Origin of the sequence: Streptomyces sp. NBC_00846 (genome assembly GCF_045207325.1) — a bacterium.
GTDB lineage: Bacteria > Actinomycetota > Actinomycetes > Streptomycetales > Streptomycetaceae > Streptomyces.
The window spans coordinates 5685845-5743515 of record NZ_CP108846.1; the positions used below are offsets into that span (position 1 = coordinate 5685845).

Here is a 57671-nt window from a genome sequence, read left to right on the forward strand (position 1 = left end):
AACCCCTCACCGCCGACCAGCTCGCTTCCATCGGCTGGAAGAACCGGCAGGGGCTCGGCGACAGCGCCAATCAGTTCCACTACTTCCGGATATCGGCCGACAACCGGATCCTGTGGGGTGGCTATGACGCGATCTATCCGTACGGGGGCCGGCTGAGCGCCGATCTCGATCAGCGTCCGGAGACCTTCCTCAAGCTCGCCGGACAGTTCTTCGACTGTTTCCCGCAGCTTGCCGGGGTCCGTTTCAGTCACGCCTGGGGCGGGGCGATCGATACCTGTTCCCGCTTTTCCGCATTCTTCGGTACGGCCCATCGGGGCCGGGTCGCCTATGCCGCCGGATATACCGGACTCGGCGTCGGAGCCACCCGTTTCGGGGCCGATGTGATGCTCGATCTGCTGGCCGGCGAACGGAATGAGCGGACCGCTCTGGAAATGGTCCGCAGCAAGCCGATGCCGTTCCCGCCGGAGCCCTTCGCCTGGGCCGGGATCGAACTCACCAAGCGGTCCCTGGCCAGGGCGGACAGCAACGGCGGGCACCGCAATCTGTGGCTGCAGACGATGGACCGGCTGGGGCTCGGCTTCGACAGCTGAGCGCGGCGCGCAACAGCGTGCCCCGGTTCACTGCCAACTGGTGGGCCGAACCCGCGTAATGGATCGGCGCCACCTCTGTCTCCCGTATGCACCGGCCATGCACGGCCGGTGCATACGGGAACGGAGGCCGGTCATGGCTGGCGCGGGTCAAAGCAGCAGTCAAGTGGCTCGTATCGGTGGCGACCGACCCGGATGCCTGCCGGTGGGAATGGGAGCGCAATCCCCAAGGGGTTGTGCTCCTGCCCGCCGGCCGGCGCTGGGACGTACTGATTCTTCCGGGGAAACTGGGCCGTCCCACCCTCGATGTGCTGACCCGTCTCATCGACCCGCCCGGGCCGGTCCTCTCCGATTCCGGCGACACCCGCACGGGCTTCTTCGTGCCGCCGGGCACTGTCGACCACTGGGTCGGCACCGGCGTACGGGGGGCGGGGCAGGGGACCTGGATCGTCGCGCCGCACCCGGGGCGGGCGGCCGGTGGCGGGGTGCGCTGGCTGATCCCGCCGGACGGCTCGGGAACGCTCACCGACGCGGCACTCCTGGAGCTCGCGATGCATGAGGCGGCGGCCGGGAGCGGCGGGGACTGACGGAGACCGGCGACGGGACCGGCGACGAGTGCGGGCTGCTCGCCGGATTCCCGGTGGCCGGCGACCAGACCAAGGTCTTCCCGGGCCTCCGTCCCGACCAGGTCTCCATCGGTCTGCCGGCCTCCACCCAGGCGGCAACGGCTACACCACGCCCGCCGAGGTCACCAAGGCGCTGAACTGCCTGACGAAGAAGACCGACCGCGGTACGTACGCCACCCACGGGACATGGCCGGATCTGAGCGGACTGATGACGTGGTCGATCAACCGGGACCGCTTCAGCAACGGGGAGTTCGCGCAGAACTTCGACGCCTGCTTCGGCAGCTGAGGCCCAGCGTCAGAAGCAGTGGCCCGCACAGCAGCCAGCTGGCCACCACGTCCAGCGGCCAGTGGTAGCCCCGTCGGACCAGGCCGAAGGAGACGCCGAGGACGAGCGCGGTACAGAGGGCGAGGAGGCTGAGACGGGCGCGGGCCGAGCGGAGCCGGGGCAGGAGGAGCAGGGCCGCGCCGCCGTACGCGATGGCGGCGGTGGCGGTGTGCCCGGAGGGGTAGTAGTCGCCCCCCGGTGGCATGACCGGGGTGCCGTGGCGGGCGGTCCACTCCTTCAGGGGCACGATGATCGCCGGCACCAGGGCCATGAGTACGGCCGCGGTGAGCGGCGGCAGCCACCAGCGCCCCGTCCCGGCGGCCCGGCCCCGCCGGGCGACGTACACCGCGACCAGCGCCAGCACAGGCACCGCGACCTGACCATTACCGAGATCGGAGAGCAACTCGGACACCCGGTCCGGATGGACCAGCGCACGGCTGGCCCGCTCGTCCACGCCCAGGAGCGGGCCATCGGCGACCACCTGCCAGGTGATCAGCGTGAAGAGGAGGGCCGACAGGCCGCACACCAGGAGGAACACACGAAGGGAGAGACGGAGGGCACCAGGTCGCTCAGCGGCCTGCGGGGCGGTCGCGCTTCCGGTTTGCGGACCGGGTGTGCTTTTGGTTGACGGGGTCGGCGCGGTCCCGGTCTGCGGGGCAGGCGTGCTCCCGCTCTGCGGGTCGGGGCAGGTCGACGACATGGGGTCCAGCGTCTCAGATCCGGCAGGTACGGGTAGGTACGGGCCGGGGCGGCCGGACGACGGCAGTTCGACGACACGACCTCACGGTCGGTACACCTAGGGTCTGTCCGACCCCGGTCCGCCGGACAGACCCTGGTGCTGTGACCGGCCGGGCCCGTTGGGCTAGCCGAGGCCGGACAGGCGTCCGAGCCTCGCGATTCTTCTGAGTCTTCTGCTGCCGATCTGCTTGCTGAGACCGGTCAGCCTCCTGAGTACACGTCGCTTGAACCCTTTCGGGACCTTCTTCGTCCGGGCGGCGGCGGTGATGTGCAGGCTGAGGTTCGCGAAGCCCTGGGTGTAGTACGGCTTGACCTCCAGGAGTCCGCTCCGGCCGCCGTGGACCGGAGCCAGGCCGTCCGCCTTGCGGGCACCGAACCTGCGCTGGGTGCTCAGGCCCTGGGCGCGGACATTGAGGTACACGTCCCACACCCCCGTCGGCAGCGGGGTGCCGTCCAGGGCGCGGGTGATGTCGATGTCGGCGGTGAAGCCCGCGGCACCGTGGTCGCAGGCGTGCCCCTGGACATGGGTGTGGGCGGGCAGTGGTGTGCTGCGGGTGGGGACGCGCACCTCGCGCCCGTCGTCCCGCAGCCGCAGGACCAGCTCGGTGGCGGGCATCCGTGTGTCCACGTTCTCGATGTAGCCATGGCCGCGCAGCCGCAGGACGCCGCGCCGCCGGGTCCGGTGCCATTCGACCGCGTCCAGCCGGTCGTCCTGCCGCAGTCCGGCCGTGACGTCGTAGCAGGAGTCGGGTATGCCGGCCTTCGCGTCGCCGAGATACGGGTAGGCGGCGTAGGCGCGCCCGTTCTTGACGACAACCTCGTGGGGAGGCCGGAGCTTGTCCCTCTCCGCGGTCAGGAAATCGATGATGTCGATCAGTTCCCGTTGCAGTCCGTGCTGCGTGCAATGGGCGATCAGCCGGAGCGGCGCGGTCATCTGGACGGCGAGTTCCGGGGTGTAGAACGCGTCCAGCTGCTCCTTGGCGATCCCCATGGCCGTCAGCCGGTCGCTCTCCTCCAGCAGCGGGAAGCGCCAGGAGAAGGAGTCCAGCAGGCCGCCCCTGAAGTGCCGCAGCAGCGCGGCGTCACGAACGGGTCCGGGTTCGCTGTACGTGGTGATCGCGGTCATCAGGCGTCGGGCGACCTCAAGACGTTTCATCACGTCACTGAAGTTGCTGGTGAGATTGCCCTCGTCGTCGCGCTGCACCTTGAAGTAGCAGTCCTCGTCGGCGACCACCGATATCACGGAGGCCTGCAGATATGCCTTGGTCACGAAGAGGCGGTCCTCGCCCATGCGGATGTCCTCGTCGAAGCGCAGCCGGTGCTCCTCCACGAACGAACGCCGCATGAGCTTGTGCGGCGTCAGGGCGTACCAGACGCGGGAGGTGGCCAGATCGACGACCTCCTGGTCGGCCTCGAACATGGACCGGGGAACCGAGCAGTTGACACCCACGTACTTGCCGAGCGTCACGTCGGAGCCGTTGCGCTCGGCCATGTCGATCATCCGGCGCAGCGCATGGGGGCCGAGGTAGTCGTCGGCGTCCAGGAAGAAGACGTAGCGGCCCCGGGCCAGCCCGAGGGCGACGTTGCGTGGGCCGCTCGGCCCTCCGGAGTTCTGCTGGTGGATGACGCGCACCGTGCCGGAATGCTCGGCGGCGAACCGGTCCAGCTCCTGCCCGGTGCCGTCGGTCGACCCGTCGTCGACGGCTACGCATTCCAGTTCGTACGTGCCCAGCGACTGTTCGACCACCGATTCCAGGCAGCGCGTCAGATAGGGCATGGCGTTGTAGGCGCCGATGATGACAGTGACCGTTAAGTCCGACACTCATTCCCCCCGGGAACCGTTCATGACGATTATGGCCATATGGATACCCGCCATGTGCGGCTTGCGCCAAGTTCCCAACTGCCCTGGGTTTGCCAACGGTTGATTCCGGCCGTGCGACAGCGGGAGTCGCCGGAGGGAACGGGGCGGCCGAGCGAACCGGGGGCGCCGACGCCAGGGGGACGGGAGGCCGGCTGCCCGGGAAGAGGGGGAGAGGAGGCCGGCCGCCCAGGAGCAGGGGGGGTGGCTCCGGGACGGCCGGTGCGATCGGTTTGCCGCGCGCCCCGGGGGGTTTGGGGCGAGCGGCCATCCGATCAGTGAGGAGTTCCGGAGCCAGCGGCTCCAGTGGTGTGCGCGAAGGCACGGCCAGGACGGTGCTGGGGAAGCTCCGGCCCGGCGTCGCCGGCAGTCCCCTGCGGGCGGGGCGTTTCTCTCATCTGCAGAAACCGTACGTCAGCGGATGGGGGACCGACAGACGGAAACGGATCCCGCCATCGGCCCCCCACACCTTCTTCACAGGCCCTCACGCGGGCCCTGCATCCCCGGCAAAAACGCCCTCCGGCACCGTCGGGGGTTTCGAATGGATCAGATCTGGCCGAAAGCCTGCTCGATGACGTCGAGAGCCTCGTTCAGCAGGTCCTCGCCGATCACCAGCGGCGGGAGGAAGCGCAGGACGTTGCCGTACGTGCCGCAGGTCAGGACCAGCACACCCTCCGCGTGGCAGGCCTTGGCGAGCTTCGCGGCGGCCTCCGGGTTCGGGTCCTTCGTGCCGGACTTCACCAGCTCGATCGCGATCATCGCGCCACGGCCGCGGATGTCACCGATGACATCGCCGCCCGGCAGCTTCGCCTGCATCTCGGCGAGGCGGCCCTTCATGATCTCCTCGATGCGCTTCGCCTTCCCGTTCAGGTCCAGCTCGCGCATCGTCTCGATGGCGCCGAGCGCACCCGCACAGGCCACCGGGTTACCGCCGTAGGTGCCACCGAGGCCACCGGAGTGGGCGGCGTCCATGATCTCGGCGCGGCCCGTCACGGCGGACAGCGGAAGGCCGCCCGCGATGCCCTTGGCGGTAGTGATCAGGTCCGGGACGATGCCCTCGTCCTCGCAGGCGAACCACTGGCCTGTACGGCAGAAACCGGACTGGATCTCGTCGGCGACGAAGACGATGCCGTTGTCCTTGGCGAACTGGGCGATCGCCGGAAGGAAGCCCTTGGCCGGCTCGATGAAGCCGCCCTCGCCGAGCACCGGCTCGATGATGATCGCGGCGACGTTGTCCGCGCCGATCTGCTTGGTGATCTGGTCGATGGCCTGGGCGGACGCCTCCGCGCCGGCGTTCTCGGCACCGGTCGGCCAGCGGTAGCCGTACGCCACCGGCACCCGGTAGACCTCGGGCGCGAACGGTCCGAAGCCCTGCTTGTACGGCATGTTCTTGGCGGTCAGCGCCATCGTGAGGTTGGTGCGGCCGTGGTAGCCGTGGTCGAAGACGACGACCGCGGTGCGCTTGGTGTAGATGCGGGCGATCTTCACCGCGTTCTCGACGGCCTCGGCACCCGAGTTGAACAGCGCGGACTTCTTGGCGTGGTCGCCCGGGGTCAGCTCGGCGAGCTGCTCACAGACCTCGACGTACCCCTCGTACGGCGTGACCATGAAACAGGTGTGGGTGAAGTCGGCGAGCTGCGCGGACGCACGGCGTACGACGGCCTCGGCGGAGGCGCCGACCGACGTCACGGCGATACCGGAACCGAGGTCGATCAGACGGTTGCCGTCCACGTCCTCGATGATCCCGCCACCGGCGCGGGCGGTGAACACCGGCAGGGTGGAGCCCACACCTGCGGCCACCGTCGCGAGACGGCGGGCCTGCAGCTCCACCGACTTCGGGCCGGGAATGGCAGTGACGACGCGGCGCTCCTGCGGAATTGCGGTCATGAGGGGCTCCTGTGGGGTGTTTCGGACGCTTCTCTTTCTGCAGGCTATGGGCGGGGCCCTGAGTCCGGCATGTTCCGTTCGGGAGTGGTGACCGGACGCGGTTGTCCGCCACGGACATAGCGAGGGGGTACGGGGCCGGGCCGCGGCGGCGCGCGGACGAGTCCAAAGACCCCCGGGGCGCGGGCACAGACATCCGGCCGGACCGCGTCCGACGGGGTGGTTCGGGGCACTAGATTGATGACTTCGGGCGCGTGCGCCCGGAGTTACCGGTCGGCGCTGGTCAGGGGACGAGGGACAGCAGATGGACACCGAGGGCACGTACGGCTCGCGCGACACCCGCTCCGGTCGTCCGGTGCCGCGCCCGGCGGGCCCGCCACCGCCCGGACTGCCGCCGAGGCCGGGATACGCCCCCGCGTCCGGCCCCTCGCTGGGGGACTGGCTCCGCACCCCGCGCGCGGCGGCCGAGCCCGGCCTGTGGCGATTCGGCCACACCCCCCGGCCCGACACCGACCCCGACCGGGTGCCCGACCGGGCGCTGATCGGCGGCGCGGTCGTGGCACTGCTCGCCGCCCTGCTGGTGTGGTCATTGTGGCGCAACGGATACGTGCCGCACAGCCGGATCCTCCTCGAAGTCGTCACACCGTCCGACTGGTGGGGGCTCGAACGCCCCGCGGCGGCCCTGACCGCCCTCGCCGTCTACAACAGCATGGTCGCCGTCCTGCTGATCTGGGGCTTCGGACGGCTGGGCAACTGGCACGCGGTGTTCCGCCGGTACGCCGCCGACCACCGCCAGCCGGGCCGGGCGCTGCGCACCGCGCTGGTCGGGGCCGTCCTGGTCTGGTGCTTCGTGAACTCCGACGACCTGCTGCCCTTCGACGACCTGGCACTGGGCCTGACGCCGTACTCCTGGCTCTACGGCGGCACGGCCGTGCAGACCCGGGACCGCGTGGAGACCTTCAAGACCGTGTACCACCTGGTGGGCGCCGTCGCGATCCTCCTGCCGGTCGCCCGGGCCGGCGGCTGGTTCACCCTCGTACGGGAGTTGCGCCGCGGTGCGAAGAGCAGGCCGGAACCGGAGAAGGCACCCGGTGAGAGCCCCGCCGACTGGCCGCAGCTGCGCGCCGCGGGTCAGCAGGCCGCCGCCGACCGGCTGGTGGCGGACGGGCGGACGGGATGGATGAACGACGTCGACTGTGTACGGATCCGGCGCGCCTGGGTCTCCGTGGAGGCCGACCCCGCACGGGTCGGCCCGTTCACCGACGCCGTGCTCGGCCAGGGCGCACGGGCCTGTCCGCACCCTTCGGGCGACCGGGACCTGCCGGCCCGTACAGCCACCCACGACCTGCTCACCTCGCAGGTGCGGCTCGGCCGGTACACGGACTTCGACCGCAACCCGGCGGCCCGGCGGGGCGCGGGGGCCGCCGTCGACCCGGCCTCCCTGGGTTCCTCGCTGCTGGCCGTCGGGCCCTTCGGGTCCGGCAAGACCCGGCACCTGGTGCGGCCCGTCGTGGAGTCGCTCGCCCTGCAGGCACTCGCCGGGAAGGCCGTTGTCGTGGCCGTCTGCGCGGCAGGCACCCCGCTCGGGCCCGACGAGGGCTACGACGTGGTGATCAAGCCGGGCGACCCGTCCTGTGCCCACGACCTCGACCTGTACAGCGGAACCGACGACGCCGACGAGGCCGCCGCCCTGCTCGCCGAGGCGATGGCCGGCGACCTGCCCGACATCGACGCGCGGCGGGCCACGACCGCACTCGCCCAACTGCTCGGCCCGTACCGGGCGGTCCACGACCGCTTCCCGTCCGTCCCGGTGCTGCGCGAGCTGCTCGACGGCTCTCCCGGCGCCCTCGCCGAGCTCCGGGCCCAGCTCGACAGTGACGCGCACCCCTCCCACCTCCGTGAACTCGACACCCGGGCACGGCAGGCCGGCGCCCCCGGCGACCCGGGACTCCTTCTCGCCGACCGGCTCGCTGCCCTGGACCGGCCCGCCTTCGCGGGGTTCTTCGACACCACCGGCACGGCCCGGCCCTTCTCGGTACGCACCCTCGAACACCCGCTGCGGGTCCGCATCGACCTGCCGGAACGCGCCCACCCCGAGGCCGCGCGCCTGATCGCCCGGCTGGTGCTCGCCCAGTTCACCTCCGGGGCGGCCGCCCGCACGGACCGCTCGCTGTTCGCCTTCCTCGCCCTGGACGACGCCACGCACGCCGTCACCGCCGAGTCCGTACGGGCCGTGCAGCGGCTGCGGAACTGCAACGCCGGTGTCCTGCTCACCCTGCGCGGGCTGGGTGACGTACCGGAGAGCCTGCACACCGCGCTGCTCGGCTCGGTCGGCTGCCACATGACGTTCTCCGGCGTCACGACCTGGGACGGACGGCTCTTCGCGCAGGCATGGGGCACCGAATGGGTGGAGACCACCGAGGTCGCCAAGCACACGGTCTTCGCCCACCAGCCGCTCACCCGGGCCGTGCACGCCCTGCGCAAACTGGTCACCGGCAAGGCGGTCACCACGGACGCGGTGACCGTGCGCCAGGTGGAGCGCGAACGCTGGTCGGCCTCCGAACTGGCCCACCGGGTGCCGGCCGGGCACGCGGTGCTCTCCCTGACCACCGTCAAGGGCGAGCACGCACCGCCGCTCCTGGTGGACCTGAACGGCTGAGAGATACGGGGCGGGGGCCGCGGGCGTGGAAGCGGTTACGGCAAACCCTGCCGCCCTGGCAGAATCGAGGGGAGCCGTTCATACGGGACGGCGAAAATCGATACTGATCGATTCCCTCATCGAATCCCTGAAGGTCCCACGGTCCCCATGCCCCCCACTCTCGCCTCGCTCCTCCAGCACTCGGCGCTCAAACTCACGGTGCGCGCGGGGGCGGACCGGCTCGACGCTCCCGTCCGCTGGGCACACGCCAGCGAGCTGACCGACCCCGTGCCGTACATGGAGGGCGGTGAGTTCCTGCTCGTCACCGCCACCAACCTCGACGCCGAGAACCCCGAGGCGATGCGGCGGTACGTGCGACGGTTGGCCGGGGCCGGAGTCGTCGGTCTGGGCTTCGCCGTCGGCGTCAACTACGACGACGTACCGCAGGCCCTGATCGACGCCGCGGAGGAGACGGGTCTGCCGCTCCTCGAAGTGCCGCGCCGCACCCCGTTCCTCGCCATCGCCAAGGCGGTGTCGTCGGCGATCGCCGCCGATCAGTACCGGGCCGTGACGGCGGGGTTCGAGGCCCAGCGGGAGCTGACGAAGGCCGCACTCGCGGGCGACGGCCCCGGCGAGCTCCTGGGCCGGCTCGCGGCCCATGTCGACGGCTGGGCGGCGCTGTACGACGCCTCCGGCGCGGTGGTCGCCGCCGCCCCCGAGTGGGCCGCCCGCCGGGCCGCCCGGCTCACCCCCGATGTGGAACGGCTGCGGGACCGTCCCGCCCCGGCCAGCGTGGTCGTCGGCGGCACCGACGACCGGGTCGAGCTCCAGTCCCTCGGCACCGGCCGCCGGGTCCGGGGCGCCCTGGCCGTCGGCACGGGGGCGGCACTCGGCACCGCCGAGCGGTACGCCGTGCACTCCGCGGTCGCCCTGCTGACCCTGACCACCGCCCGCTCCCGGTCCCTCCAGGGCGCCGAACAGCGGCTGGGCGCGGCGGTGCTGCGCATGCTGCTGGCCGGCCAGCCGGACCACGCACGGGCGGTCGCCGGGGACCTGTACGGGGGGCTGCTCGACGCCCCGTTCCGGCTGCTCATCGCGGAGGCGTCCGGGCCTGCGACACCGGCGGCGCTGGGCGAGGCGATGGACGCGGCGGCCTTCCGGACCGGCGAGGCGCTGCTGGCCGTGCCCGAGGGCGAACGGCTCGTCGTGCTGGCCGCGGACGGCGGAGCCGCGGTCGCCGCCTGCACGGCGTTCGCGGAGGCGCAGGAGGCCCAGGAGTCCCATGAGGCACGGCCGTCGCGCGAACCGGCGCCGGAGGAGGGCCAGGGCAAGGTTGTCGTGGGGCTCTCCGCACCGGCGGGCCCCGTTGCCGTCTCCGCCGCGTACAAACAGGCGGAACAGGCCCTGTCGGTGGCCCGCCGCCGGGGCAGGGCGCTGGTCGAGCACGAGGAGCTGGCGACCGGCTCGGTGCTGCGGCTCCTCGCGGACGACGCCGTACGGGCCTTCGCCGACGGAATGCTCCGCGCCCTGCACGAGCACGACGCCAAGGGCCGCGGCGACCTGGTCGCCTCCCTGCGGGCCTGGCTCGCCCATCACGGCCAGTGGGACGCGTCCGCGGCCGACCTCGGCGTGCACCGCCACACCCTGCGCTACCGGATGCGCCGGGTCGAGGAGATCCTGGGCCGCTCCCTGGACGATCCGGACGTCCGGATGGAGCTGTGGCTGGCACTGAAGGCCACGAGCTCCCCGTCGGCGCCCCAGACGCAGGTGCCGGAGACGTAACGACCTCACCCGCGTTGGAGAGCGGGCTCCCGGCGTCATACGACTCCGCCTCCGGCGTTGTCGTCGGTGAACGACTCCCCCACGCTCGAACCTGCTCGGGAGGGACCCCCGTCGCGTCGCTTCCCTCCTCCGCCTTGGATCCGAAGCCGCATGACGCCGCTCGCTGATCCGCTCTCTATCGCGGGTGAGGTCGTAACCCTGGCGCCGACGGACGGGCCCGGTGTCCCCGTCGACGCACACGCATCCGACAAACCGGCGCACCTCCGTCGCGCACTGCTCCACGCCGGACAAACGCCAGGGCGGCCGTGCGGCCCTACGGTGGGGGCAACACACCCCACGTCTCCGAAGGGCCGGAACCTCCATGACTTCCACCCACGCCTTCTGGCTCGCCGGCCGCCAGGCCACCGGCGAGGACAGCTTCGACGTCACCAACCCCTGGGACGGCCGTCTCGTCGGCACCGTCAGCGTGCCGACCGACGCCCAGATCGAGGAGGCCGTCGCGGCCGCGCACGCCGTGCGCGAGGAGTTCGCCGCGACCCCGGCCCATGTCCGGGCCGCCGCACTCGACCACGTCGTACGGCGCCTGGTGGAGCGCACCGAGGAGATCGCCCAGCTGATCTCCGCCGAGAACGGCAAGCCGATCAAGTGGGCCCGCGGCGAGGTCGGCCGCGCCGTCTCCGTGTTCCGCTTCGCCTCCGAGGAGGCCCGCCGCTTCAACGGCGGTGACGCGCAGCGCCTCGACACCGACGCCGGTGGCACCGGCCGCCTCGGCCTGACCCGGCGCTTCCCGCGCGGTACGGTCCTCGGCATCGCACCGTTCAACTTCCCGCTGAACCTGAGCGCCCACAAGGTCGCCCCGGCCATCGCCGTCGGTGCCCCGATCATCCTGAAGCCCGCCCCGGCCACCCCGATCTCCTCGCTGATCCTGGGCGAGCTGCTGGCCGAGACCGACCTGCCGGCCGGTTCGTGGTCCGTGCTGACGGTCCCCAACGACCGGATGCCCGCCCTGGTCCAGGACGAGCGCCTGCCGGTGATCTCCTTCACCGGTTCCGGCCCCGTCGGCTACTCGATCATGGAGTCGGTGCCGCGCAAGCACTGCACCCTGGAGCTCGGCGGCAACGGCGCCGCGGTCGTGCTCGGCGACTACGCCTCCGACGAGGACCTGGACTGGGCCGCGACCCGTATCGCGACCTTCTCCAACTACCAGGGCGGCCAGTCCTGCATCTCGGTGCAGCGCGTCATCGCGGACGCCCAGGTCTACGACCGGCTCCTCCCGAAGATCGTCGCGGCCGTCGAGGCCCAGGTCACCGGCGACCCGTCCGACGCCGCCACCGACGTCGGCCCGCTGGTCAGCGAGGACGCCGCCAAGCGCGTCGAGTCCTGGGTCGACGAGGCCGTGCAGGCCGGCGCCCAGCTGCTCACCGGCGGCAAGCGGGACGGTGCCACGTACGCGCCGACCGTGCTCGCCGAGCTCCCGGACAACGTCACCCTCTCCTGCGAGGAGGTCTTCGGACCGGTGCTGTCCGTGCAGAAGGCGGACGGCGAGGCCGAGGCGTTCGCAGCGGTCAACTCCTCCAAGTACGGCCTGCAGGCAGGCGTGTTCACGCACGACCTGCAGACCGCCTTCCGTGCCCACCGTGCCCTTGAGGTCGGCGGCGTGATCATCGGCGACGTCCCCTCCTACCGCGCGGACCAGATGCCGTACGGCGGCGCCAAGCAGTCCGGCGTCGGCCGCGAGGGCGTCCGCTACGCCATGGACGACTACACCTACGAGCGCGTGCTGGTCCTCACCGGCCTCGCCCTGTAGTCCGCGAACAGGATCGAACCGATCCACCTACGTCGCCTGCGTTCCGCCTGGACAGCACGACAGCAGGCGGCAGAGAGACGGCCGAAGCCCACTGTGCGGGGGCTTCGGCCGTTTCTGCGTATCTGCACGCTGAGCTGCGGCGATGGTCGGATCTTGGCTGGTTCGGATGGGGTAGTGGGAGCACCGTGGGAGCACGAGCCGTTAATGTCCGCATATGGCGAACCTTGTTGCGCGTAGGAACAGGGCTGGGGAGGTCTCCAGCTACCAGGTGAGGTGGCGCGAAGGCGGTGTGAGGGCCAGTGAGCAGCAGACCGAACGCTTCGACAACGAGGACTCGGCCAAGGTCTTCAGGGACGCCGTTGACGAGGCCGGGCAGCACTGGCCCCCGGCTGGGTGAAGGGCAAAGGCTACGTCGACCCCACAGCCGCCGACCAGCTGCGATACCGCTTCGACCGCTGGGCCGTTGAGTCCGTCGAGAACCGCACCGCGAGCAAGCGCTACAAGCAACAGCGCATCCGCGCGCTGGACCGCGACCTTGACCGGCGTACCCGGTCCATCGAGCACCAGCCCAAGCCACGCCCCGTGGCGGGCCCGAAGGGCGACCCCGGCCCGCCGGGTCCGGAAGGGCAGCCAGGTCCCGCCCCGGCCGCCGTGGTGGTCGTCACCGACCACCACGGCCGCGCCACATGGCTCCTCGACCCCCCGCTGCCGGCACCGCCTGTCATCAGTGCCACCGCGGTCGACCGTGAGCGGGGTGAGGACGGGCCGCTGACCCTCACCGCCGAGGAGGTCACCGGCGCCACTGTGACGGTGCGGGTGTGGCGTACCCGGCCGGTCCTCGGTCTTGGGCTGCTGCCCGCCGTACCCGCTGCCGACGTCGACGTCCACCTCACAGCAACTTTGGCGGATCGAGGCTAAATCCTGGTGTTGCCGCCTTTGTTGACGACGCTCGCCTTCTTGCAGTGGCCCCAGGTGACCTTATTCTTCTTGGTCCAGCCGCCCCACTTGATCAGTGAGACCTTGCCTGAGTATCCGGTTCCGTACTTGTTGTTCTTGAAGATGTTGCCGCTCCCGCAGGCCTCGCCTTTTGACGGGTCGTACCACTCGCTGAACATGGCGTAACTGCCGGACTTGGTGAAGGTGTTTCCGCTCACCGTGTTTTTGCTGCTTCGGTCTCTGATCCGTACGGGGTCACCGCTGATGGATGAGAATTTGTTGCTGGTGACGATGCTGCCCGAGGTCCTGACCAGGTAGACCCCGTGCATCTTTCCCTTGTTGTTCAGATTGGAGAAATTGTTCTTCTTGATCACGATTTTGGAGGAGTTCAGAACGTGGACCCCGCCGAAGCCGTCGGAGCCGCTGAGATTCTTGAACGTGTTCCCGGTGATCGTGACATTCGAGACGTTTTTGAGACGGATCGCGTTCTGATGGCCGGAGAAGGTCTTACCACTGATGGTGAATCCACCGGGACCGCCATCGATGCAGAGCTGATAGTCGCCCTTGGGGCATTTGACCTGCCCCGGATACTTGGCAGCAGCTGCCGTACCGGCGGCGGCCGGGGTCGTCCCCGCGGTCCCCAGAGCGGCCACTATGGTGACGGCCGCGAGAGTAGTGCGAGCAGCCTCTATGCGCATGATCAGCATCCCTTCACGGTTCGTGTTTCAGGCAGGCCCGTACGCCCGGCTTCACCGAGAAGCAGCCGGGTATCCATGCTGTGCGTGTCGCTCCGTACAGATCCTGGCCGCAGGGCCGGGGAAGCTCAAGCCCCCAGGCGCCTTGCCTTAGGCTCGATGCAGTTGCTGGTTATGGGCCGGGCTTCACTGCAACCCCTTGGAAGGGGTCAGGTCATGGCTGCGGTCTGCGCATGAGGCGAGTAGTTCAACGTGGATGACACCGGCGAACTCTGCTTGAACCCGGGCACGATGGGCCTCCGGAAGGTCGTCCATTTCAGTACGCCCGGGACCTTCAAGTTCAGGAAAGCGGATTACCCCTGGCTGGCCCGCGTACGGGTCAAGGTCCAGGCGGGTGGTGGGGGTCGGCGGGCGCCGAAGCGGAGGCGAATCAGCTGATTGCCCGGCCCGGCGCGTCCGCGGGCGGCTACTCGGAGTCAGTGATCGAGGTGGGGGCTCTCGCTGGTGTGGAGTCGGTCGCCGTCGGAGCAGGCGGCGCCGGAGGTGCCGGCAACAACGCTGGGTCAATGGGCGGAGGGTCGAGCTTCGGTGGCACGGTCACTGCGATCGGTGGTGCGCGCGACCAGCGTGCCGTCCTGAGTCATCGCGCCGATCAGCATCACAGCACTCTCCGTACCCCGCCGTGATCCCCGCAGGGCCTTGCCGTCCGCCGCCACCGTTTCCAGGGCCAGCTCCCGCACCCGCAGGAGAACCTCCAGCTCACCCGGCTTCACCGCCGACAACACCCTGCGCAACGTGTCCGCCCCCGGCGTTCAAACCAGCCCGAACGCACCGACGGGAACCAGCCCCAGCCGCAACTTCTCCTGCAGATCCGCGGCAGCAGCCCACTGCGCCATCGCCCGCCAGGTATCACGCGGAAGACGTAGCTCTCACGCCGGCTGATATGCCGCGCGCCGTGCGTGACGCCGTGGTTCGGAGGGCCGACGTGGTCCTCTCCGTGAGCGAGGGCTCCGCCGGGCAGAGCAGTCCTCTGTCCGTACGGCTCACACCGTGGCTGCCGTGCTGGGAGCGGGTGCCCGCCGCCCTCCCCCGTATCGGCGGGGCATCGTCAGTGCCCTCTCTCGCGCTCCGTGGCCGACGGGGCGTGGCCCGGCCCGACGGCCCGCCTGCCGGGCCCTCTGCGTTCGCGCAGGTCGGAGGAGAACCACAGGTCGGAGGAGAACCACAGACCAGGGCGGCGCTGCAAGGGCCCCACCGCGCGGGGACTCCGGCCGTCTCTGCTCCACCCGCCCCGCTCACGGCCCGACCGCCCTGTCACCACGGGGCTGTCCAGTGGAGTGGCTCCCGACCCGATCGGCGTCCGGGGGATGGTGGGAGTCCCTGGAATCGGGTACATCAGGACAAGTACACCGGTTGGTACGGCTCGGCAGGCGCCCATGCGCTCCGGGCGGACCGGCCGCGTCCGCCCACCCCACAACGCGGCGAGGTGAGCTCCTCATGTCCGCACCATCCGCACCGAAGAACACGCCCAAGGTCACCGAGCGTGAAGCGCGCCAAGTGGCCGAGGCCGCGCGCGAACAGGACTGGCAGAAGCCCAGTTTCGCCAAGGAACTCTTCCTCGGGCGCTTCCGCCTCGACCTGATCCATCCGCATCCGCTGCCGCCCGTGGACGACGTCCGGCTCGGCGAGGCGTTCCTCGCCCGGCTGCGCGACTTCTGCGAAACCAGGATCGACAGCGCCCTGATCGAGCGTGAGGCGAGGATCCCCGACGAGGTGATCAACGGCCTCAAGGAACTCGGCGCGCTCGGGATGAAGATCGAACCGAAGTACGGCGGCCTGGGGCTGACCCAGGTCTACTACAACAAGGCCCTTTCCCTGGTCGGCTCCGCCAGCCCCGCGATCGGCGCGCTGCTCTCCGCCCACCAGTCCATCGGCGTACCGCAGCCGCTGAAGATCTTCGGCAGCCAGGAGCAGAAGGACGCCTTTCTGCCCCGGCTGGCCAGCACCGCCATCTCGGCGTTCCTGCTCACCGAGCCGGACGTCGGCTCCGACCCGGCCCGGCTCGCCACCTCGGCCGTTCCGGACGGGTCGGACTACATCCTCGACGGGGTGAAGCTGTGGACGACCAACGGTGTCGTCGCCGACCTGCTCGTCGTGATGGCCCGTGTCCCGAAGTCGGAGGGCCACCGGGGCGGCATCACCGCGTTCGTCGTCGAGGCGGACTCCCCGGGCATCACCGTGGAGAACCGCAACGCCTTCATGGGCCTGCGCGGCATCGAGAACGGCGTCACCCGCTTCCACCGCGTCCGGGTCCCCGCCGCGAACCGCATCGGCCCCGAAGGCGCGGGGCTCAAGATCGCCCTGACCACGCTCAACACGGGACGGCTCTCGCTGCCCGCGATGTGCGTCGGCGCCGGGAAGTGGTGCCTGAAGATCGCCCGTGAGTGGTCGGCGGTGCGCGAGCAGTGGGGCAGGCCGGTCGCCCGGCACGAGGCCGTCGGCGCCAAGATCTCCTTCATCGCCGCGACCACGTTCGCGCTCGAAGCGGTGGTCGAACTCTCCTCCCAGATGGCCGACGAGAACCGCAACGACATCCGGATCGAAGCGGCTCTCGCCAAGCTCTACGGCTCCGAGATGGGCTGCCTGATGGCCGACGAGCTGGTCCAGATCCGCGGCGGCCGGGGCTTCGAGACCGCCGATTCGCTCGCGGCCCGGGGCGAGCGGGCCGTCCCCGCCGAGCAACTCCTGCGCGACCTGCGGATCAACCGGATCTTCGAGGGCTCCACCGAGATCATGCACCTGCTGATCGCCCGTGAGGCCGTCGACGCCCACCTGAAGGTCGCCGGAGACATCATCGACCCCGACAAACCCCTCTCGGCCAAGGCGAAAGCGGGCGCGAACGCGGCCGGCTTCTACGCCCGCTGGCTCCCCAAACTCGTCGCGGGGCCGGGACAACTCCCGCGTACGTACGGAGAGTTCAACCCGGCCGGCCACCCGGACCTGTCCACCCACCTGCGCTACGTCGAACGCTCCGCCCGTAAACTCGCGCGCTCCACCTTCTACGCCATGTCGCGCTGGCAGGGCCGGATGGAGACCAAGCAGGGCTTCCTCGGCCGGATCGTCGACATCGGTGCGGAACTCTTCGCGATGAGTGCCGCCTGCGTCCGCGCCGAACTGCTGCGCTCCTGCGACGACCACGGCCGCGAGGCCTACCAGCTCGCCGACGCGTTCTGCCGCCAGTCCCGCGTCCGGGTCGAGGAACTCTTCACCCGACTGTGGTCCAACACAGACGATCTGGACCGACGCGTGGTGGACGGCGTCCTGTCCGGTACGTACACCTGGTTGGAGGACGGCATCATCGACCCGAGCGGCGAAGGACCGTGGATCGCCGACGCCACCCCGGGGCCGTCCGTCCGGGACGACGTCCACCGGCCCATTCGCTGACCCGCGGCCCACCGGGCGGACGCGCGTCGGGTGTACCCCGCCGCACCGCTCCGGGCGGGTGCGGGGGACGCACTGTCCACACGCACAGCCGATGCGGCAACAATGGGGGGCATGAGCGACAGCCCTGCCCCCCTCGCCGACCCGCACCTCGTCTTCGACGCCGCGGAAGGCCGCCGGGATCTCGTCATCCTCGGCTCCACCGGTTCCGTCGGTACTCAGGCCATCGACCTGGTGCTGCGCAATCCCGACCGCTTCCGCGTCACCGGGCTCTCCGCCGCGGGCGGACGGGTCGCCCTCCTCGCCGAGCAGGCCCGGCAGCTGCGGGTGCGTACCGTGGCCGTCGCCGCGCCGGACGCCGTACCGGCCCTGCGCGAGGCGCTGCGCGCGCAGTACGGGACGGGCGAGCCGCTCCCCGAGATCCTGGCCGGCCCCGAGGCCGCCTCCCAGCTCGCCGCCGGCGACTGCCACACGGTGCTCAACGGAATCACCGGCTCGATCGGTCTCGCCGCCACGCTCGCCGCGCTGGAGGCGGGCCGCACGCTCGCCCTGGCCAACAAGGAATCGCTGATCGTCGGCGGCCCGCTGGTGAAGGCGCTGGCGAAGCCCGGCCAGATCATCCCGGTCGACTCCGAGCACGCCGCCCTCTTCCAGGCGCTCGGCGCGGGCACCCGCGCCGACGTGCGCAAGCTCGTCGTCACCGCGTCCGGCGGCCCCTTCCGGGGACGCACCAGAAGCGAACTCGTGGACGTCACCCGTGAGGAGGCTCTCGCGCACCCGACCTGGGCCATGGGACCGGTCATCACGATCAACTCCGCCACCCTGGTCAACAAGGGACTGGAGGTCATCGAGGCGCATCTCCTCTACGACATCCCGTTCGACCGGATCGAGGTCGTGGTCCACCCCCAGTCCTACGTCCACTCCATGGTCGAGTTCACCGACGGCTCCACCCTCGCCCAGGCCACACCCCCGGACATGCGGGGCCCGATCGCCATCGGCCTCGGCTGGCCCCAGCGCATCCCGGACGCGGCCCCCGCCTTCGACTGGTCGAAGGCGTCCAGCTGGGAGTTCTTCCCCCTCGACAACGAGGCCTTCCCGTCCGTGGGACTGGCCCGGCACGTGGGCACGCTCGGCGCCACCGCCCCCGCCGTGTTCAACGCCGCGAACGAGGAATGCGTCGACGCATTTCTGACGGGACGGCTGCCGTTCAACGGAATCATGGATACGGTCACCGCTGTGGTGGCCGAACACGGCACCCCCGCCACGGGAACTTCGCTCACGGTCGCAGACGTCCTCGAAGCGGAGACCTGGGCACGCGCCCGGGCCCGTGAACTCTCGGCGAAAGCGACAGCGGAGGCGCGCGCATGAGTATTTCGACGGTCCTGTTGACGATTCTGGGCATCGTCGTCTTCGTCATCGGCCTGCTGTTCTCGATCGCCTGGCACGAGCTGGGGCACCTGTCGACCGCGAAGCTCTTCGGCATCCGCGTCCCCCAGTACATGGTCGGCTTCGGACCGACGATCTGGTCGCGCAAGAAGGGCGACACCGAGTACGGGATCAAGGCCATCCCGGCCGGCGGCTACATCCGCATGATCGGCATGTTCCCGCCGGGACCGGACGGGCGCCTGGAGGCGCGGTCCACCTCACCGTGGCGCAGCATGATCGAGGACGCCAGGTCCGCGGCCTTCGAAGAGATCGAGCCCGGTGACGAGAAGCGCCTCTTCTACACGCGCAAGCCGTGGAAGCGCGTCATCGTGATGTTCGCCGGACCGTTCATGAACCTGGTCCTCGCCGTCGCGATCTTCCTCGGTGTGGCGATGTCCTTCGGCTTCCAGACCCAGACCACTGAGGTCGCGGGCGTTCAGAAGTGCGTGATCCCCCAGAGCGAGAACCGCGAGACCTGCAAGAAGACCGACGCCGTCTCGCCCGCACAGGCGGCGGGACTCAAGAAGGGCGACAAGATCGTCGCCTTCAACGGCCAGAAGGTCGACGACTGGGCGACGCTCTCCGAGCGGATCCGCGACACCGTCGGTCCTGCCACCATCACGGTCCAGCGCGACGGTCAGGAGCAGACCCTCCACGCCGTGCTGAAGAAGAACGCCGTGGCGAAGAAGGACTCCAACGGGGATGCGATCCCCGGTAAGTACGTGACGGCCGGCTACCTCGGCTTCGCCGCGCAGACCGAGATCGTCCCGCTCTCCTTCGGCGACTCGGTCGTCCGCATGGGAGACATGATCGAGAATGGCGTCGACTCGATCATCGCCCTCCCGTCCAAGATTCCCGGCCTGTGGGACGCCGCCTTCGGCGACGGCCCGCGAGCGGCCGACTCCCCGGTGGGGGTCGTCGGCGCGGCCAGGATCGGCGGCGAGGTGATGGCGCTGGACGTGCCGGCGCAGAACCAGATCGCGATGATGCTGTTCCTGCTGGCGGCCTTCAACCTCTCGCTGTTCCTCTTCAACATGTTGCCCCTGCTCCCGCTCGACGGCGGACACATCGCCGGAGCGCTCTGGGAGGCCCTGCGCCGTAACGTGGCGCGCGTCTTCAAGCGCCCCGACCCGGGCCCCTTCGACGTGGCCAAGCTGATGCCGGTCGCCTATGTCGTCGCAGGTGTCTTCATCTGCTTCACGCTACTGGTGCTGGTGGCCGACATCGTCAATCCGGTCAAGATCTCCTGACCTCCCGGACGGCCCGGTGTACGAAGGGTGACGGCCCGGCACACAGTGTGTGTCCGGGCCGTCACCCGCGTGCGGCACTTCCGCACGCGGTGTGCTCGGGGCCGCCGCCGGTGACGTAACCTCGGAACCCGGAGCCCGCCGATCTCGGGACCTCGATCCACACCTTGGGGATGCTCAGCGCATGACTGCGATTTCTCTCGGAATTCCGTCCGTTCCGACCAAGCTCGCCGACCGGCGGGTCAGCCGCAAGATCCAGGTCGGATCGGTTGCGGTGGGCGGGGATGCGCCGGTGTCGGTGCAGTCGATGACGACGACGCGTACGTCGGACATCGGTGCGACGTTGCAGCAGATCGCGGAGTTGACGGCGTCGGGCTGTCAGATCGTGCGGGTGGCGTGTCCGACGCAGGATGACGCGGACGCGTTGGCGACGATTGCGAAGAAGTCGCAGATTCCGGTGATCGCGGATATTCATTTCCAGCCGAAGTATGTGTTCGCGGCGATCGATGCGGGTTGTGCCGCGGTGCGGGTGAATCCGGGGAACATCAAGCAGTTCGACGACAAGGTGAAGGAGATCGCGCGGGCGGCGAAGGATGCGGGTACGCCGATCCGGATCGGTGTGAACGCGGGTTCGCTGGATGCGCGGTTGCTGAAGAAGTACGGGAAGGCGACTCCGGAGGCGTTGGTGGAGTCGGCGCTGTGGGAGGCGTCGCTCTTCGAGGAGCATGACTTCCGGGAGATCAAGATCTCGGTGAAGCACAACGATCCGGTGGTGATGGTCAATGCGTACCGTCAGCTGGCTGCGCGGTGTGATTACCCGTTGCATCTGGGGGTGACGGAGGCGGGTCCGGCGTTCCAGGGGACGATCAAGTCGGCTGTGGCGTTCGGTGCGTTGCTGTCGGAGGGGATCGGCGACACGATCCGGGTGTCGTTGTCGGCGCCGCCGGCGGAGGAGGTCAAGGTCGGTCTGCAGATTCTGGAGTCGTTGAATCTGAAGCAGCGTCGGCTGGAGATCGTGTCGTGTCCGTCGTGCGGGCGGGCGCAGGTGGATGTGTACAAGCTGGCGGATCAGGTCAGTGCGGGGCTTGAGGGCATGGAAGTGCCGTTGCGGGTGGCCGTGATGGGCTGTGTCGTCAATGGTCCGGGTGAGGCCCGTGAGGCGGATCTGGGTGTCGCGTCCGGCAATGGCAAGGGGCAGATCTTCGTGAAGGGCGAGGTCATCAAGACCGTGCCCGAGTCGAAGATCGTCGAGACGCTGATCGAAGAAGCCATGAAGATCGCCGAACAGATGGAGAAGGACGGCATCGCCTCCGGCGAGCCCGAGGTCTCCGTCAGCTGATCCACGACGCTCACGACCGCGCCCCGCCGGAGGAAGACCGCCCGGCGGGGCGCAGCCGTGAGCGGCCCCACGAAGCGGACCGGACGCCGGCGACCCGTGCGCGACAGCGAGTGCACCAGGCCCTTGTCCGGGCACGGGGGCGGCGCGGACGAGGCTCTTTGGGTAAAGTGCGGAAATCAGCAGACCGCATGGTGAGGCCCCCTCGTGTTGACGCAGACCACCACCCGGGTCCTCGAACCCAGCGACCTCGGCGCCGCTCTCGCCATATTGGAGAGCGAACCCGTGGCCAATGCCTTCGTGACCGCCCGGGTCCGGATCGCAGGTCTCGATCCCTGGCGCCTCGGTGGCGAGATGTGGGGCTGGTACGCCGACGGACGGCTGCGTTCGCTGTGCTACTCGGGCGCCAACCTCGTACCGATCTGCGCCACCCCCGAAGCCGTCAGGGCCTTCGCCGACCGCGCCCGCCGGACCGGCCGACGCTGCTCCTCGATCGTCGGCCCCGCGGAGCCCACCGCCCAGCTGTGGCGGCTGCTCGAACCCGGCTGGGGCCCCGCCCGCGAGGTCCGGGCCCATCAACCCCTCATGGTCACCGAGAGCCTGTCCGCCCAGGTCACCCCCGACCCCTTGGTCCGCCGGATCCGCAAGGACGAGATGGACGTCCTGATGCCGGCCTGTGTGGCGATGTTCACCGAGGAGGTCGGCATCTCCCCGGTCGCGGGTGACGGCGGTCTCCTCTACCAGGCACGCGTCGCCGAACTCATCGGCGCCGGCCGCTCGTTCGCCCGGATCGAGGGCGGCAAGGTCCTCTTCAAGGCGGAGATCGGCGCGGCCACCCCGCAGGCCTGCCAGATCCAGGGCGTCTGGGTCGCTCCCGAACACCGCGGCCGAGGACTGTCCGAGACCGGCATGGCGGCGGTCCTGCGCTACGCACTGGCCGACGTCGCACCCGTCGTCAGCCTGTACGTGAACGACTACAACACCCCCGCCCGCAGGGCGTACGCCAGAGTAGGCTTCCGCGAGACCGGCGCGTTCATGAGCGTGCTGTTCTGACCGGCGGCCGGTGTCGCCGCCCCGTACCGTCCACCCCGCCCGGGCCAGTAGGGTCGGCCCATGGCAGCAGTTTCCGGGGGCGGCCCCCACACTCCCAGCGTCCGGATCGGACCGATCGATCTCGCCGCGCGCGTGGACGAGGCGCTCGCCGTGCAGGCCGTCGCCTTCGGCCTGGGCCCGGAAGAGATCGAGGTACGGCGCCACATCGTCCTCAGACACCTCGACCACCCCTGCGCCCGCGCCCTGGGCGCCACCACCCCCGACGGCCGGCTCGTCGGCTTCGTCTATGGCCTGCCGAACGAACGCGGCCAGTGGTGGTCCACCGTCGTCGAGCCCTACCTCCGCGCCACCGGTTCCGCGCACTGGCTCGACGACTCGTTCGTCATCACCGAACTGCACGTCCACCCGGCGTTCCAGAACCGCGGCATCGGCCGCATGCTGATCACCGCCATCACGGACGCCGTCGACCAGCCCCGGTCCATCCTCTCCGCGATCGACACGGACAGCCCGGCACGTGCCCTGTACCGCAGTCTCGGCTACCGGGACCTGGCCCGCCAGGTGCTCTTCCCCAGCGCTCCCAAGCCGTACGCGGTGATGGGAGCCCCGCTCCCGCTGCGTCGCAGGGGACAGACGGGAACGGACCGACAGCCAATCGATTTCCGCCCACCCGTACCACCCGGCTAACCTCCTGCACATCACCCTTCCGAGCAGGAGTTCACCATGGTCCAGGTCCAGCGCATGTCCCGATTGATGATCAAGACACTGCGCGACGACCCGGCGGACGCCGAGACGCTCAACCACAAGCTGCTCGTCCGGGCCGGTTACGTACGCCGCACGGCGGCCGGAATCTGGACCTGGCTGCCGCTCGGCAAGAAGGTCCTGGAGAACATCACCCGCGTCGTCCGCGAGGAGATGGACGCCATCGGCGGCCAGGAAGTGCTGCTTCCCGCGCTGCTCCCCAAGGAGTCGTACGACGCCAGCGGCCGGTACCACGAGTACGGCGATCTGCTGTTCAAGCTCAAGGACCGCAAGGGCGCCGAGTACCTCCTCGGCCCGACCCACGAAGAGATCTTCACCCAGGTCGTCAAGGATCAGATCACGTCCTACAAGGACCTGCCCGTGATCCTCTACCAGATCCAGACCAAGTACCGGGACGAGGCCCGCCCCCGCGCCGGTGTGCTGCGCGGCCGCGAGTTCCAGATGAAGGACTCGTACTCCTTCGACACCACGGACGAGGGGCTCGTCGAGGCGTACCAGCTGCACCGCGCCGCCTACATCCGGATCTTCGAGCGGCTCGGCCTCGACCACCGCATCGTCTCCGCCGTCTCCGGCGCGATGGGCGGCTCGGCCTCCGAGGAGTTCCTGGCCCCCGCCCCGGCCGGTGAGGACACCTTCGTCGACTGCCCCGCCTGCGACTACGCCGCCAACACGGAAGCCGTGACCTTCAAGGCCGCCCCCGTGGACGCCTCGGCGCACGGCCCGGTCGAGGAACTGGACACCCCCGACACCCCGACCATCGAGACGCTCGCCGCGCACCTCGGCGTCCCGGCCTCCGCGACCCTGAAGAACCTGCTGGTCAAGGTCGACGGCGAGATCGTCGCCGTGGGCGTGCCCGGCGACCGCGAGGTCGATCTCGGCAAGCTCGGCGAGCACCTCGCGCCCGCCGTCGTCGAACTGGTCACCGCGGAGGACTTCGAGGGCCGCGCCGACCTGGTGCGCGGCTACGTCGGCCCGCAGGGTCTGGAGAAGGTCCGCTACATCGCCGACCCCCGCATCGCCGCCGGCACCGCCTGGATCACCGGCGCGAACAAGTCCGGCACCCATGCGAAGAACGTCGTCGCCGGCCGTGACTTCGAGGTCGACGACTACCTCGACGTCGTCGTCGTCGAGGCGGGCGACCCCTGCCCCAAGTGCGGCACCGGCCTCCAGCTGGACCGCGCCATCGAGATCGGTCACATCTTCCAGCTCGGCCGCAAGTTCGCGGACGCCTTCCAGCTCGATGTGCTCGGCCAGAACGGCAAGCCGGTCCGGGTCACGATGGGCTCGTACGGCATCGGCGTCTCCCGCGCCGTCGCCGCGCTTGCCGAGCAGACCGCCGATGAGCAGGGGCTTTGCTGGCCCCGCGAGATCGCCCCGGCCGATGTCCACGTCGTCGCGGCGGGCAAGGCGCTCCAGACGGAGCTGGCCCTGGACGTCTCCGAGAAGCTCGCCGCCGCCGGTGTGCGGGTCATGGTCGACGACCGTGCGGGTGTCTCGCCCGGTGTGAAGTTCACCGACGCCGAGCTGATCGGCGTCCCGAAGATCCTGGTCGCCGGCCGCCGCTCGGCCGAGGGCGTCCTGGAGCTCAAGGACCGCCGCACCGGCGAGCGTGAGGAGCTCACGGTCGACGAGGCGATCGCCCGCCTCGTCGCCCAGGGCTGATACCGGAACGGACAGGAGACCCCCGCGCACCGCGCGGGGGTCTCCTGCGTTCGCGGACCGCTAAAGCCAGCCGGCGAACTCCAGCGTCAGCTCACCCTCCTGACGACGGCCCACCGCCAGCGCCCGGGTGCCCGACTCCACCGCGCGGAACAGCGTCCAGCCGTGCAGCCGTTCCCGGTCCACGTCCAGCGAATCGGCGAGCTTCTTGATCCGGCGACGGGCCGTCGCCGGACCACCCGGGGAGGCGATCAGATCCTCCACGCGGTCGCGCACCAGGCGCGCCAGATCGTAGGCCCGCTCGCCGATCAGCGGCTCCGGCCCGACCGTCAGCCAGGGCACCCGCTCACCCGCGAGCACCTTGCTCTGGCGGAAGTTGCCGTGCAGCAGCAGGGATTCGGGGGAGTGGGCGACCAACTCCTCGCGCGCCGCGAGCGCCGCGGAGACCAGCGGGGCCAGGCTCGGTTCGGCCGCGGCGCGGGCGCGCATCGGCTCAGTACACCGTCCCGTCCGTTCCGCGACCGTCTCGAATCCATGACCGGCCGGCGGCTCGATCCACAGCCGGCGCACCGTCCCCGCCGCCTCCAGCAGCGCCTTCGCCTCCGGCAGCGAACGCAGCGACATCTCGGGGTGCAACCGCTCCAGCAGCAGGGCACCGGGGCCGGAGGCGAGGAGCCGGACCGCGCCCCAGCCGTTCCAGTGGGCGAGCGCCGCCCGTTCCAGCTCGGGCGCGGCCCCGGACGGAGCGAGCTTCAGCGCGGCCGGGGTGCCGTCGGAGCACGTCACCAGCAGGACCAGACTGCTGCGGCCGCCGGGGGTGGCGACCCGGTCCACGGTCACCTCCTGACCGGTCGAGGACAGCGCTTCCTCGGTCAGTACGGGAATCCGTGCGAGCCAGTCGGCGGCGTCGTCCCCGTACGACTCGCCGAGCGCTCGCACCAGACGCTGCGGCGGTTCGAAACCCATGCGTGCCTTGTTCCCTTTCAGAGCTTTCTTCAGTGCGTGGCGCCGGGCCCGTGTTTCGCGGCGGTCCCGTCCGTCGCGCCGGTCCCGCCGGTGGTCAGCTCGGCGAGCCCGGGAAAGGGTACGCCGCTGCCCCGCCAGCGGACCGCGCGCACCGCGGCCTCCCGCAGCGCGTCCGCCGCCTGACGCCTGAGCGGCCCGTCGGCGGCCCGTACGAGATCCGAGTAGACGCCCGCGACCCGGTCCTCCAGCAGGGCGGCCAGCCGCACCGCCGCGGCCGGGTCCGGCACCGCGAACGGCAGAGCGTACGCCGCCTGCGCCGCCACCGGCTCACCGCCCAGGTCGCGCACGGTCCGCACCAGCGTGTCGCGCCGGGCCCGATGAGCGTGGTAGGCCGCCGTGGCCTCGGCCCGGCGGCCGTCGGCGACCCGGGCGCCGACCACCCCGTACCCGTACACCGCCGCGTGCTCGGCGGCCAGGGCAGCCTGCGCCGCCTTCTGTGTCCCGGCGCTCATGACGAGGTCTCCTTGGCCAGTTCGGTCAGCAGATAGGCGTGGGCCGCGCCCGCCGCCGCGATGGAGGCCAGCAGCCGGGCCAGCTCCGGCGGCGCCGTCAGCAGCGTCACCGTATGGGCGTCCGCGGTGTGGCGCTCCGCCGCGGCCAGCTCCTTGACGGCGGACGCCGCGTCGGTGGCGCGTGTCCGGGAGGACACAGGCGTCCCTTTGCCGTCGGGCGCCAGTGCCTCGGCATGGGCCCGTACGGCGTCCCGCAGCGGTGAGAGCCCGGCAGCGGTCGCCGGATGGGCCCTGACCACGTACTCGTACCGGGCGAGCAGTTCCCTGCTGGTGCGGGCGGAGCTCGCCCGGAGCGTCCTCTCCGTCCGCGCGGCCAGCGCCTGCGCGTCCGCTGTCGCCGTGTCGGTACCGGCGGAGCCCTCCCGGGGCCCGGACCCGTCACCGCAGCCGGCCAGCACCGCACCCATGGCGATCGCTCCCGTCGCGGTGAATGCACCTCTGCGCGTCGTCCCCGTGCGCCGCACTTGTTCTCCTCCGGGCTTGGCCCTGTTGTGACTGGATCTGTCCTGAAGTGATCACCGCAGGCGAGCGTACCCGCGGCCCGGAGCAGGCGGACGCCAACACCCCTCGGGACCGGATACCCTTTGACCTGACACGCGAGATCCCCACAACAGCACACGCGGCCGAGGAGTCACCCGGATGAGCACGACCCAGAGCGAGAGGCTGCGCGGACTGCTCGAACCGCTCGTCAGCGCCGAACAGCTGGATCTCGAAGAGATCGAGGTGTCCCGGGCGGGCCGCCGCCGGGTGCTGCGGATCATCGTGGATTCCGAAGAGGGCGTGGAACTGGACGCCTGCGCCGAGCTGAGCCGCGCGATCTCCGAGAAGCTGGACGAGACCGACGCGATGGGCGAGGGCGAGTACGTCCTCGAAGTCAGCTCCCCCGGTGCCGACCGCCCGCTGACGGAGCACCGCCACTACGTACGCGCCACGGGCCGCCTGGCCAAGCTGCAGTTGCGCGAGGGCGGCGACCTGGTGGCCCGCATCCTCGCCGTGGACGAAGAAGGCCTCGACCTCGAAGTGCCGGGCGTCAAGGGCCGCAAGCCCACGTCCCGCCGGGTCGCCTTCGACGACATCGCCAAGGCGCGCGTGGAGATCGAATTCAGCCGCAAGGACAAGAAGGAAGAGGAGGCGTAGCCGTGGACATCGATGTGAAGCTCTTGAAGGGCTTGGCACAGGACAAGGAGATCCCCTTCGACGTGCTCGTCGAAGCGATCGAGTCGGCCCTCCTCATCGCCTACCACCGTACGGACGGAAGCCATCGCCGCGCACGCGTGGAGCTCGATGCGCGCGGCCACGTGACGGTGTGGGCGAAGGAGGACCCGGCCGACCTCGAACCGGGTCAGGAGCCCAAGGAGTTCGACGACACCCCGTCCGGTTTCGGCCGGATCGCCGCGACCACCGCCAAGCAGGTCATCCTGCAGCGGCTGCGCGACGCCGAGGACGACCGGACGTTCGGGGAGTACGCGGGCCACGAGGGCGATGTCGTCACCGGCGTCGTCCAGCAGGGCAAGGACCCGAGGAACGTCCTGGTCGACATCGGCAAGCTGGAAGCCATCCTTCCGGTGCAGGAACAGGTACCGGGCGAGGAGTACACCCACGGCCTGCGCCTGCGTACGTACGTCGTACGGGTCGCCAAGGGTGTGCGCGGTCCCTCCGTGACGCTGTCGCGGACCCACCCCAACCTGGTGAAGAAGCTCTTCGCGCTGGAGGTCCCGGAGATCGCGGACGGTTCCGTCGAGATCTGCGCGATCGCCCGCGAGGCCGGTCACCGTACCAAGATCGCGGTCCGTTCGACCCGCTCCGGGCTGAACGCCAAGGGGGCCTGCATCGGCCCGATGGGCGGCCGGGTGCGCAATGTCATGGCCGAGCTGCACGGCGAGAAGATCGACATCGTGGACTGGTCGGACGACCCGGCGGAGATGGTCGCCAACGCTCTGTCTCCCGCACGAGTGAGCAAGGTCGAGGTCGTGGACCTCGGTGCGCGGTCCGCCCGGGTCACCGTCCCGGACTACCAGCTGTCGCTCGCGATCGGCAAGGAGGGGCAGAATGCCCGCCTCGCCGCCCGCCTCACCGGCTGGCGCATCGACATCCGCCCGGACACCGAGACCGACGCCGAGCGCGACATCGCCGACCGCGAGCGGGCCGAGCGGGCCCGCGAGCGTTCCGAACGCGGCTGACCCGACCCGGCAGTCCCCGGCGGGCGGGCCCGTGCCGGACCGCCGGGCGCCGCCCCGGAACGGGGTTCCCCGGAGCCGGTCGCGCCGGGCCCGGGGAATACATCGGGGCGGCAGGGCGCTGAGATCACGACAACATCCGTTCGATTTTTGCCCCAAAGGGGTGAGGTCGGTGCGGGGAGGTAGACTTAAACGTGTCTGGCCGGACGCAAGCCCGCGCCTGCCCTGAGCGAACCTGTGTGGGATGCCGGGAGCGGGCGGCCAAGAGCGAGCTGCTGCGCATCGTCGCGGACGAGGACGCCTGCGTCCCTGATCCTCGCGGTACGCTGCCCGGCCGGGGTGCTTATGTACACCCCGTCTCCGTCTGTCTGGACCTGGCGGTTCGCCGCCGGGCATTCCCCCGGGCCTTCAAGGCCAAGGGGCCGTTCGACACCGCCGCGGTGCAGCGGTTCGTCGAGCGGGTGACACCGTAGGAAATGAACGGCACGGGTCCCCGTGCGGTCAGGTACCTCGCGAGTTGGAAGTAGGTCGAGATTGCGATGAGCACTCGATGAGTACGCGATGAGTACGCCCATGAAGTAGCGACGGTCCGGCGGTAACCCGGACCTAAAAGGAGCGAAGTGGCTAAGGTCCGGGTATACGAACTCGCCAAGGAGTTCGGCGTCGAGAGCAAGGTCGTCATGGCCAAGCTCCAAGAACTCGGTGAATTCGTCCGTTCGGCGTCCTCGACGATCGAGGCGCCGGTTGTACGCAAGTTGACTGACGCACTGCAGGGGCCCGGCGGCAACGCCGGCAAGTCCGCTGCGAAGCCTGGCGCGCCCCGCAAGGCAGCGCCCGCGAAGCCCGCAGCGCCCTCCCCGGCCGCTGCGGCACGTCCCGCTGCCCCGAAGCCCGGCGCCCCGGCCCCCAAGCCGGCCGCCGCAGCCCCGGTGAGCAGCATCCCCGCGGCGCCTTCCGCGCCGTCCGCGGGCCCGCGTCCGGGTCCGAAGCCCGCGCCCAAGCCCGCTCCGGTGACTCCGGTCCCCGCCGCGGAGTTCTCGGCTCCGGCTCCGGCCCAGCCCGCTGCCCCGCAGCAGCAGGCCCCGCGTCCCGCGGGTGCCACTCCCGGACCCCGTCCTGCCGGTCGTCCGGCCCCGGCCGGCGGTCAGCGTGACGGCGGTCAGCGTGACGGTGGCCGTGGTGGCGAGCGTGGCGACCGCCCCGCACGTCCCGCGGGCCAGGGCGCCCCGCGCCCCGGCGGCTCTCGTCCGGCCGGTCCCCGTCCGGGCAACAACCCCTTCACCTCCGGTGGCTCGACGGGCATGGCCCGTCCGCAGGCGCCCCGTCCCGGTGGCGCCCCGCGTCCCGGTGGCGGTCAGGACCGTCCGGGCGCTCCGCGTCCGCAGGGCGGCCCCGGCGGCGCCCCGCGTCCGCAGGGCCAGGGCGGTGCCCGTCCCACTCCGGGCGGCATGCCGCGTCCGCAGGCTCCCCGTCCGGGCGGTGCCCCCGGTGGTAACCGTCCGAACCCGGGCATGATGCCGCAGCGTCCCGCTGCGGGCCCGCGTCCCGGTGGTGGCCCCGGCGGTGGCCGTGGTCCCGGCGGTGGCGGTCGTCCCGGTGGCGGCGGCGGCGCAGGTCGTCCCGGTGGCGGCGGCGGCTTCGCAGGCCGTCCGGCCGGTCCCGGTGGCGGTGGCGGCGGTTTCGCCGGTCGTCCCGGTGGCGGCGGTGGCGGTGCGGGTCGTCCCGGTGGTGGCGGCGGCTTCGGCGGTCGTCCCGGCTTCGGTGGACGTCCCGGCGGCCCCGGTGGCCGTGGTGGCACGCAGGGTGCGTTCGGCCGTCCCGGCGGTCCGGCGCGTCGTGGTCGCAAGTCGAAGCGGCAGAGGCGCCAGGAGTACGAGGCCATGCAGGCCCCGTCGGTGGGCGGCGTCATGCTGCCTCGCGGCAACGGACAGTCCGTCCGGCTGTCGCGCGGTGCCTCCCTCACCGACTTCGCGGAGAAGATCAACGCCAACCCGGCGTCGCTCGTCGCCGTGATGATGAACCTCGGCGAGATGGTCACGGCGACGCAGTCGGTCTCCGACGAGACGCTGAAGCTGCTCGCCGACGAGATGAACTACGTCCTGGAGATCGTCAGCCCGGAGGAGGAGGACCGCGAGCTGCTCGAGTCCTTCGACATCGAGTTCGGCGAGGACGAGGGCGGCGAAGAGGCTCTGGTCTCCCGTCCGCCGGTCGTGACCGTCATGGGTCACGTCGACCACGGCAAGACCCGACTTCTGGACGCGATCCGCAAGACGAACGTCGTCGCGGGCGAGGCCGGCGGCATCACGCAGCACATCGGTGCGTACCAGGTCTCCTCCGAGGTCAACGGCGAGGACCGCAGGATCACCTTCATCGACACCCCGGGTCACGAGGCGTTCACCGCCATGCGTGCCCGTGGTGCGAAGTCCACCGACATCGCGATCCTCGTGGTGGCGGCGAACGACGGTGTGATGCCCCAGACGATCGAGGCGCTGAACCACGCCAAGGCGGCCGACGTGCCGATCGTGGTCGCGGTCAACAAGATCGACGTCGAGGGTGCGGACCCGACCAAGGTGCGCGGCCAGCTCACCGAGTTCGGTCTGGTGGCCGAGGAGTACGGCGGCGACACGATGTTCGTCGACATCTCCGCCAAGCAGGGTCTGCACATCGACCAGCTGCTGGAGGCCGTCGTCCTCACCGCCGACGCCTCGCTCGACCTGCGGGCCAACCCGGAGCAGGACGCGCAGGGTATTGCGATCGAGTCTCACCTCGACCGCGGCCGCGGTGCCGTTTCGACCGTCCTGGTCCAGCGCGGCACGCTGCGCATCGGCGACACGATGGTGGTCGGCGACGCGTACGGCCGTGTCCGGGCGATGCTCGACGACAACGGCAACAACGTCGAGGAAGCGGGTCCGTCGACCCCCGTCCTCGTGCTGGGTCTCACCAACGTCCCGGGTGCCGGCGACAACTTCCTGGTGGTCGACGAGGACCGTACGGCCCGTCAGATCGCCGAGAAGCGTGCCGCCCGTGAGCGCAACGCCAACTTCGCCCGCAAGGGCGTCCGGTTCTCCCTGGAGAACCTGGACGAGGCGCTCAAGGCCGGTCTGGTCCAGGAACTCAACCTCATCATCAAGGGCGACGCGTCCGGTTCGGTGGAGGCTCTCGAGTCCTCGCTGCTCCAGCTCGACGTCGGCGACGAGGTCGACATCCGGGTCCTGCACCGCGGTGTGGGTGCGGTCACCGAGTCGGACATCGACCTGGCGACCGGCTCCGACGCCATCGTCATCGGCTTCAACGTCCGCGCTGCCGGGCGTGCCCAGCAGATGGCGGAGCGCGAGGGTGTCGACGTCCGCTACTACTCGGTGATCTACCAGGCCATCGAGGAGATCGAGGCGGCCCTCAAGGGCATGCTCAAGCCGGAGTACGAAGAGGTCGAGCTCGGTACGGCGGAGATCCGCGAGATCTTCCGCTCGTCCAAGCTGGGCAACATCGCCGGTGTGCTGGTCCGGTCCGGCGAGGTCAAGCGCAACACCAAGGCGCGCCTGCTGCGTGATGGCAAGGTCATCGCGGAGAACCTCAACATCTCCGGTCTGCGCCGCTTCAAGGACGACGTCACCGAGATCCGCGAAGGCTTCGAGGGCGGTATCAACCTCGGAAACTTCAACGACATCAAGATCGACGACGTCATCGCGACGTACGAGATGCGCGAGAAGCCGCGAGGCTGACCCGCAGGGATGTCCGGGGGACACCCCCCCGGACCCCTCATCAACAGTCGGGGCCGGTCGACGGGTCATATTTCCGTCGATCGGCCCCGGCCGTTCCGTGTACGGTTCTTGTGTCCCTGCCAAACGCGCAGGGCACGAACCCGAACCGGCGGGACATCCGGGCATACATGTATGTGGGGACACTGTCCTTCGATCTGCTTCTCGGCGACGTACGGTCGTTGAAGGAGAAACGCTCCGTCGTCCGTCCGATCGTCGCCGAGCTCCAGCGCAAGTACGCGGTGAGCGTGGCGGAGGTGGGCGATCAGGATCTCCACCGCAGGGCCGAGATCGGCCTCGCCGTGGTCTCCGGGGACACCGGACACCTCACAGACGTACTCGACCGGTGCGAGCGGCTGATCGCTGCCCGGCCCGAGGTGGAGCTGTTGTCCGTACGACGACGGCTGCACAGCGACGAAGACGATTGAGCAAGGCTGAGAAGGAGACGGACCAGTGGCCGACAACGCGCGGGCGAAAAAGCTGGCGGACCTCATCCAGGAGGTGGTGGCCGAGAAACTGCAGCGCGGTATCAAGGACCCGCGTCTGGGGACGCACGTGACCATCACGGACACCCGGGTCACCGGTGACCTGCGGGAGGCCACGGTCTTCTACACGGTCTACGGCGACGACGAGGAGCGGGCGAGCGCCGCGGCCGGCCTGGAGAGCGCCAAGGGCATCCTGCGTTCCGCGGTCGGAGCGGCGGCGGGGACGAAGTTCACCCCCACGCTGGCCTTCGTGGCCGACGCCCTTCCGGAGAACGCCAAGGCGATCGAGGACCTCCTCGACCGGGCGCGTGCCTCGGACGCGCGGGTGCGCGAGGCGTCCTCGGGCGCCACGTACGCCGGTGGCGCGGACCCGTACCGCAAGGCGGACGACGAGAACGACGAGGACACCGCCTCCGAATGACACCGCAGAACAGGACGCCGGATGGCCTTGTCATTGTCGACAAGCCGTCCGGCTTCACTTCGCACGACGTCGTCGCCAAGATGCGCGGCATCGCCCGGACCCGCCGCGTCGGCCATGCCGGCACGCTGGACCCGATGGCGACGGGCGTTCTCGTGCTCGGTGTCGAGAAGGCCACCAAGCTGCTGGGCCATCTCGCACTGACCGAGAAGGAGTACCTCGGCACGATCCGGCTCGGCCAGGACACCGTCACGGACGACGCGGAGGGCGAGATCACCTCGTCGACCGACGCGTCCGGAGTGACCCGTGAGGGTATCGATGCCGGGGTCGCGGCCCTGACCGGACCGATCATGCAGGTGCCGTCCAAGGTCAGCGCCATCAAGATCGACGGCAAGCGGTCCTACGCCCGGGTGCGCGGCGGTGAGGAGTTCGAGATCCCGGCCCGGCCGGTGACGATCTCGTCCTTCAACGTCTACGACGTCCGCGAGGCGGTCGCCGAGGACGGGACGCCGGTCGTCGACCTCGTCGTCTCCGTCGTCTGCTCCTCCGGCACGTACATCCGCGCGATCGCCCGCGACCTCGGCGCCGGGCTCGGCGTCGGCGGGCATCTGACCGCGCTGCGGCGGACCCGGGTCGGGCCGTACGGACTCGATGTGGCGCGGACGCTCGACCAGCACCAGCAGGAGCTGACCGTGATGCCGCTGGCCGAGGCCGCGGCCTCGGCGTTCCCCCGCTGGGACGTGGACGAGAAGCGCGCCAGGCTGCTGCTGAACGGGGTGCGGCTGGACATGCCCGCCTTCCCGCCGGGACCGGTCGGGGTCTTCGGACCCGACGGACGGTTCCTGGTGCTCGTCGAGGAGCAGAAGGGCAAGGCCAAGAGCCTCGCCGTCTTCGCCTGACCGGGCCCCGGCTCCCGGGGCCCCATCGTGGAGCGGGCGGGCCCGGTGCCCGCTCCACGATCCCCCACTCCTTTCTGTCCACCGGACCCCAAGAATTCACCCCGACGGGCAGGCGCTCGGGGTGAAACGGGGCGCATTCGGGGGCGCTTTTACTCCGAGTGGGTACGCGCTGATCATCGCCGACCTAACGTCGGACCATGGGAAGCGGGGACCGGGCAGTGCTGGTACGTATCTGCGATCCGGCCGGCCGGCCGCGGGGGACCGGATTCGTCGCCGACGACCGGGGCACGGTGGTGACCAGCCATGAAGTGGTCGACGGTCACACCCGGCTCGTCCTGTACGGAACGGACGATCGCAGCTGCTGTGTCGAGGCCGCCGATGTCACCGCGCTGCCCGGCCTCGGCCTCGCACTGCTGCGCACCGGTGGGCTCTTCGCGCTCGGCGTGGAGCCGATGCCGATTGCGTCACGGGACCGGATCGACGCCGGTACGTATGTGACGATCGCCGCCCACGGCTGGCGCGAGGCGCGCGTGCTCGGTACGGCCCCGGTGACGTACACCGCGAACGGCCGTACCCATCGGATCGCCGAGGTGATGGAGCTCGCGCTCGGTACGGACGGCCGGGACGCGCTGCTGCTCGGTGGGGCGGCCGTGGGCGGGCCCGTCGTCGATCCGGAGAGCGGCGCGGTCATCGCCGTGCTCGGCACCGCGCTGCGCGCCGGGCATCCCGCCGCCGGGCTGGCGGTACCGCTGCACGGCGCGGCGGCCGACAGTCCGCTGGGTGCGCTGCTGAGGCGCAACGCGACGGGCGTTCCCGGGTACGGACCCGACCTGAATCTCGCGGGCGCCCTGCACCTCACCGCGACCTCACTCGGCTCGGCGGGCGGGCCGGACGCCTGCCCCGATCCTGTCGAACGCCCATACGTCCTCGCGGAGTTCAGCGCCTTCTCGGGCCCCGGCCGTCCCTCGTCCGTGCCGTGCGGCCCCGCCGTGGTCCTGGGCCTCGTCGGAGCACCGGGCACCGGCCGTACCACCGAACTGGCCGCGCTCGCCGCCCGCCGGGCCCGCGGCTCCGTACCCGCCCCCACGCTCTGGCTGCGCGGCGCCGATCTGCTGGCCGAGGACACCTCGGTCGCCGACGCGATCGGCCGTACGCTCCGGCGGTCCTGCCGGATCGTCACCGCCGCCGGTGCGCGGGGCGACATGGCGACAGCCACCCCCGAGCGGGTGGCCCGGCTGGCCGAGGAGTCCGGGAACCCGCTCCTCGTACTGCTCGACGGCCCCGAAGAGATGCCTCCCATGCCGGCTCCCGGACCGGCCCGGTGGACCGCGGACACCGTCGACTGGCTGCGTGGCAACGGGGCGCGGCTCGTGGTCGCCTGCACCCCCGAGTACTGGGAGACGGCCGGGGCGCTCTGCCCGCCCGACGCCCTGCATCACCCCGCCCGGCCGGCCGGGCGGCTGCCGCCCGCGGTCCGCCTCGGCGACCTCACCGCGAGCCAGGCCGCACGGGCCCGGGAGCGGTACGCCATCGCGCCGGGCGCGCTCGCTCCCGGCCACGACCGGCACCCTCTCACCCTGCGCCTCCTCGCGGAGGTGCGCGCGGCGCTGCCCGGCGACGTCGCCGGGCAGCCCGACACGGAGGACGTCTTCGGCGCCCACCTGGACCTGATGTGCCTGCGCATCGCGCTCCGCGTCGCAGCCGCGTCGGGCCCGGCGCCCGGGGGCACCGCGGTCCGTCGCCTGGCCGCGCGGGTGGCCGGGCAGGTCCACGAGGCGGCCCGCCGCTGTCTGGGCCCCGGCCAGGGGAAGCTGGACGGGGCGGCCTTCGAGGAGGTGTTTCCCTGGCGCACGGGCTGGGCGTCGGCGGTCCTCACGGAGGGCCTGCTCGTCCCGGCGGGCGCGGGCTACCGCTTCGCGCACGAGGAGCTGGGCGACTGGGTGCAGGGTGCCCACCTGGACCTGGACGCGGTGCTGCGCGCGCTGGTCCACCGGTGGCACGCGGCGGACGCGGAAGCGGAAGCGGCGGCAGCGGCGCCGGGGGTGGCGGGGTCAGTGGGGGCCGAGGTGGCGGAACCCCGCGTTCCGGAGCCGAGGAGGCCGCGTGCGGTGCAGGGGCGGGGGTCTGCGGCGGACACGCCGGGAAGGGGACTTGGCCGGGCGCCTGAGTCGCATGTGGAGTTCAGCCGTGCGCTTGAGTCGCGTGCGGAGTTCAGCCGTGCGGCCGGTCCGGAGGCCGGGGTGATGGTCCGGCCGCGCGTTCTGCCCGTGCCGCGGCATCGGTCCGGTCCGGTGATCCAGGCCCTGCTGCTCCTGGAGCGCCGCCAGGGGCCCGCCGCGCTGGCGCAGCGGCTGGCCGGACTCGTCGAGGCCCTGGACCGGCTCTCGCCGGGGCCGGGGACCGGGGCGCGTGCCGAGGCCGGGCACGAGGCCCGCTGGTGGGCGGTCCACCTGCTCTCGCAGACCCTGCTCCGGGTGCCCGATGCCCGGCCCCAGCTCGGGGTGGCCCGGTTCCTCGCCGACCGCATCGTCCGGCGGGCAGCCGAGGGCGGGCCGGGGGCGTACGCCGAGTTCGGGCCGTGGTTCTGGCGGCGGCTCCGGCTGCCCGAGGCGGACCGGATCGACCTGCTCCGGCGTCTGGTCCCCGCCGACGGCCCGCGCCGGGGCGACCCCCGCGGTGACCGGGACGGCGACAGCGGCGAGCGATTTCTGGACGCCGTCGCGCGGCGGCTCGTCGACTGGCCCCGGACCGTGCAGCCACTGCTCTGCGGCTGGTTCACCGACGAGCGCCCGCTGCCCGCCGAAGAGGGGCTCGCGCTGCGCCCGACCGTGGCCGACGCGGCACAGGCGCTGCTCTACGCCCGTCGGGACCTGGCCGTAGACGAGCTGACCGACGCCCTCGTCGCGACCGCCCATCCCCGGGCCGAGGAGCTCCTCGCCACGCTGGCCGAGGACGAGCCCGCCGCGCTGTGCCGCGCCGTCGACCGCTGGGCCCGCGACGAGGACCGGCCCGCCCGCCGGACCGCCGCAGCCTCGTACGCGCTGGTCACCGCGGCGCACGCCACCCTCGACGCCGACCGCGGGCAGCTGCGCAGGGCCGCCCTCGCCCTGCTGGCCCGCCCCGCCGACGCCGCACTGCACGGGGCCGCCCTCACCCTCCTCGTACAGGATCCGCAGACCCGGGACCGCTACCTCCCGCAGGCGCTGCGGGCCTTCGTCGCCGGCGAGCCGCAGCCGTCCGCCGAGGCGCTCGCCCGCATGCTGCCCTCCCGTCCGCAGCAGGTGCTCACCGCGTTCCGGGAACGGCTCACCCGGCCCGACGACGGCGCGGGCGAGGTGCTGTGCGCGCTCGCCGGGATCGACGCCCCCGAGCTGGCCCTGCACACCGCCGGGCTCGTGCGGGCGTACATCGACAGCCACCCGGACGACACCGTGCACGCCGCCGCGTACCTCGACCGCAGGCTGGAGCACGGCCCCGCCGCCCGCGCCCTGCTGCTGCCCCTGGTGACCGGGCTGCTGCGGGACCGCCCCGTGCCGCCGCCGGTGCGCGGGGCGCTCGCCGGGGTACTCGCCGCGCCGGGCAGCCCGGCCTCCGGGCAGCTGCGGGGCGAGCTGCTGGAGGTCCTGCTGGATTTCGAGCAGGACGCCCACCGCGATCCGGCCGTGCTCGACGCGTTGCTGCGGGCCGCCGCGACCGGCTCCGGCGCCCGCGCACCGGCCCGTACCCGCGCCCTGGTCCACCGCACCGGGATGCTGCTGGTCCGTACCCCCGAAGGCGCGGTCCGCTTCGACCGCGGACTGGTCGAACTGGCCCGCGATGTGCCCGGATTCGCCGCCCTGGTCACCGGGTGGCTGGCCGACGCCCCGCAGGAGTGGGCGGCGCTCGTCGGCCCGAGCGCGGGGCGGACGGTGGAGGCGCTGGCGAGTCCGAAAGCGATGCCGATGCAGGCCGCGGGGCGTGAGCATGGCAGTCTTAGACCTGCGTAACAAGCAATTTCATGTACACGGGTTCGGGCGAGGAGCGGTCACAGTGCAGCGCTGGCGTGGCTTGGAGGACATCCCCGAGGACTGGGGGCGCAGCGTCGTCACCATCGGTTCCTACGACGGGGTGCACCGCGGGCACCAGCTGATCATCGGGCGGGCCGTGGAGCGGGCCCGCGAGCTGGGTGTGCCGTCGGTCGTGGTGACCTTCGACCCGCACCCCAGCGAGGTCGTACGGCCCGGCAGCCACCCGCCGCTGCTCGCCCCGCACCACCGGCGCGCCGAGCTGATGGCGGAGCTGGATGTGGACGCGGTGCTGATCCTGCCGTTCACCACCGAGTTCTCCAGGCTGGCACCCGCCGACTTCATCGTGAAGGTGCTCGTCGACAAGCTGCACGCGCAACTGGTCATCGAGGGTCCGAACTTCCGCTTCGGGCACAAGGCGGCCGGGAACGTGCAGCTGCTCACCGAGTTCGGCGAGACCTACGACTACGGCGTCGAGGTCATCGACCTGTATGTGCGCGGCGAGGCGGGCGGCGGCGAGCCGTTCTCCTCCACCCTCACCCGACGGCTGGTCGCCGAGGGCGATGTCGAGGGTGCCGCCGAGATCCTGGGCCATCCGCACCGGGTCGAGGGCATCGTGGTCCGCGGCGCACAGCGCGGCCGCGATATGGGCTTCCCCACGGCCAACCTGGAGACCCTGCCGCACACCGCGATCCCCGCCGACGGCGTCTATGCGGGCTGGCTCAATGTGAACGACGAGGCGATGCCCGCCGCGATCTCCGTCGGCACGAACCCGCAGTTCGACGGCACCGAGCGGACCGTGGAGGCGTACGCGATCGACCGCGTCGGCCTCGACCTGTACGGGCTGCACGTCTCGGTGGACTTCCTCGCGTACGTACGCGGGATGCTGAAGTTCGACTCGATCGACGACCTGCTCGTGGCGATGGCCGCCGATGTGAAGCGGTGCAGCGAGCTGGTCGCCGCGTACGAGCGCGGCTGACTCGCGCCGCGTACACGGCCGGGGCCGGGACCGTCGAGAACGGTCCCGGCCCGGGCCGTGACAGGGCGCCCGCCGGACGGGCCCCGGCCCCCGCGTTACGCCCGTGCCTTCGCGGCCGCGTTCGCCCAGTGGCACGCCACCTGGGTCTGCCCGCCGCCCGCGAGCACCGGCAGATCCTGCGTACGGCACGCGTCCGCGACGCCCGCCCGCTCGGCCTCGCCCGAGGCCAGCACCTGGCAGCGGGCATGGAACCGGCACCCGGGCGGCACCCTGGACGGGTCCGGCGGCTCACCGGCCAGAATCACCGGATCGCCCCCGGCCTCCGGGAGAACCGACAACAGCGCCTGGGTGTACGGGTGTTGCGGGGCGGTCAGGATCTGCTCCACCTCGCCCGTCTCCACGATCCGGCCGAGGTACATCACCGCGACCCGGTCCGCGATGTTCCATGCCAGCCCGAGGTCGTGCGTGACCACCAGCGCGGACAGGCCCAGCTCGTCCCGCAGCCGCAGCAGCAGGGCCAGGATCTCGCCGCGCACCGAAGCGTCCAGCGAGGCCACCGGCTCGTCGGCCACGATGAGTTCCGGCTCCAGGACGAGCGCGCCCGCGATCACGACCCGCTGGCGCTGACCGCCCGACAGCTCGTGCGGATAGCGCAGGAAGAACCGCTCCGGGGGCCGCAGCCCCGCCCGCGACAGCGCCTCGGCCACCGTCGTCCGCTCGTCACCCGCGTACCCGTGGATCCGCAGGCCCTCGGCGACGGCGTCGTACACCGTGTGCCGCGGATTGAGCGAACCGCTGGGGTCCTGGAGCACCAGCTGGACCCGCTTGCGGTACGCCTTCAGCGCCCGGCTCGCGTAGTCGAGCGGCTGCCCGTCGAATGTCACCCGCCCGGACGTCGGCGGGACCAGGCCCAGCAGCGAACGCGCCAGCGTCGTCTTGCCGCAGCCCGACTCGCCGACCAGCGCGACGATCTCGCCGGGCCGGATGTCCAGGTCGACGCTGTCCACGGCACGCGCCGGGGCGGCTCCGCGCCGGCCGGGGAAGGTGACCTTCAGCCCCTCGGCGCTGAGCAGGGGAGTGGTCGTGGTCATGATGTGCTCCTTGCTTCCTCGGCACCCGGCAGGGCCGGGGCCGCGGCGGCCCCCGGCTCCACCAGCACACAGGCCGCCCGCCGCTCCGGCCCCGCCTCGCGCAGCACCTGGTCCTGCGTCGTGCAGGAGTCCAGGGCCACCGGACAACGCGGGTGGAACGTACAGCCGCCGGGCAGCGCCGACGGGTCCGGCGGGTCGCCGGGCAGCCCGCGGGGCGCGAACCTGGAGGCAGGGTCGCCGATGCGCGGGAACGCGCCGGACAGGGCCTTGCCGTACGGGTGGTGCGCGTTCTCGTAGACCTCGGACGCCGGGCCCTCCTCGACGACCCGGCCCGCGTACATCACCGCGAGCCGGTCGCAGGTGTCCGAGAGCACCGCCAGGTCATGGCTGATCATGATCAGGCCGAGGTCCTGCTCGGACACCAGCTGCTCGATCAGCCGCAGGATCTGGGCCTGGATCATCACGTCCAGGGCCGTGGTCGGCTCGTCCGCGATGATCAGTCCCGGGTCGCAGGCGAGCGCCATCGCGATCATCACGCGCTGGCGCTGACCGCCGGAGAGCTCGTGCGGATAGGCGGAGGCACGGGCGGCGGGCAGCCCCACCTGCTCCAGCAACTCGCCAGCCCGCTTCGCCGCCGCGGCCTGCGTCGCCTTCTTGTGCAGCAGGACCGGTTCGGCGATCTGGTCCCCGATGCGGTGCACCGCGTTGAGCGAGTGCATAGCGCCCTGGAAGACGATCGACGCCCCCGCCCAGCGCACCGCCCGGACCTGGCCCCACTTCATGGTGAGGACGTCCTCACCGTTCAGCAGGATCCGGCCGGACACCTCCGTACCGTCGGGCAGCAGCCGCAGCAGCGCGAGCGCCAGCGTCGACTTCCCGCAGCCCGACTCACCGGCGATGCCGAGCTTCTGCCCGGCGTCGACGGAGAGGTTCACACCGCGGACGGCCTGCGCTCCGCCGGCGTACGTCACCGTGAGGTCCCGTACGTCGAGAAGCGGTGTCTTCTGGATGCTCGTCGTGCTCAACGGGCCACCCCCAGCTTGGGATTGAGGACGGACTCGATGGCGCGGCCGCACAGCGTGAACGCCAGGGCCACCAGGGCGATGGCGATGCCGGGCGGTGCCAGGTACCACCAGTCGCCCGCGCTGACCGCGCCCGCCTCGCGGGCGTCCTGGAGCATGCCCCCCCAGGAGGTGGTGGTCGGGTCGCTGAGACCGAGGAAGGCCAGGGTGGCCTCGGTGAGGATCGCGCTGGAGATCACCAGCGTGGTCTGCGCCAGCACCAGCGGCATCACGTTCGGCAGCACGTGCCGGACCATGATGTGCCCGTGGCCGCCGCCCAGCGCGCGGGCGCGCTCGATGTACGGGCGGGACTCCACCGCGAGCGTCTGGGCCCGGACCAGCCGGGCCGTGGTCGGCCAGGTCGTGACCCCGATCGCGATGATGACCGTCCACATCGAGCGTTCCATCACCGTGGCGAGCGCGATCGCGAGGACCAGCGTCGGCATCACCAGGAACCAGTCGGTGACCCGCATCAGGACCGTCGAGTACCAGCCGTGGAAGTGGCCCGCGACGATGCCCACGACCGTACCGATGGCAACGCACAGGAACGCCGCGAGCAGGCCGACCGTCAGCGAGACCCTGGTGCCCCACACCAGCAGCGCCAGCACGCTGCGCCCGAACTGGTCGGTACCGAGCGGGAATTCACCGCTCGGCGACTCCAGCGCACCACCGGGGGCCCCGGTTACGCTCTGCGAGTCGGCGCCGACGAGCTGCGGCGCGAACACGGCGACCAGCGCGATCAGGACGAGCGCGCCCAGACCCCACAGTCCGCTCCGGTGGCCGCGGTACTCCCGCCAGAAGCGGGCGGCGGACTGACGCTTGCGCGCGCGGGCCAGAGCGCGCGGATTCTGCGCGGGCGCCGCCTTCGTGGGCGTGGGCATGGATTCGGTCGTCATCGGCCCACCCGGGGATCGAGCAGCGGATAGAGCACATCGGCAAGGGTGTTCGCCAGGATCACCGCGGTGGCGAAGACGAAGAACAGACCTTGCACGAGCGGGAGATCGGGCACGCTGAGTGCCTGGTAGAAGAGGCCTCCGAGACCCGGCCAGGAGAACACCGTCTCGACCAGGATCTGTCCGGCGACCACATGCCCGAGGTTCACGAACATCAGGGTGAAGGTCGGCAGCATCGCGTTCGGCACGGCGTGCTTGCGGCGCACGACATCGTCCCGCAGCCCCTTCGCGCGGGCCGTCGTCAGATAGTCGCTGCCCATCTCGTCGAGCAGCGAGGAGCGCATCACCAGGAGCGTCTGCGCGTATCCGACGGCGACCAGTGTGACCACCGGCAGGACCAGGTGGTGCGCCACGTCGAGGATGTAGGCGAAGCCTGTCTCGTTGCCCGACTCCAGACCGCCCGTCGGGAACATCCCCGGGATCGGGCCGATGCCCACCGAGAAGACGATGATCAGCAGCAGGCCCAGCCAGAACGACGGCACCGAGTAGAGCGTCAGCGCGAACGCGGTGTTGAACCGGTCGCTCATGGAGCCGTTGCGCCAGGCGGTACGGGTGCCGAGCCAGATACCGAGCGCGGTGTACAGGACGTACGACGTGCCGGTCAGGAGCAGGGTCGCCGGGAGCGCCTCGGTGATCTTGTCGATGACCGGCGCGTGGAACTGGAACGAGGTGCCGAAGTCGCCCGTGAGGGCGTCGCCGACGTAGCTCGTGAACTGCTGCCACATCGGCTGGTCGAGACCGAACTGGCGCCGCAGCGACTGGAGTTGTTCTGCGGACACGGGCCGGCCGCCCGTCATCTGCTTCACCGGATCGCTGGGGATGAGCCGGAAGAGGAAGAAGCTGGTGACCAGGACCGCGAACAGCGACACCGCTGCTCCCGCGATCTTGGCCGCCACGTATTGGAGATAGGCCTTGGTGTTGCGCGCCCGTGGACCGCGGGCAGCCGACGGGCCGGCCGGAGCCGGGCCGTCGGTGTCCGCGTCCGCGATCTGCACGAGCGCCGGAGTGCTGTCAGCTGTCATAGGGAACTCTCGTTACTCGTGCTGCACTTAGAGGGAACCGGCGGGGCGGCTGCGCGCCGCCCCGCCGGCCCCTCTCAACCCGTCCGCGTGACTACTCGCGGTCGTCCGCGGTGGTACGACGGCGCTTCGCGATGAACAGCCCGCCACCGGCGAGTACCACGACCACCACGATGATGCCTACGACGACTCCGGTGGAGCCGGACCCGCCGGAGCTGTCCGAACTGCTGCTGCCCGCCGGAACGGCCGACCACCAGCTCCAGTACCCGTCCTGGCCGTAGATGTTGCCTGCCGCCTCGGGCATGGTCTTGATCGACTTGATCTGGTCGGTGCGGTAGGCCTCGACCGCGTTCGGGTACGCGATGACGTTCATGTACCCCGAGTCGTACATCCACGACTGCATCTGCTTGACGATGTCCGCGCGCTTGGCCGGGTCGTACTCGGCGAGTTGCTTCTTGTAGAGCTCGTCGTACGTCTTGTCGCAGATGAAGTTGTCGGTGGTGGCGCTGTCCTTGGCCTTGACGGGCAGCGCGCCGCAGGTGTGGATGCCGAGGACGAAGTCCGGGTCCGGGTTGACCGACCAGCCGTCGAAGGCGAGGTCGTACTCACCGGCGTACCACGGCACCGAGACGTTGTCGAGACAGTCGACCTTGAGGCCGATGCCGAGCTTGCCCCACCACTCCTTGAGGTACTTGCCGATCGCCTTGTCGTTCGGATCCGTGGCGTGGCACAGGATGCGCAGGTCGAGCGGCTTGCCGTCCTTGCCGACGCGCTGGTCGCCCTTGAGCGGGTAGCCCGCCTCGTCGAGGAGCTTGGCGGCCTTGGCCGGGTCGTAGGCGAGGCTCTGGTCGGCGGAGGGCTGCCAGAAGTACGTGGAGAAGCGCGGCGGGATGTAGCCCTGGCCCTCGACGGCGTGGCCCTGGAAGACCTTGTCGATGATGGTCTTGCGGTCGATGGACAGGAAGAGGGCCTGGCGCACCTTCTGGTCGAGAAGGGCCTTGTTGCCGTTGCCGAACTTCTTGCCGTCCTTGGTCTGCGCGCCCGGGTTGGTGGCCAGCGCGAAGAAGCGGCGGCCCGGACCCTCGTTGACCTTGACGTTCTTCTCGCCCTTGAGGGAGGCGGCCTGAGCGGACGTCAGGGCGGGGGAGCCGGCGACGAAGGAGACCTCGCCCTTGCGCAGCGCGGCGACCGCGGCGTCCTGGTCCTTGTACGTCTTGAAGACCAGCTCGTCGAACTTCGGCTTACCGCGCCAGAAGTCCTTGTTGGCCTTGAGCTTCACATACTGGTCGACCTTGTAGTCCGTCAGGATGAACGGCCCATTGCCGACGATCGGGAACTTCGTGTCGTTGTTGAACTTGGAGAAGTCACCGACCTTCTCCCAGACGTGCTTCGGGACTATCGGCACATCGAGCGCGGCCATGGTGGCCTGCGGCTCCTTGAGCTCGATGACCAGCTGCGTCGGGCTCGGAGCCGTCACCTTCTTGAAGTTCGCGACGAAGTTGCCGTTGGCCTGCGCGGCGCCCTCGTCGGTCATCATCTTGTTGAACGTCCACGCCGCGTCCTCGGCTGTGGCCTGCTGGCCGTCCGACCACTTGGAGTCGGACCGGATGGTGTACGTCCAGGTCAACTTGTCCGCGGACGGCTCCCACTTGGTGGCGAGGGCGGGGACCGCGTGGTTGTCCTTGGGGTCGTAGTTCGTCAGGAAGTCGTACATGAGCCGGCTGACGCTCGTGCTCATCAGCTTCTGAGCGAGGAACGGGCTCAGGGAATCGACACTCTGTGCGACGGCGACGGTCAGCGTCGACTTGCCGCTGTCGGCGGCCTGCGCCTGCTGCGGCGCGCCACCGAGGGGCACGCCGACGACGGAACCGGCGGTCAGTGCCAGAGCGGCGGCGCCGGAGGCCAGCAGGACACGCAGACGTGAGCGTGGCTGGGCAGTCAGTGGTGGAACTCTTTCGACCATGGTCAGGGACCTCGCGTCATGACTCGCACGGAGAAGGCGGGTTGATCTGTGGTTCGCCAGCTGGTGAAGCGAAGGTCTATCAGCGGTGGTCGAGCCGCGTCAACGGTCATCGAAACGGCGTGTGGTCTGCGGGAATAAGCGGAGGGCCCGCACCGTGGAAACGGTGCGGGCCCTCATTGGTTCAGACCTCTGTTGCCTTACTGCTGAGGCGCTGGCGGCGGCTGCTGCTGCCAGCCCACGGGCGGTACGGGACCCTGCAGTTCGGGCTGCCCCGGCTGACCGGGCTGCCCCGGCTGACCAGGCAGGCCGGGCTGCTGCTGGTGAGGCGGCGGCGGACCGGCGGGGCTCGCCGCGGACTGGGCCTGGGAGGGCAACGACTGCTGCCAGCCGTGCTGTTGCACTCCCGGGCCGGGCTGCGGGGGGTACGGCTGCGGGGGCTGCTGACCGCCGTAAGGTTGTTGCTGCGGCGGGTACGGCTGTTGCGGCGCGTACTGCTGGCCGGGCAGCGGCGGGGCGTACTGCGGGGGCGGATTGGAGCCGTGCGACGTCCAGAGCCCCTGCTGCTGCTGAGCGCGCGCGAAGTCCTCGGCCACCAACGCGGAGAGGTGGAAGTACGCCTCGCGGGTCTTGGGACGCATCATGTCGAGGTCGACCTCCGCGCCGGCCGCCAGATGCTCGTCGAACGGTACGACGACGACGCCGCGGCAGCGCGTCTCGAAGTGCTGCACGATGTCATCGACCTTGATCATCTTGCCGGTCTCGCGGACGCCCGAGATGACGGTGAGGGAACGCTGTACGAGTTCCGCGTAGCCGTGCGCCGACAGCCAGTCCAGCGTGGTGGACGCACTGGACGCACCGTCGACCGACGGCGTGGAGATGATGATCAGCTGGTCGGCGAGGTCCAGCACTCCGCGCATCGCGCTGTAGAGCAGACCGGTGCCCGAGTCGGTGAGGATGATCGGGTACTGCTTGCCCAGCACATCGATGGCGCGTCGGTAGTCCTCGTCGTTGAACGTCGTGGAGACCGCCGGGTCCACGTCGTTGGCGATGATCTCCAGACCGGAGGGCGCCTGCGAGGTGAAGCGGCGGATGTCCATGTACGAGTTGAGGTACGGGATCGCCTGGACCAGGTCACGGATGGTGGCCCCGGTCTCCCGGCGCACCCGGCGGCCGAGCGTGCCCGCGTCCGGGTTGGCGTCGATGGCGAGGATCTTGTCCTGCCGCTCGGTGGCCAGGGTCGAGCCGAGGGCGGTGGTCGTCGTGGTCTTGCCGACACCGCCCTTGAGGCTGATGACCGCGATCCGGTAGCAGGACAGCACGGGCGTACGGATCAGTTCGAGCTTGCGCTGCCGCTCGGCCTCCTCCTTCTTGCCGCCGAGCTTGAAGCGGGCCGCGCCGGACGGTGTACGGCTGCTCTTCGCCTTCTGCTTGCCCCGGACGAGCCGGTCGGAGGAGAGCTCCACCGCTGCCGTGTACCCGAGCGGGGCGCCGGGCACGGAACGCTCGCGCTGGTCGTGGGTGACCGGGGTCGGCCAGGCGGCCCCGGTGCGCGGGTCGACGGGCTGTCCGTGGGGCTGTTGTTGCTGCGGCTGCGGCTGCGGCTGCTGTTGCTGGGGGTGCTGTTGTTGTGGGTGCTGTTGTTGCGGCAGCTGGGGGTGGGAGGGCTGCTGGGGTACGGGCTGCTGCGGGGCGACCTGCGCCGGCAGATGGGGCGTGCCCTGGACCGGCTGCTGAGGCAGCTGGGGGACCTGGGGCGGGAGGGGCGCGCCCTGCTGCGCGGGCCACTGGTGCTGTTGGGGCGCTTGCGGCTGCTGGGGCACTTGAGGCGGCTGCGGGAAGCCGTAACCGCCCTGATGAGGCTGGTGCGGTACCTGCGGTGGCTGGACCGCGCCGGCCTGCGGGAATCCGTAGCCACCGGGCCCCTGGCCGGTCGGAGCCGGAGCGGGCCACTGCGGTGCCGCCTGGGGTGCGGTGGGCTGCGGTGCGGCGGGCTGGAAGGCAGGCGGCAGCGGCGGCAGCTCGCCTTGCGGCGGCGCCGGGGTCCAGGGGGCCGGCGCGGCGGCCGCCGGGACGTCCTGATGAGGCACCGCGTCCGCGACGGCACCCGAAGGCGCGATGGCGCCCTCCGGCTCGTCCGCGGCACCGCTCATCAGGCCGCTGCCCGGCGGATCGGCGGGTGCCGCGACGTCGGCACCGGTATCCGCGGCGGCAGCGCCGTCGGGCTCATCGGCGGGCGACTCCGCGGGTGCGTCCGCGGCTTGCGCGGAACCGGGGGCCTCGCCCGCGTCCGTACGGTCGTCACCAGCACCTACTCCGTCACCAGCACCTACTCCGTCACCAGCACCTACTCCGGCACCAGTACCTGCCCCGGCACCAATGTCCGCGGAACCCGAGTCCGCAGCCGAGCCGTCCACGCTCTTCGCCGCCGCCTCGCGCTCCGCGATCTCCCGCTTCAGCGCAGTGGGCGAGAACCGCATGGTCGCGCCGCTCTCCACATCACCGCCCCCGAACGGATCCGCCATCCCGTCGGAAGTCACCGGTCCCGGTCCCGCTCCCTCCGCAGGCGTAGAAGCAGGCGAAGGAACGGCGGAGTCACCCGCCGCGGACTGAACCGGAGTGGGCGGCGCCGGAGCCCAGTTGGGGTCGAAACCGCCCCCGGCCGACGGCGGCGCGGGCACGGACACCGGCGCCCCGCTGGGCGGCGGAGGCGGCGCCAGGTGCGATTCGGCGCCGCCCGACGAGTCCCCCGGCGCGTTCTGCGTGTACCAGGCGGGCGGGGTGTAGTCGATGGTGAACTCACCCGTCATCTCGGCGGGCTCCGCGTCGGACGACTCGTCGGCGGGCTTGTTCCAGCTCCCGCGGATCTCGTCCCGATCGCCGTTCACTTTGCCTCCTGGTGTGGTCGAGCACCCTTGTGCCGTGGTGGGTGGGGGCGACCGTTCCCGTTGTCCGATCCGCCCGGCTCTCCCCCTGGGGACGCGCATCGCCTGCCCGCAGGTTCTTCTGCTGCCCCCCGACCCACCCTAATCGTCATCGGGCTCACTGCGGCAGGCCGTACCGCACGGCAGGAACTGTCCAGTAGGTCACGCGCCGACCTCAAGTGCCCCGAGCGCGGCGGAGCACACAGACCGAAGCGGTCAATTCGCGACATATCCAGGCGTGGTGAAAGGGTGGCCGCCGTGATCGGACAGCCACCCTTTCCGTTGGCCATTGCCTACGTGAGGTCGAACTCACCGTCCCGTGCGCCCAGTACGAACGCGTGCCACTCGGCCTCCGTGTACCGCAACACGGTCTCCGGGTCCAGCGACGAGCGCATGGCGACCGCGCCGCCCGGAAGATGCGCGATCTCGACCCGTTCCTCGACGTTCTCGGTTCCCGGTGCGCTCAGCCACTCCACATCCGAGATGTCGAGAGCGTAGAGCTCTTCCTTTTCCTGCTGGGTGCCCATGTCGGCGTCCCTTCGATCGAACCGTGTCGTTCCCCGGTCATCCTCCCTGGAAGCGGCAGGCCCGGGGTTGCGAACGGAACAGTATTCAGTCCATCCCGGCGAGCAGCGCCCAGCAGGCCGGTCTCGACGTCCGTCGCGCGGGTCATCACCCAGTGGCGCTCACGGCCCGCCACCCAGAGCGTGACCCCGTCCGCCGGGGTGGGCAGGGCCTCGCTCTCGGCCCGGGCGATCCCCAGGAACCGGCCGATCCGGTCCGCCTCGGCGGGCGAGACCCGCTGGATACCCACGAGCGTCGACGCCCGCATCAACCGGGGTGCCACGGGGGCTCGAATAGGGCAGCAGCGTCAACACCGACTGCCAGGGCGAGGAGACCACCCGGCCACGGGGCGGGCGCATTCCACAGTCCCGTACCACTACCACGGGGCTGCCGACGGTCGCTCCGGTCGGCGGAACCCGGCCCACGTCATGGAGGGAGACGCACTCAGGACCGGCACCCGCGGCCTGCGCCGGAGTCGTCCACGCCTGGGTGCGCCCGGTCTCGACCGCCACCCGCGCCCCCGTAGCCGCCGCGCGCAACGCCAGCACCTGCGCGGTCCACAGGCCGCCGATCAACAGGACGTCGTACGGTGCCGGTCGGTGGCACCCGATCAACTGCGGGCGCCCCTCGGCATCGGTGCCGATGATCACGGAGTCGTCCCCGACCGGCAACGACAGCGCGCCCAGGTGCTCCGCGGCCAGCGTGTGCCCCGCGTGGCGAGGACCATGCAGTCCCCGCCTCGGCTCGGTGCGATTCGTCAATGCGCACCTCCCGGCGGGAGCGTCGCCAGCACGCCCGGCAGTTGCTCGCGGTCCAGCCGGGCCGGCCGACCTCGGCGTGCCGTGCGGCTTGCTCCAATGTCCTTCGTGCCCCGACCAGTTCGGTATCGGATCCGCCCGTGATCCGTACGTGCCCTGACACGGACGCATCGCCCTGGCGCGAACCGCGTCGCACGGTCAGGCTGAAGGCCGTCGCATACGCGGGGACCGAGGTCAGCGGCGAGACGAGGCGCGGAAGTGGAGTCGCCCCCGGCCCAACTCGGGCCATCGGTCCACCGCGTAGGCGGTGTGCCGGCGCTCGTCGCGCCGCGGCTGCACGCGCGTAGGAACGGCGACGCAGGCGGGGGAGTGCTGAGCCTTCATCCTCGCGTCGAAACTCGATGAGATCGAGATCGAGGGGCAGTTCGACAACTTCAAGAGTCAGTCTTCCCGATCCGACCCCTCGCGGGTGGAGATCGTTTGCACGTAGAGCGAAGAGTTCACGGAGCACTGTTTGTTGCTCGTTCGGACTGGAACGTTTACTGCTCCGGCCCAGGTCAGGGCGACGCTCCCGCAGCATGCCGGAGCAGCCCCGCCAAGTATGCTTCCGGCGTCTTCCTGTTTTGATCACCTGGAGGGGATCCCACCATGACCAACGCCCGTATGGCCGCAGTAACTTGGAGCCTCTCGGCCGCCGCTGTCGGCGCGCTGCTCGCCGGCTGTTCGGGCTCGGTCAGTGTGGGAAATTCCGATCCGGAACTGTCTGCGGACAAGCTGGCCACCACGGTCTCCGAGAAGCTCGCCGCCACAACGGGCCGGCCGAAGCCGGACGTCACCTGTCCCGACGACCTCGTCGGGAAGGTCGGCAACACCACCCGCTGCACGCTCACGGCGAACGACGGCAGCACCTTGGGCGTGACGGTCAAGGTTTCATCTGTCGACGGAAGCAAGATCAACTTCGACATCAAGGCCGATGACACGGCTTCTCCGGCTGCGAACTGACAACTGAGCCTTTCGCGCGCTCGACGAGTGGGCGGAGGCCGGCGAGCGCGGAGTTCGCCCGCACCTCCCACACAGACGTCGGCGTGTGCTCCAGGACGCCGCAGGGGCAGCTGAGCCTCGGCGATACGTCCTTCGGGCGGGGGCGGCCCTCGAACCAGGTGATGAGCTCGCCCTTGTCGAAGAGGCTCAGGGTGTCGGCGGCCCGAGGCCGGTGCAGATTGGACTTGCCGGACTCGCTCTCGCCGAACACCAGGAAGAACGGGTCGCGCTCGAAGCCGAGGAAGACCGGCTCCAGGTTGTTCTCGTCGATACCGAACGCGATACCCCGCTCCGGATCACCCCGTTCTGGGGGCGCTCCTGGAGATCGCCGAAACGTGTGTGCTCCTGACGCTGTCCCCTTGTGCCTCGCCGTTTTCGATCTCTATCACTCGATCCGCGCTCTCACCAGCCGACCCCGCGGGCCCACCCGGCAGAACCCGAGCTCGGCCAGGCGAAGTCAAGCCCGTCCGGCGATCGAGGACGGGGCCGTCACCGGACTCCCGGGGCCACCTCGCCCCCGACCGAACCGGCTCCGCCGAACTGGTACGCTGTGTGACGGCCGTTTGTGTACGCGCTCCCGGATCATCCTGGGATCTGCGCTCATCGGACCTTCGCCCCCGAGTAACGGAAGAACCCCTGCGATCAAGACCAGGGGCACTCGTGGACGCATCGAACATCAAAGAGGAGTACGCGTGCCGCTCGACGCCGCTACGAAGAAGCAGATCATGTCCGAGTTCGCCCAGAAGGAGGGCGACACCGGCTCCCCCGAGGTCCAGGTCGCGATGCTCTCCCGTCGCATCTCGGACCTGACGGAGCACCTCAAGACGCACAAGCACGACCACCACTCCCGCCGTGGTCTGCTGATCCTGGTCGGCCAGCGCCGCCGCCTTCTGCAGTACCTGGCCAAGAAGGACATCCAGCGCTTCCGTGCCCTGGTCGACCGCCTCGGCATCCGCCGCGGTGCGGCCGGCGGCGCCAAGTAAAACGCCGTGAAGGGAGCGGTTCCCACTACTGAGGGGGCCGCTCCCTTTGTTGTACGTACGATTGTGCGTACGTACGCATGTACGGGACATGACGGGCCTGCCCGCACGCCCGGAATGCCAAGCTGAGTCGAATCTCAGTAACCTGGTCGCAGAACGACCGGCAGAACGAACCACGGACGAGCGAGAAGCAGACCTCCCCGCCGCCGGTCCTCGGTAGTGGCCCCCGGAGTCATCGACCCGGGTGCTTCGATCGAAGACCGGCCCGCCGATGGAGGGCTTCTCCGCTACCGTCCCCCGCCACACGGGCGTGGGGGCGAGAAGACGATATGTATCGGAGAGAACGCTAGTGGAGAACGAGACCCACTACGCCGAGGCCGTTATCGACAACGGAACCTTCGGCACCCGCACCATCCGCTTCGAGACGGGCCGCCTGGCCAAGCAGGCCGCCGGCTCCGCCGTCGCGTACCTGGACGACGACACCATGGTGCTGTCGGCCACCACCGCGTCCAAGAAGCCCAAGGACCAGCTCGACTTCTTCCCCCTCACGGTGGACGTCGAGGAGCGGCAGTACGCCGCCGGCAAGATCCCCGGCTCCTTCTTCCGTCGGGAGGGCCGGCCCTCCGAGGACGCGATCCTCACCTGCCGTCTGATCGACCGCCCGCTGCGCCCCTCCTTCAAGAAGGGCCTGCGCAACGAGATCCAGATCGTCGAGACGATCATGGCGCTCAACCCCGACCACCTGTACGACGTGGTCGCGATCAACGCCGCCTCCTGCTCCACGCAGCTGGCCGGCCTGCCCTTCTCCGGCCCGGTCGGTGGCACCCGTGTCGCCCTGATCAAGGGCCAGTGGGTCGCCTTCCCGACGCACACCGAGCTCGAGGACGCCGTCTTCGACATGGTCGTCGCCGGTCGCGTCCTGGAGGACGGCGACGTCGCGATCATGATGGTCGAGGCCGAGGCCACCGAGAAGACCATCCAGCTCGTCAAGGACGGCGCCGAGGCCCCGACCGAAGAGGTCGTCGCCGCCGGTCTCGAAGCCGCGAAGCCCTTCATCAAGGCGCTCTGCAAGGCCCAGTCGGACCTCGCCGCCAAGGCCGCCAAGCCCACCGGCGACTTCCCGGTCTTCCTGGACTACCAGGACGACGTCTTCGAGGCGCTCGCCGCCGCCGTGACGTCCGAGCTGGCCCAGGCGCTCACCATCGCCGGCAAGCAGGACCGCGAGGCCGAGCTGGACCGCGTCAAGGAGATCGCCGCAGAGAAGCTGCTCCCGGCCTTCGAAGGCCGCGAGAAGGAGATCTCCGCCGCGTACCGTTCGCTGACCAAGAAGCTGGTCCGCGAGCGCGTCATCAAGGACAAGGTCCGCATCGACGGTCGTGGCGTCACGGACATCCGTACGCTCGCCGCCGAGGTCGAGGCCATCCCGCGCGTGCACGGCTCGGCGCTGTTCGAGCGTGGCGAGACCCAGATCCTGGGCGTCACCACCCTCAACATGCTCCGCATGGAGCAGCAGCTGGACACCCTCTCCCCGGTGACCCGCAAGCGCTACATGCACAACTACAACTTCCCGCCGTACTCCGTCGGTGAGACCGGCCGCGTGGGCTCGCCCAAGCGCCGCGAGATCGGCCACGGCGCGCTCGCCGAGCGCGCCATCGTGCCGGTGCTGCCGACGCGCGAGGAGTTCCCCTACGCGATCCGCCAGGTCTCCGAGGCGCTGGGCTCCAACGGCTCGACGTCCATGGGTTCGGTCTGCGCCTCCACCATGTCGCTGCTGAACGCCGGTGTGCCGCTCAAGGCCGCCGTCGCCGGTATCGCCATGGGTCTGATCTCCCAGGAGATCGACGGCAAGACCCACTACGTCGCCCTCACCGACATCCTCGGTGCGGAGGACGCCTTCGGCGACATGGACTTCAAGGTCGCCGGCACGAAGCAGTTCGTCACCGCGCTCCAGCTCGACACCAAGCTCGACGGCATTCCCGCCTCGGTCCTGGCCGCCGCGCTGAAGCAGGCCCGCGACGCCCGCCTCCACATCCTCGATGTGATGAACGAGGCCATCGACGTCCCGGACGAGATGTCCCCGAACGCCCCGCGGATCATCACCGTCAAGATCCCGGTGGACAAGATCGGTGAGGTCATCGGCCCCAAGGGCAAGATGATCAACCAGATCCAGGAGGACACCGGCGCCGACATCACGATCGAGGACGACGGCACCATCTACATCGGTGCCGCCGACGGACCGGCCGCCGAGGCCGCCCGCGCCACGATCAACTCGATCGCCAACCCGACCATGCCGGAGGTCGGCGAGCGCTACCTGGGTACGGTCGTCAAGACCACCACCTTCGGCGCGTTCGTGTCCCTCATGCCGGGCAAGGACGGCCTGCTGCACATCTCGCAGATCCGCAAGCTCGCCGGTGGCAAGCGCGTGGAGAACGTCGAGGACGTGCTCGGCGTCGGCGCCAAGGTCCAGGTCGAGATCGCCGAGATCGACTCCCGTGGCAAGCTCTCCCTGATCCCGGTCGTCGAGGGTGAAGAAGACGAGAAGAAGGACGACGCCTCCAAGTGACGTCCCGTAGTTCCGTGACGACGGCCCGCGCCTCTTCCGAGGCGCGGGCCGTCGCCCGTACCCAAACGCTTCTCAAGGGCACCAACGGCATCGGTACGGTCCGGCGAACCGTCCTTCCGGGCGGCCTCCGCGTCGTCACCGAGACCCTGCCCTCCGTCCGCTCCGCCACCTTCGGGATCTGGGCCAACGTCGGATCACGCGACGAGACCCCCACCCTGAACGGCGCGACGCACTACCTCGAACACCTCCTCTTCAAGGGCACCGCCAAACGCAGCGCCCTCGACATCTCCGCCGCCATCGACGCGGTCGGCGGCGAGATGAACGCCTTCACGGCGAAGGAGTACACCTGCTACTACGCGCGGGTCCTCGACACCGACCTGCCGCTGGCCATCGACGTCGTCTGCGACATGCTGACCGGCTCGCTGATCACCGCCGAGGACGTCGACGCCGAGCGCGGCGTCATCCTCGAGGAGATCGCCATGACCGAGGACGACCCGGGCGACTGCGTGCACGACCTGTTCGCACACACACTGCTCGGCGACACCCCCCTCGGCCGCCCCGTCCTCGGCACCGTCGACACCATCAACGCGCTCGACCGCGGCCGGATCACCCGCTTCTACAAGAAGCACTACGACCCCACACACCTGGTCGTCGCCGCCGCGGGCAACATCGACCACGCCACGGTCGTACGCCAGGTCCGCAAGGCCTTCGAGCGCGCGGGCGCCCTGTCCCGCACCGACGCCGTCCCGGTCGGCCCGCGCGCGGGCTCCCGTACCCTGCGCACCGCCGGCCGCGTCGAGCTGCTGAACCGCCGGACCGAGCAGGCCCATGTCGTCCTCGGCGTGCCGGGCCTGGCCCGTACCGACGACCGGCGCTGGGCGCTCGGCGTCCTCAACACCGCCCTCGGCGGCGGCATGAGCTCACGCCTCTTCCAGGAGGTAAGGGAGAAGCGCGGTCTCGCCTACAGCGTCTACTCGTACACCTCGGGCTTCGCCGACTGCGGACTCTTCGGCGTGTACGCGGGCTGTCGGCCCAGCCAGGTCCATGACGTCCTCAAGATCTGCCGGGACGAGCTCGACCGGGTAGCGTCCGAAGGACTGAGCGATGAGGAGATCGGCCGCGCCATCGGGCAGCTCTCCGGCTCCACGGTCCTGGGCCTGGAGGACACCGGCGCGCTGATGAACCGCATCGGCAAGAGCGAACTGTGCTGGGGCGACCAGATGTCGGTCGACGACATGCTGGCCCGGATAGCGCAGGTCACCCCCGATGACGTCCGCGCGGTCGCGGGCGAGGTCCTCGGACACCGCCCCTCGCTCTCCGTCATCGGCCCGCTCAAGGACAAGCAGGCCGACCGCCTCGACGAAGCGGTCTCCTAACCCACCCGTAAGGAAGCAGAGCAATGAGCAAGCTGCGCGTGGCCGTTCTCGGCGCCAAGGGCCGTATCGGATCCGAGGCGGTACGAGCCGTCGAGGCCGCCGACGACATGGAGCTGGTGGCCATCCTGGGCCGCGGCGACAAGCTGGAGACCCTCGCGGAAAACGGCGCCCAGGTCGTCGTCGAGCTCACCACCCCCGCGTCGGTGATGGGTAACCTCGACTTCTGCGTACGGCACGGCATCCACGCCGTCGTCGGTACGACGGGCTGGACCGACGAACGGCTCGCGCAGCTGAACACCTGGCTCTCCGGGTCTCCGGAGACCGGTGTGCTCATCGCGCCGAACTTCTCCATCGGCGCCGTTCTCACGATGAAGTTCGCGGAGCAGGCCGCCCGCTACTTCGAGTCCGTCGAGGTCATCGAATTCCACCACCCCAACAAGGCCGACGCCCCCTCGGGCACCGCCACCCGCACCGCCCAGCTGATCGCCGACGCCCGGCGGAAGGCCGGCTGCGCCCCGCAGCCGGACGCCACCATCACGGCCCTGGACGGGGCCCGCGGAGCGGACGTCGACGGCGTCCCCGTCCACGCGATCCGGCTCCGCGGTCTCCTCGCCCACCAGGAAGTGCTGCTCGGCGCCGAGGGGGAGACCCTCACCATCCGCCACGACTCCCTGCACCACAGCAGCTTCATGCCGGGCATCCTGCTCGGCGCACGCCGCGTGGTGACCACTCCCGGCCTGACGTTCGGCCTGGAAAACTTCCTCGACCTGAACTGACTGAGCCCCCGCCATGCGCGCAAAGATCACTTACTTCGTCACCGCTGCCGTCCTCGTCTTCTACTTCGTCCTGGTCGGCAGCCGTGGCATCCTGCTCATCGAGCACGGCACCCTGCTGACGGTCACCTTCGGGGTCGCGGTGCTGATCCTGCCGGTGATCGGGGTCTGGTTCCTCTGGAAGAACACCCAGTTCGTGGCGCGGGCCAACGCACTGGCCGCGGAACTCGACGCGGAGGGCGGCCTGCCGGTCGACGAGCTGATCCGTACCCCGTCCGGCCGTATCGACCGTGCCTCGGCCGACGCCGTGTTCGCACGGCGCCGCGAGGAGACCGAGGACACCCCGGAGGACTGGCGCTGCTGGTTCCGCCTGGCCGTCGCCTACCAGGACGCCAGGGACACCCCTCGGGCCCGCAAGGCCATGCAACGCGCCATCGCCCTGCACACGAGGCCCGTCCCCGGACGGGTCACACCGGCCGGATCAGGCCCATCGGGCGACTGAGGACGGAAATGGTTACCGGGCGGGCCCGGTAACCACCCGCCTCAATGCCGCCGATACTCGTCCCCCCACGCCTCGATCGTGTCCGCAGCACGGTCGAACGCCTCGCGCCGCGCCAGAAAGTCCGCATTGCTGTCGGTGAGCAGGGGCGGAATCGTTTCGCCACCCTGCCGTACGACGATCAGTGCCTGACCCTGCACCGTGCGCGGAAACCCGAGCCACTTCACCGGTTGCTGCACGGTACGGACGGCCGTGACGCGATTCCACGGCACGGTCGTCGTCCTGAAGAAGCCCACCCGCCGCACGCCGTGCCTGCTTACCCAGGCGCCGAGCCGCAGCAGTCGCAGGGCACAGACGATGACCACGAGCGCGAGTCCCAGACACATGGCGGCACCCGGCAGCTCCCCGGCGAACGCGATCACCATCCCCGCGAGCAGGACGAACGACGCGAGCAGCAACATGGAGGCCGCAGCCGCGACCCGCCAGGGCCCGGGGCGGTACGGACGCCGCCATTTGTCGTGGTCGTCGAACGGCAGCGCGATGTCCTCAGCTCTCGCGTCAAACGCGCGGTCGGCCGTCAGGAAGGGCAGGGGCACGACTGATCCTCACTCACAAGCACGCTCGATTGCTGTGCCCGGTGAGGCTACCGAGGAGGTCACCGCCCGACCACCCCAGGGGGCCCGTACGAGTCAGCGCCCGTGGGCGGCCTCCGTCTGCTGGGAGTGCGACGGGTCCTGGGCGATGCTCAGAGCGGGCAGGCCGAGGATCAGCGACCCCACGAGACCTGCGACGACCGTCAGCCCGATGAGGGAACGGTCGGCCAGCTGCGAGACACTGGTGCGCTCACGCGGGGGCGGGGTGACGTTACTGCGGAATCGGTCGGCCTCGGCTACGAACGAGAACGGGACGGATTCACGCCGGCGGAACATGAGAAGACTCTCCTTGAACCCTGGTACGGATGCTGCTATCGAGTCAGACGTACGACAGACCCGTTCGGTGCCCCGAATCACCGAATTCGTCGAAGAAATCCCGGCACGACCCTTCCAGTCCTCGTT

General features: G+C 70.5%; 47 protein-coding genes and 4 pseudogenes (1 of these 51 cut by a window edge). 31 read left to right on the forward strand and 20 right to left on the reverse strand.

Annotated elements, in window-relative coordinates; translation table 11 throughout:
- From OG936_RS26225 to OG936_RS26235, 3 genes and pseudogenes are all read left to right on the forward strand, one after another.
- Positions 1-590, forward strand: partial view of an NAD(P)/FAD-dependent oxidoreductase gene (locus tag OG936_RS26225; protein ID WP_406497899.1) — the final stretch only. Its footprint begins 826 nt before the window's first position; the window shows 590 of its 1416 coding nt (coding positions 827-1416); its start codon lies off the left edge, out of view; the stop codon is at positions 588-590.
- Between the two features lie 86 nt (positions 591-676).
- On the forward strand, positions 677-1174 hold the full coding sequence (locus OG936_RS26230; RefSeq protein ID WP_406497900.1) for a hypothetical protein: 498 nt from the start codon (positions 677-679) through the stop codon (positions 1172-1174).
- A gap of 35 nt (positions 1175-1209) precedes the next feature.
- Positions 1210-1499: pseudogene (locus tag OG936_RS26235) on the forward strand (chitinase); the annotation flags it as partial.
- On the opposite strand, the gene OG936_RS26240 reads toward OG936_RS26235, so the two are convergent.
- The 4 genes and pseudogenes from OG936_RS26240 to gabT all read right to left on the reverse strand — a co-directional run bounded on the left by OG936_RS26240 (position 1450) and on the right by gabT (position 6021).
- The gene (locus OG936_RS26240) at positions 1450-2076 is read right to left on the reverse strand and encodes a phosphatase PAP2 family protein (RefSeq protein ID WP_406497902.1); all 627 of its coding nucleotides are present in this window, start codon (positions 2074-2076) and stop codon (positions 1450-1452) included. The pseudogene OG936_RS26235 and the gene OG936_RS26240 overlap by 50 nt on opposite strands.
- A gap of 324 nt (positions 2077-2400) precedes the next feature.
- Entirely contained in the window at positions 2401-4098 is a 1698-nt protein-coding gene (locus tag OG936_RS26245) for a glycosyltransferase (RefSeq protein ID WP_406497903.1), read from the reverse strand.
- 215 nt (positions 4099-4313) lie between these two features.
- Positions 4314-4532: pseudogene (locus tag OG936_RS26250) on the reverse strand (phosphoesterase); the annotation flags it as partial.
- 148 nt (positions 4533-4680) lie between these two features.
- On the reverse strand, positions 4681-6021 hold the full coding sequence (gene gabT / locus OG936_RS26255; protein ID WP_406497905.1) for a 4-aminobutyrate--2-oxoglutarate transaminase: 1341 nt from the start codon (positions 6019-6021) through the stop codon (positions 4681-4683).
- A gap of 301 nt (positions 6022-6322) precedes the next feature.
- Here gabT and OG936_RS26260 point away from each other — a divergent pair, with 301 nt between their 5' ends.
- The 5 genes from OG936_RS26260 to OG936_RS26280 all read left to right on the forward strand — a co-directional run bounded on the left by OG936_RS26260 (position 6323) and on the right by OG936_RS26280 (position 13163).
- Positions 6323-8677, forward strand: a complete 2355-nt coding sequence (locus OG936_RS26260) for an ATP/GTP-binding protein (RefSeq protein ID WP_406497907.1) — start codon at positions 6323-6325, stop codon at positions 8675-8677.
- 147 nt (positions 8678-8824) lie between these two features.
- Complete coding sequence (locus OG936_RS26265) at positions 8825-10438, forward strand: PucR family transcriptional regulator (protein ID WP_406497908.1); 1614 nt, start codon at positions 8825-8827, stop codon at positions 10436-10438.
- Between the two features lie 361 nt (positions 10439-10799).
- Positions 10800-12245: an aldehyde dehydrogenase family protein gene (locus OG936_RS26270; RefSeq protein WP_383751638.1), complete on the forward strand. Its 1446-nt coding sequence runs from the start codon at positions 10800-10802 to the stop codon at positions 12243-12245.
- A 214-nt stretch (positions 12246-12459) separates the two neighbouring features.
- Entirely contained in the window at positions 12460-12642 is a 183-nt protein-coding gene (locus OG936_RS26275; protein ID WP_406497911.1) for a hypothetical protein, read from the forward strand.
- Positions 12639-13163 (forward strand): hypothetical protein, encoded by a 525-nt coding sequence (locus tag OG936_RS26280; RefSeq protein WP_406497912.1) that lies wholly within the window; start codon positions 12639-12641, stop codon positions 13161-13163. Before OG936_RS26275 ends, OG936_RS26280 begins: the two co-directional genes overlap by 4 nt.
- Here OG936_RS26280 and OG936_RS26285 read toward each other — a convergent pair.
- Both OG936_RS26285 and OG936_RS26290 read right to left on the reverse strand, forming a co-directional pair.
- Positions 13160-13888 carry a right-handed parallel beta-helix repeat-containing protein gene (locus OG936_RS26285; RefSeq protein ID WP_406497914.1) on the reverse strand — a complete coding sequence of 243 codons (729 nt, stop codon included), beginning with the start codon at positions 13886-13888 and terminating at the stop codon, positions 13160-13162. The two genes, OG936_RS26280 and OG936_RS26285, sit on opposite strands and share 4 nt — an antisense overlap.
- 551 nt (positions 13889-14439) lie before the next feature.
- On the reverse strand, positions 14440-14661 hold the full coding sequence (locus OG936_RS26290) for a hypothetical protein (RefSeq protein ID WP_406497916.1): 222 nt from the start codon (positions 14659-14661) through the stop codon (positions 14440-14442).
- 712 nt (positions 14662-15373) lie between these two features.
- Between OG936_RS26290 and OG936_RS26295 the strand changes: the two genes are divergently transcribed.
- The 7 genes from OG936_RS26295 to OG936_RS26325 all read left to right on the forward strand — a co-directional run bounded on the left by OG936_RS26295 (position 15374) and on the right by OG936_RS26325 (position 24799).
- Entirely contained in the window at positions 15374-17320 is a 1947-nt protein-coding gene (locus OG936_RS26295) for an acyl-CoA dehydrogenase family protein (protein WP_406497917.1), read from the forward strand.
- Between the two features lie 111 nt (positions 17321-17431).
- Positions 17432-18685 (forward strand): 1-deoxy-D-xylulose-5-phosphate reductoisomerase, encoded by a 1254-nt coding sequence (dxr, locus tag OG936_RS26300; protein ID WP_383751661.1) that lies wholly within the window; start codon positions 17432-17434, stop codon positions 18683-18685.
- Positions 18682-19992: a M50 family metallopeptidase gene (locus tag OG936_RS26305; RefSeq protein ID WP_383751664.1), complete on the forward strand. Its 1311-nt coding sequence runs from the start codon at positions 18682-18684 to the stop codon at positions 19990-19992. The genes dxr and OG936_RS26305 overlap by 4 nt, the downstream gene beginning before the upstream one ends.
- A 181-nt stretch (positions 19993-20173) precedes the next feature.
- The gene (gene ispG / locus OG936_RS26310) at positions 20174-21328 is read left to right on the forward strand and encodes a flavodoxin-dependent (E)-4-hydroxy-3-methylbut-2-enyl-diphosphate synthase (RefSeq protein WP_266752503.1); all 1155 of its coding nucleotides are present in this window, start codon (positions 20174-20176) and stop codon (positions 21326-21328) included.
- 204 nt (positions 21329-21532) lie between these two features.
- Positions 21533-22378, forward strand: coding sequence for a GNAT family N-acetyltransferase (locus OG936_RS26315; protein WP_406497919.1), 846 nt, complete (start codon positions 21533-21535; stop codon positions 22376-22378).
- A gap of 60 nt (positions 22379-22438) precedes the next feature.
- Positions 22439-23062, forward strand: a complete 624-nt coding sequence (locus OG936_RS26320; RefSeq protein WP_383762710.1) for a GNAT family N-acetyltransferase — start codon at positions 22439-22441, stop codon at positions 23060-23062.
- 36 nt (positions 23063-23098) lie between these two features.
- Positions 23099-24799: a proline--tRNA ligase gene (locus tag OG936_RS26325; RefSeq protein WP_406497921.1), complete on the forward strand. Its 1701-nt coding sequence runs from the start codon at positions 23099-23101 to the stop codon at positions 24797-24799.
- Positions 24800-24859: 60 nt separating this feature from the next.
- On the opposite strand, the gene OG936_RS26330 is transcribed toward OG936_RS26325, so the two are convergent.
- Genes OG936_RS26330 through OG936_RS26340 form a run of 3 tightly spaced genes read right to left on the reverse strand, consistent with a single transcriptional unit; the run spans position 24860 to position 26798 of the window.
- A complete protein-coding gene (locus OG936_RS26330) occupies positions 24860-25762 on the reverse strand; it encodes an aminoglycoside phosphotransferase family protein (protein WP_406497923.1) in 903 nt (300 codons plus the stop codon).
- A gap of 29 nt (positions 25763-25791) precedes the next feature.
- Positions 25792-26274, reverse strand: coding sequence for a ferritin-like domain-containing protein (locus tag OG936_RS26335; protein ID WP_406497925.1), 483 nt, complete (start codon positions 26272-26274; stop codon positions 25792-25794).
- Positions 26271-26798: a hypothetical protein gene (locus tag OG936_RS26340; protein WP_406497927.1), complete on the reverse strand. Its 528-nt coding sequence runs from the start codon at positions 26796-26798 to the stop codon at positions 26271-26273. Before OG936_RS26340 ends, OG936_RS26335 begins: the two co-directional genes overlap by 4 nt.
- A gap of 175 nt (positions 26799-26973) precedes the next feature.
- Here OG936_RS26340 and rimP point away from each other — a divergent pair, with 175 nt between their 5' ends.
- The 9 genes from rimP (at position 26974) to OG936_RS26385 (ending at position 39054) form a co-directional block, all read left to right on the forward strand.
- Positions 26974-27471 (forward strand): ribosome maturation factor RimP, encoded by a 498-nt coding sequence (gene rimP / locus OG936_RS26345; protein WP_327258693.1) that lies wholly within the window; start codon positions 26974-26976, stop codon positions 27469-27471.
- A 2-nt stretch (positions 27472-27473) separates the two neighbouring features.
- A complete protein-coding gene (gene nusA / locus OG936_RS26350; RefSeq protein ID WP_266749020.1) occupies positions 27474-28514 on the forward strand; it encodes a transcription termination factor NusA in 1041 nt (346 codons plus the stop codon).
- 191 nt (positions 28515-28705) lie between these two features.
- A complete protein-coding gene (locus tag OG936_RS26355) occupies positions 28706-28984 on the forward strand; it encodes a YlxR family protein (protein WP_266749022.1) in 279 nt (92 codons plus the stop codon).
- A gap of 147 nt (positions 28985-29131) precedes the next feature.
- The gene (infB, locus tag OG936_RS26360; RefSeq protein ID WP_406497928.1) at positions 29132-32233 is read left to right on the forward strand and encodes a translation initiation factor IF-2; all 3102 of its coding nucleotides are present in this window, start codon (positions 29132-29134) and stop codon (positions 32231-32233) included.
- A gap of 167 nt (positions 32234-32400) precedes the next feature.
- The gene (locus OG936_RS26365) at positions 32401-32697 is read left to right on the forward strand and encodes a DUF503 domain-containing protein (protein WP_266749025.1); all 297 of its coding nucleotides are present in this window, start codon (positions 32401-32403) and stop codon (positions 32695-32697) included.
- 25 nt (positions 32698-32722) lie between these two features.
- Complete coding sequence (gene rbfA / locus OG936_RS26370) at positions 32723-33175, forward strand: 30S ribosome-binding factor RbfA (protein ID WP_361456037.1); 453 nt, start codon at positions 32723-32725, stop codon at positions 33173-33175.
- Positions 33172-34071 carry a tRNA pseudouridine(55) synthase TruB gene (truB, locus tag OG936_RS26375; RefSeq protein ID WP_406497930.1) on the forward strand — a complete coding sequence of 300 codons (900 nt, stop codon included), beginning with the start codon at positions 33172-33174 and terminating at the stop codon, positions 34069-34071. Before rbfA ends, truB begins: the two co-directional genes overlap by 4 nt.
- 197 nt (positions 34072-34268) lie before the next feature.
- Complete coding sequence (locus tag OG936_RS26380; protein WP_406497932.1) at positions 34269-38057, forward strand: trypsin-like peptidase domain-containing protein; 3789 nt, start codon at positions 34269-34271, stop codon at positions 38055-38057.
- Between the two features lie 43 nt (positions 38058-38100).
- On the forward strand, positions 38101-39054 hold the full coding sequence (locus tag OG936_RS26385) for a bifunctional riboflavin kinase/FAD synthetase (RefSeq protein WP_406497934.1): 954 nt from the start codon (positions 38101-38103) through the stop codon (positions 39052-39054).
- A 95-nt stretch (positions 39055-39149) separates the two neighbouring features.
- Here OG936_RS26385 and OG936_RS26390 read toward each other — a convergent pair whose 3' ends face one another.
- The 9 genes and pseudogenes from OG936_RS26390 to OG936_RS26430 form a co-directional block, all read right to left on the reverse strand.
- A complete protein-coding gene (locus OG936_RS26390; RefSeq protein ID WP_406497936.1) occupies positions 39150-40145 on the reverse strand; it encodes an oligopeptide/dipeptide ABC transporter ATP-binding protein in 996 nt (331 codons plus the stop codon).
- Positions 40142-41170: an ABC transporter ATP-binding protein gene (locus tag OG936_RS26395; RefSeq protein ID WP_406497938.1), complete on the reverse strand. Its 1029-nt coding sequence runs from the start codon at positions 41168-41170 to the stop codon at positions 40142-40144. Before OG936_RS26395 ends, OG936_RS26390 begins: the two co-directional genes overlap by 4 nt.
- On the reverse strand, positions 41167-42087 hold the full coding sequence (locus tag OG936_RS26400; protein WP_406497940.1) for an ABC transporter permease: 921 nt from the start codon (positions 42085-42087) through the stop codon (positions 41167-41169). Before OG936_RS26400 ends, OG936_RS26395 begins: the two co-directional genes overlap by 4 nt.
- Positions 42088-42098: 11 nt before the next feature.
- Positions 42099-43181, reverse strand: a complete 1083-nt coding sequence (locus OG936_RS26405; RefSeq protein WP_406497942.1) for an ABC transporter permease — start codon at positions 43179-43181, stop codon at positions 42099-42101.
- A 91-nt stretch (positions 43182-43272) separates the two neighbouring features.
- A complete protein-coding gene (locus tag OG936_RS26410; RefSeq protein ID WP_406497944.1) occupies positions 43273-45141 on the reverse strand; it encodes an ABC transporter substrate-binding protein in 1869 nt (622 codons plus the stop codon).
- Positions 45142-45338: 197 nt separating this feature from the next.
- Positions 45339-48026, reverse strand: coding sequence for an SCO5717 family growth-regulating ATPase (locus OG936_RS26415; protein ID WP_406497945.1), 2688 nt, complete (start codon positions 48024-48026; stop codon positions 45339-45341).
- A gap of 329 nt (positions 48027-48355) precedes the next feature.
- On the reverse strand, positions 48356-48589 hold the full coding sequence (locus OG936_RS26420) for a DUF397 domain-containing protein (RefSeq protein WP_384456853.1): 234 nt from the start codon (positions 48587-48589) through the stop codon (positions 48356-48358).
- A gap of 95 nt (positions 48590-48684) precedes the next feature.
- Positions 48685-49387: pseudogene (locus tag OG936_RS26425) on the reverse strand (hypothetical protein); the annotation flags it as partial.
- Positions 49384-49714, reverse strand: a pseudogene (locus tag OG936_RS26430) (type VII secretion protein EccE); the annotation flags it as partial. The pseudogenes OG936_RS26430 and OG936_RS26425, both read right to left, overlap by 4 nt.
- Positions 49715-50032: 318 nt before the next feature.
- Here OG936_RS26430 and OG936_RS26435 point away from each other — a divergent pair.
- The 7 genes from OG936_RS26435 (at position 50033) to OG936_RS26465 (ending at position 56619) form a co-directional block, all read left to right on the forward strand.
- Positions 50033-50386 (forward strand): DUF4333 domain-containing protein, encoded by a 354-nt coding sequence (locus OG936_RS26435; RefSeq protein WP_406497948.1) that lies wholly within the window; start codon positions 50033-50035, stop codon positions 50384-50386.
- A gap of 85 nt (positions 50387-50471) precedes the next feature.
- Entirely contained in the window at positions 50472-50774 is a 303-nt protein-coding gene (locus OG936_RS26440) for a hypothetical protein (RefSeq protein ID WP_406497950.1), read from the forward strand.
- A gap of 343 nt (positions 50775-51117) precedes the next feature.
- On the forward strand, positions 51118-51408 hold the full coding sequence (gene rpsO / locus OG936_RS26445; protein WP_003965855.1) for a 30S ribosomal protein S15: 291 nt from the start codon (positions 51118-51120) through the stop codon (positions 51406-51408).
- Between the two features lie 346 nt (positions 51409-51754).
- Entirely contained in the window at positions 51755-53968 is a 2214-nt protein-coding gene (locus tag OG936_RS26450) for a polyribonucleotide nucleotidyltransferase (protein ID WP_406497952.1), read from the forward strand.
- Positions 53965-55344 carry a M16 family metallopeptidase gene (locus OG936_RS26455; RefSeq protein ID WP_406497954.1) on the forward strand — a complete coding sequence of 460 codons (1380 nt, stop codon included), beginning with the start codon at positions 53965-53967 and terminating at the stop codon, positions 55342-55344. The genes OG936_RS26450 and OG936_RS26455 overlap by 4 nt, the downstream gene beginning before the upstream one ends.
- 23 nt (positions 55345-55367) lie before the next feature.
- A complete protein-coding gene (gene dapB, locus OG936_RS26460) occupies positions 55368-56120 on the forward strand; it encodes a 4-hydroxy-tetrahydrodipicolinate reductase (protein WP_406497955.1) in 753 nt (250 codons plus the stop codon).
- A gap of 13 nt (positions 56121-56133) precedes the next feature.
- Positions 56134-56619: a tetratricopeptide repeat protein gene (locus OG936_RS26465; protein ID WP_266905229.1), complete on the forward strand. Its 486-nt coding sequence runs from the start codon at positions 56134-56136 to the stop codon at positions 56617-56619.
- Between the two features lie 41 nt (positions 56620-56660).
- On the opposite strand, the gene OG936_RS26470 is transcribed toward OG936_RS26465, so the two are convergent.
- Together OG936_RS26470 and OG936_RS26475 are read right to left on the reverse strand one after the other, a co-directional pair.
- Positions 56661-57212, reverse strand: coding sequence for a hypothetical protein (locus tag OG936_RS26470; RefSeq protein WP_406497957.1), 552 nt, complete (start codon positions 57210-57212; stop codon positions 56661-56663).
- 93 nt (positions 57213-57305) lie between these two features.
- On the reverse strand, positions 57306-57545 hold the full coding sequence (locus OG936_RS26475) for a hypothetical protein (RefSeq protein WP_406497959.1): 240 nt from the start codon (positions 57543-57545) through the stop codon (positions 57306-57308).
- Between the last annotated feature and the right edge of the window lie 126 nt (positions 57546-57671).

Bases quoted from the DNA above. Each gene is read 5' to 3' on its own strand.
- OG936_RS26380 (WP_406497932.1), top strand. From the start codon at position 34,269: ATGGGAAGCGGGGACCGGGCAGTGCTGGTACGTATCTGCGATCCGGCC.
- OG936_RS26265 (WP_406497908.1), top strand. From the start codon at position 8,825: ATGCCCCCCACTCTCGCCTCGCTCCTCCAGCACTCGGCGCTCAAACTC.
- dxr (WP_383751661.1), top strand. From the start codon at position 17,432: ATGAGCGACAGCCCTGCCCCCCTCGCCGACCCGCACCTCGTCTTCGAC.
- ispG (WP_266752503.1), top strand. From the start codon at position 20,174: ATGACTGCGATTTCTCTCGGAATTCCGTCCGTTCCGACCAAGCTCGCC.
- OG936_RS26285 (WP_406497914.1), bottom strand. From the start codon at position 13,888: ATGCTGATCATGCGCATAGAGGCTGCTCGCACTACTCTCGCGGCCGTC.
- dapB (WP_406497955.1), top strand. From the start codon at position 55,368: ATGAGCAAGCTGCGCGTGGCCGTTCTCGGCGCCAAGGGCCGTATCGGA.
- OG936_RS26420 (WP_384456853.1), bottom strand. From the start codon at position 48,589: ATGGGCACCCAGCAGGAAAAGGAAGAGCTCTACGCTCTCGACATCTCG.
- OG936_RS26330 (WP_406497923.1), bottom strand. From the start codon at position 25,762: ATGGGTTTCGAACCGCCGCAGCGTCTGGTGCGAGCGCTCGGCGAGTCG.
- truB (WP_406497930.1), top strand. From the start codon at position 33,172: ATGACACCGCAGAACAGGACGCCGGATGGCCTTGTCATTGTCGACAAG.
- OG936_RS26435 (WP_406497948.1), top strand. From the start codon at position 50,033: ATGACCAACGCCCGTATGGCCGCAGTAACTTGGAGCCTCTCGGCCGCC.
- OG936_RS26295 (WP_406497917.1), top strand. From the start codon at position 15,374: ATGTCCGCACCATCCGCACCGAAGAACACGCCCAAGGTCACCGAGCGT.
- OG936_RS26275 (WP_406497911.1), top strand. From the start codon at position 12,460: ATGGCGAACCTTGTTGCGCGTAGGAACAGGGCTGGGGAGGTCTCCAGC.
- OG936_RS26365 (WP_266749025.1), top strand. From the start codon at position 32,401: ATGTATGTGGGGACACTGTCCTTCGATCTGCTTCTCGGCGACGTACGG.
- OG936_RS26465 (WP_266905229.1), top strand. From the start codon at position 56,134: ATGCGCGCAAAGATCACTTACTTCGTCACCGCTGCCGTCCTCGTCTTC.
- gabT (WP_406497905.1), bottom strand. From the start codon at position 6,021: ATGACCGCAATTCCGCAGGAGCGCCGCGTCGTCACTGCCATTCCCGGC.
- OG936_RS26475 (WP_406497959.1), bottom strand. From the start codon at position 57,545: ATGTTCCGCCGGCGTGAATCCGTCCCGTTCTCGTTCGTAGCCGAGGCC.
- OG936_RS26400 (WP_406497940.1), bottom strand. From the start codon at position 42,087: ATGCCCACGCCCACGAAGGCGGCGCCCGCGCAGAATCCGCGCGCTCTG.
- OG936_RS26325 (WP_406497921.1), top strand. From the start codon at position 23,099: ATGGTCCAGGTCCAGCGCATGTCCCGATTGATGATCAAGACACTGCGC.
- OG936_RS26410 (WP_406497944.1), bottom strand. From the start codon at position 45,141: ATGGTCGAAAGAGTTCCACCACTGACTGCCCAGCCACGCTCACGTCTG.
- OG936_RS26230 (WP_406497900.1), top strand. From the start codon at position 677: ATGCACCGGCCATGCACGGCCGGTGCATACGGGAACGGAGGCCGGTCA.
- OG936_RS26305 (WP_383751664.1), top strand. From the start codon at position 18,682: ATGAGTATTTCGACGGTCCTGTTGACGATTCTGGGCATCGTCGTCTTC.
- OG936_RS26320 (WP_383762710.1), top strand. From the start codon at position 22,439: ATGGCAGCAGTTTCCGGGGGCGGCCCCCACACTCCCAGCGTCCGGATC.
- OG936_RS26405 (WP_406497942.1), bottom strand. From the start codon at position 43,181: ATGACAGCTGACAGCACTCCGGCGCTCGTGCAGATCGCGGACGCGGAC.
- OG936_RS26270 (WP_383751638.1), top strand. From the start codon at position 10,800: ATGACTTCCACCCACGCCTTCTGGCTCGCCGGCCGCCAGGCCACCGGC.
- OG936_RS26335 (WP_406497925.1), bottom strand. From the start codon at position 26,274: ATGAGCGCCGGGACACAGAAGGCGGCGCAGGCTGCCCTGGCCGCCGAG.
- OG936_RS26260 (WP_406497907.1), top strand. From the start codon at position 6,323: ATGGACACCGAGGGCACGTACGGCTCGCGCGACACCCGCTCCGGTCGT.
- rimP (WP_327258693.1), top strand. From the start codon at position 26,974: ATGAGCACGACCCAGAGCGAGAGGCTGCGCGGACTGCTCGAACCGCTC.
- OG936_RS26390 (WP_406497936.1), bottom strand. From the start codon at position 40,145: ATGACCACGACCACTCCCCTGCTCAGCGCCGAGGGGCTGAAGGTCACC.